The sequence below is a fragment of the Bradyrhizobium sp. 142 genome, assembly GCF_023074015.1.
Classification (GTDB): Bacteria; Pseudomonadota; Alphaproteobacteria; order Rhizobiales; family Xanthobacteraceae; genus Bradyrhizobium.
Window position 1 is genome coordinate 57672 of record NZ_JADPKQ010000004.1, and the last position, 55987, is coordinate 113658.

The following is a 55987-nucleotide window of genomic DNA, read 5'->3' on the forward strand; positions in this document are numbered from 1 at the left end:
TACCATTCTCGTGCAGCGAGGCGTAGCTCGGCGAGGTCGCGGACACCGGCGTCGGCTCGACGGCCTTGTTCTCCTCCGCCCACTTCTTGTCCATGATGTACCAGACGTCCCATGCCGAATGCAGGATGGGATTGGGCGAGGGCAGGACGAAATCGACGGTGTAGTCGTCGACCTTGACCACTTTGACGTTCGGCGCGAGGCGAGTCTGCATGTTGGAGTTCTTGTTGCGGACGCGGTCGGCGGAGAATACGACGTCATCAGCGGTGAAGGGGTCGCCGTTGTGGAACTTCACGCCCTTGCGCAAATGGAAGCGCCAGCGGGTCGGCTCCGGAGTTTCCCAGCTTTCTGCCAGCGCCGGAATGATCTTGAGATCCTTGTCGCGCGCGGTGAGGCCTTGATAGACGTGGCCAAGATGGGCATGGGTGGTGCTCTCGTTGAGCGAATAGGGATCAAGCGACTTCAGGTCGCCCTGGTTGGCGTAGCGCAGCGTCTGGCTCGAGGCTGGTGAAATTACCAACGCAAGCACCGAGGCGAGCGTCATCGCAAACAGACCCTGACGTACCGACATTCTTGACCCTCTCCACTCTAACCGTGCCGCGATTTTTGTTTGTTCGGCCGGCTGATGAACCATGTTGCCCAGAGTTTTTGCACCGTGCAAGCGCCATTCCAGCAAGGAACGCGCCAACTTGCACCGCTCTGCAGCAATACTGACCGATACTGCCCAGCACGAGGGTCGCGACATTCGACTTTTGATTGACCATACCGGCCGATTGCGGGGCCGGACGTGCCAGGCCGGCATCAGGTCGCTTGCGTCGCACCGCAACTCGCGGCGATACTCCGGCACGCCGCTCGAATCTCATCTGGAGGGGACATGAAAGTTAACATCGAAATCGACTGCACCCCCCTTGAAGCCCGGCAATTCTTTGGATTGCCGGACGTTTCGCCGATGCAGACGGCGGTGATGGACAAGCTGCAGCAGCAGGTCTTGAGCAACATCGACAAGGTCTCACCGGAATCGCTGATTCAGAGCTGGTTCACCTTCGATCCGAAGATTGCCGAGCGGTTTCAGGACATGTTCGTTACGATGGCCGGCCTCGGGGGCACGCGCAGCGGCGACAAGAAAAAATAATGTCGGGTGCAAAGGACGGGCCACAGGCATCGGATCGGCTTCGTCCGCCGGGCCTTGGTCTCCTGCTTGCTGAAGCCCGCGGCCTGTTCGAGTTCAACGCCAGCCTCCTGCTGTCGCCTGTCCTGATGCGGGCGCCGAGGGGCGACGGACATCCAGTGCTGGCGCTGCCTGGTTTTCTTGCCAGCGACCTCTCGATGGCGCCGATGCGGCGCTATCTGAGCGAACTCGGCTACGATGCGCACGCCTGGCGGATGGGACGCAATCTGGGGGGCCTGGGGCGGATGCGGGAGGCGCTATGCACCCGCCTTTCCGAGATCCATGCTGCAAGCGGACGGAAGGTCAGCCTGGTCGGATGGAGTCTCGGCGGCGTCTACGCCCGCGATCTGGCACTTCAGGCGCCCGGGATGGTTCGCTACGTCGTCACGCTCGGCAGCCCCTTTGCCAACGACGTGCGGGCGACCAATGCGACGCGGCTCTACGAGGCGCTGTCCGGCGAACGGGTCGAGGATTTTGCGGAGCTGCGCGAAGCGATCGCCGGCGACCTGCCAGTGCCGACGAGCTCGATTTACTCGCGCGCCGATGGCGTCGTGAACTGGCGGACCTGCCTGCTGCGTCCGTCCGAGCGTGCCGAGAACATCGAGGTGCACCTGGCGAGCCATATCGGGCTCGGGGTGAACCCCGCGGCGTTGTGGGTCGTCGCCGATCGTCTGGCGCAACCGGAAGGGGAGTTCTGGCCATTTGACCGGGCCGGGCCGTTTGCCATTGCATATGCCCCGCCGGAACGGGCAGTATCGGCCTGACGAGAAGCGCCGCCCAAGGCGCCCGTCAAGACTCTCGGGAGGGAACCATGGCTGACGGTAAGAAGCTATCGTCGCTGGATGCGTCGTTTCTCTATCTGGAAACGCCGGAAATGCCGATGCATGTCGGCAGCATGGCGATCTTCCGCCTGCCAGACGACTACAAGGGCGACTTCTTCGAAGACTTCAAGGCGATGATCGTCTCGCGCCTGCACGTCGCGCCGATCCTGAAAGCGCGGCTGGAGAAGGCACCGCTCGACATCGACCATCCCTCCTGGGTCGAGGACGATCAGTTCGACATCGACCGCCACATCTTTCGCGCCAGCCTGCCCGCGCCACGCGACCGCGCCACGCTCGAGCGCATCGTCGGCTGGATGCATGCCAAGCTCCTGAACCGCGCCCGTCCGCTCTGGGAGTTCTATGTGTTCGAGGGCATGAAGGACAACGAGGTTGGGCTCTATTCCAAGATGCACCATGCCGCTATCGACGGCGGCGCCGGCGCGGCACTGACCAACATGATCTACGACATCTCGCCGATCCCGCGGCAGGTCGATCCGCCGATCGGCTGCACCAAGCCTGGACAGGAGCCGCGCGACATCGCCGCGAACCTGCTCGATTCGTATCAGCAGCTGTTCAGTCTGCCGCTCGATGCCTCGGCCGCTGCGAAGAATTTGCAGCTGCCGCGCACCGGCAAGAGCGACATCGGCTCGATCCTGTTCGACAATGCGATGTACCAGATCGAGAGCACGGTGCGCTTTGCCGGCAACATCCCGACCATGGTCAAGAGCGTCTCCGACGTGCTCGGCAAGATCGCCGATCCGAGGTCGCGCGAGAGCCTCGCCAGCATGGTGTCGCCGCCGACCATGCTGAACAAGACGATCTCGTCCGAACGCAGTTTCGCCGGCGTCTCGATCCCTTTGTCGCGGGCCAAGGCGCTCGCCAAGCAAGCCGGCGGCAAGCTGAATGACGTGGTGCTGGCGCTCGCCTCCGGCGTGGTCCGGCGCTACCTCAGGGAGTACAGCACTCTTCCCGCAAAATCGCTGACCGCGGCCGTGCCGATCTCGCTGCGCGAGGAGGGCAACACCGAGGCCAACAACCAGGTGTTCGGCATGATCTGCTCGATCGCGACCAACATCGACGATCCCAAGGCGCGGCTGGAAGCGATCATCGCGCAGTCGACCAAGTCCAAGGAGATGTCGCATCCGCTACGCGCGCTGATGCCGCAGGTCTCCAACATCTCGATGCTGGGCGCGCCGATGATGGTGCAGATCCTGGCCTTGCTCTACAGCCGGTCGAACTTGTCAGACGTGTTGCCGCCGGCCGCCAACATCACCGTCTCCAACGTGCCGGGGCCGCGGCAGACGCTCTACGCCGCCGGCGCCGAGCTGCTGCACATCTTCCCGGTGTCGATCTCGACGCACGGGCAGGCGCTCAACATCACCGTGCAGAGCTATCGCGACCAGCTCGATTTCGGCTTTATCGTCGGCGCCAACATCATTCCGCACGTGCAGGTGATGTGCGACATGTTGCCGGACGAGTTTGCCGCGCTGGAGGCGGCCTATGCGCCCCCCGCGGCCGACATCAAGAGTGCTGCGGAGTAGGGATGTTGTGATGATTGAAATGCCACCGCTCAAGTTCGTACCGACGAACGGAATCCGCATGGGCTATTACGAGACAGGCCCGATCACCGACAAGCCGCCAATGATCCTGTGCCACGGCTGGCCGGAGCTCGCCTTCTCCTGGCGTTACCAGATCAAGGCGCTGAGCGAGGCCGGGATCCGGGTGATCGCGCCGGACCAGCGCGGCTACGGGGCGACCGACCGGCCCGAGCCGGTCGACGACTACGACATCGAACATCTGACCGGAGACCTCGTCGGGCTGCTCGATCATCTCCAGATCGACAAGGCGGTCTTCGTCGGTCACGACTGGGGCGGCTTCGTCGTCTGGCAGATGCCGCTGCGGCACATCGAACGGGTTGCCGGGGTTGTCGGCATCAACACGCCTCATACCAACCGTGCCTGGGCCGATCCGATCGAGCTGCTGCGCGCCCGCTTCGGCGACAAGATGTACATCGTGCAGTTCCAGGATCCGGCGCGCGAACCCGACAGGATCTTTGGCAGCCGCGTCGAGCAGACATTCGATGCGTTCATGCGCAAGCCGGCGCCGCGTCCGCCCGACGCACCGGCCGAGGAGGTGGTTGCCGGCGTCGGCGCTTCGCCGCGGGTCAATCTGGCGTTTCCGCAGATGATTGCCGGGTATGATGCCAAGCATGATCCGCGTACACCGATCCTGTCGCCGGAAGAGAAGCAGGTGTTTGTCGACAACTTTACCAGGACCGGCTTTACCGGTGGCATCAACTGGTACCGCAACATGTCGCGCAACTGGATGCGCTCCGAAGGGCTCGATCACACGGTGCGCGTGCCGTCGCTGATGATCATGGCCGAGAACGACGCGGTGCTGCCGCCGTCTTCCGCCGACGGCATGGACAAGCTGATACCCGATCTCGAAAAGTACCTGGTCCGTGACAGCGGTCATTGGACGCAGCAGGAGAAGCCGGAAGAGGTCAGCGCCAAGCTGATCGAATGGCGTAGAAGGCGGTTCGGTTAGCTCGTCATTGCGAACTCGTTATTGCGAGGAGCGAAGCGACGAAGCAATCCAGACTGCCTCCGCGGAATATTTCTGGATTGCTTCACTTCGCTCGCAATCACGACATTGGTGCAGGGGGACTACATTTCAATGTCAGCCAAGAACCGACTGGACCCGATTCCGCAGCCGCCGACCAAGCCGGTGGTCGGCAACATGCTGTCGCTGGATTCGGCCGCGCCGGTGCAGCATCTGACCCGGCTTGCCAAGGAGCTGGGCCCGATCTTCTGGCTCGACATGATGGGCTCGCCGATCGTCGTCGTCTCCGGTCACGATCTCGTCGACGAACTCTCCGACGAGAAGCGTTTCGACAAGGCGGTGCGCGGCGCGCTGCGGCGCGTACGCGCGGTCGGCGGCGACGGCCTGTTCACTGCCGATACCAACGAGCCGAACTGGACCAAGGCGCACAACATCCTGCTCCAACCGTTCGGCAACCGCGCCATGCAGTCCTATCACCCGAGCATGGTCGATATCGCCGAGCAGCTCGTCAAGAAATGGGAACGGCTCAATGCCGACGACGAGATCGACGTCGTCCACGACATGACCGCGCTGACGCTGGACACGATCGGCCTGTGCGGCTTCGACTACCGTTTCAACTCATTCTACCGGCGCGACTACCATCCCTTTGTCGAGTCGCTGGTGCGCTCGCTCGAAACTATCATGATGACCCGCGGTTTGCCGTTCGAACAGATCTGGATGCAGAAGCGCCGCAAGACCATGGCCGAAGACGTCGCCTTCATGAACGCAATGGTCGACGATATCATTGCCGAACGGCGCAAGGGCGCAGAGGCGATCGACGACAAGAAGGACATGCTCGCGGCAATGATGACCGGCGTCGACCGCGCCACCGGCGAGCAGCTCGACGACGTCAACATCCGCTACCAGATCAACACATTCCTGATCGCGGGCCATGAGACCACCAGCGGCCTGTTGTCCTGCACGCTCTATGCGCTGTTGAAGCATCCGGAGATTCTGAAGAAGGCCTATGACGAGGTTGACCGCGTCTTCGGCCCCGACGTCGACGCCAGGCCGACCTATCAGCAGGTGACGCAGCTCACCTACATCACGCAGATTCTCAAAGAAGCGCTGCGGCTGTGGCCGCCAGCGCCTGCCTATGGCGTCTCGCCGCTCAAGGATGAGACCATCGGCGGCGGCAAGTACAAGCTCAGGAAGGGCACCTTCACGACGATCCTGGTGACGGCACTGCATCGCGACCCCAGCGTCTGGGGCCCGAACCCGGATGCCTTCGACCCCGAGAATTTCAGCCGCGAGGCGGAGGCCAAGCGTCCGGTCAACGCGTGGAAGCCGTTCGGCAACGGCCAGCGTGCCTGCATCGGCCGTGGCTTTGCCATGCACGAGGCCGCGCTCGCGCTTGGCATGATCCTTCAGCGCTTCAGGGTGGTCGACCATCAGCGCTATCAGATGCATCTAAAGGAGACGCTGACGATGAAGCCGGAAGGCTTCAAGATCAAGGTTCGTCCGCGCACCGATCGCGAGCGCGGCGCCTATGGCGGGCCCGCGGTGCCGGCGACGAGTGCGGGCACAAGCGCGCCCCGCGCGACGGCGCGGCCCGGGCACAATACGCCGCTGCTGGTGCTGTACGGTTCCAATCTCGGCACGGCGGAAGAGCTGGCAACCCGCGTCGCCGATCTCGCTGAGGTCAACGGCTTTGCCAGCAAGCTTGCTCCGCTCGACGACTATGCCGGCAAGCTGCCGGAGGAGGGCGGCGTGCTGATCTTCTGCGCCTCATATAACGGCGCGCCGCCGGACAACGCCTCGCAATTCGTGAAATGGCTGCACGGCGATGCATCGAAGGATGCACTATCGAAGGCGCGTTACGCCGTGTTCGGCTGCGGTAACAGCGATTGGGCCGCGACCTATCAGTCGGTGCCTCGGTTTATCGACGAGCAGCTTGCAGCTCGAGGCGCGCGCAGTCTCTATGCGCGCGGCGAGGGCGATACCAGGAGCGATCTCGACGGCCAGTTCGAAAAATGGTTCGCCGCCGCCGCGCCTGCGGCCATGAAAGAATGGGGTCTCACCGCGGACTTCAGCCGGAGCGCCGACGACGAACCGCTCTACAGGATCGAGCCGGTCGCGCCAGGCGCGGTCAACGCGATTGCGGCCCTTGGCGGCGCCGTCGCGATGAAGGCGCTCGTCAACGACGAGCTCCAGAACAAGAGCGGCCCCAATCCGTCCGAGCGCTCGACGCGGCACATCGAGGTGCAGTTGCCGCCGGGCGTGAGCTACCGCGTCGGCGACCATCTCAGCGTGGTGCCGCGCAACGATCCGGCACTGGTCGACGTCGTTGCGCGTCGCTTCGGCTTCCTCCCGGCAGACCAGATCAGGCTGCGGGTCGCCCAGGGACGCCGCGCGCAGCTGCCGGTCGGGGACAGCGTCTCGGTCGGCCAGCTGCTGACCGATTTCGTCGAGCTTCAGCAGGTCGCGACGCGAAAGCAGATCCAGATCATGGCGGAGCATACGCGCTGCCCGGTAACCAGGCCGAAGCTGCTCGGCGTCGTCGGCGACGAGGCCGAGGCTAGCGAGCGCTATCGCGCCGAGATCCTGGCCAAGCGCAAATCGGTGTTCGATCTTCTCACTGAATATCCGGCCTGCGAGCTGCCGTTCCACGCCTATCTCGAAATGCTCTCGCTGCTTGCGCCGCGCTATTATTCGATCTCGTCCTCGCCATCGGTCGATCCTGCCCGTTGCAGCATCACTGTTGGCGTGGTCGGCGGCCCGGCGACGTCCGGGCGCGGCCTCTACAAGGGCATCTGTTCGAACTATCTGAGCGAGCGCCGCGCGGGCGACACGGTCTACGCGGCGGTGCGGGAAACCAAGGCCGGCTTCCGCCTGCCGGACGATTCATCGGTGCCGATCATCATGATCGGTCCGGGGACGGGATTGGCGCCGTTCCGCGGGTTCCTTCAGGACCGCGCCGCGCGCAAGGCGAAGGGCGCCACCCTCGGCCAGGCGATGCTGTTCTTCGGCTGCCGTCATCCTGACCAGGACTATCTCTATGCGGATGAACTGAAGGGGCTGGCGGCCAGCGGCATCACCGAACTCTTCACGGCGTTCTCGCGCGCGGGTGGGCCGAAGACCTACGTGCAGCACTTGCTTGCCGCGCAGAAGGACAAGGTCTGGCTCCTGATCGAGCAGGGCGCCATCATCTATGTCTGCGGCGATGGCGGCAAGATGGAGCCCGACGTCAAGGCGGCGCTGGCTGCGATCTACCGCGAGAAGAGCGGCGGGGATGCGGCAGCAGCCGCGCGCTGGATCGAGAAGCTGGGTGCGAAGAACCGGTATGTGCTGGATGTCTGGGCAGGAGGGTGACCGCCGGCCCGATCGTGCTAAACATCGCGCATGATTCCCTGGGAAAAAATCGATACCGCCCGGATTCCCGGTTCGGACGGCGAGCTGCGCCTGATGCGTCGTGGAAAGGAGTTTTCCATCATGCTCGGCACCAACGAACTGATGAACAGCCGTCTGTCAGGCTCGGAGGCCGCCCTCGCGACGCTCGCGGCGAAGAAGATCGAGACGGTCGCAAAGCCACATGTGCTCATCGGCGGTCTCGGCATGGGCTTTACCTTGCGTGCGGCACTTGCCGTGCTCGGGAGCCAGGCGAGGATCGTGGTGTCCGAGCTCGTTCCGGCGGTGGTCGCGTGGGCGCGAGGTCCAATGGAACAAGTCTTCGGCGATAGCCTCGAGGACCCGCGAGCAATCATCCGTGAAACCGATGTCGCCAAAATCATCCGGGAGCATCGGTCGGCGTTCGACGCCATTCTCCTTGATGTCGACAACGGACCGGAGGGGCTGACCCGGAAGGGCAATGATGCACTCTATAGTTCCACCGGGTTGAAAGCGGCGAGGACGGCGCTGCGGCCGGGGGGCGTGCTGGCGGTCTGGTCATCGGGGCCCAACCCGGCATTCGCCAAGCGCCTCGGCGGCGCAGGGTTCGACGTCAACGAAGTCAATATCCGCGCAACCGGCAGAGGCGGTGGATCGCGCCATGTGATCTGGATCGCGACGAAGAATTAGCCCGTTTTTCGAGCCTCACGTTCTATCCGTCAGAACATCGTATTGTTATTCGCGGGAGTTTCGGGAATGGGCTGGACGACGTCCCAGTGCTCGACGATCTTGCCGTTCTCCAGCTTGAAGATGTCGACGATGGCGTTGCCCCTTGTGCCGGGTTCGCGAACCGCGTGAACGTGGAGAATGACGTAGTCACCGTCGACGAAGGATCGCTTGATCTCGCTGTGCGAGTTCGGAAACTTTTCACGCAGGAAGCCGATGAATTTGCGAAATCCCTCGGGACCGTCGGCGGCATTTGGATTGTGCTGGACATAGCGGTCACCGACATAGGCGAGCGCGGAGTCAGCATCCTTCTGATTGAGGCCCTTCTCGTAGAATGCAAGCACGGCCTTGCGATTGGCCTCCTCCTGCGCGTCGCCGGCACTTGCGCTGACGTGAGCGGAGAGCGCAAAAAGAACCGAAGCGGCGATCATTGCGGCTGATCGGAAGACGAGATTCATGATGACTCCGAGAGGCGGTAGCCCCTTCTCCTGTTATGCAGAGCGCTGGTATAACGTTGGCGCAGGCTGGCCGTAAGATGGTATCCGGGAGCTCACATGGTCACCGCGAGGAGACCGGTTGTCGCGCTACTCCGCCTTCGCCGCCGCGCCATGCGCGTGGCTGTCGATGGCATCGATGATTTGTGGCCAGAATCGCATCGGCAACGCGTGGCCCATGCCCTCGATCATCAACAGTTTTGCGCCGGGGATCGATGCCGCCGTGTCCTTGCCGCCCTCGGGCCGCACCAGGGGATCGACGGTGCCGTGTATAACCAGCGTCGGTGCCCTGACGTCGTGCAGGCGTTCCTTGCGGCTGCCGGAGGCAAGCACGGCGCGGAGCTGCCGGCCGACGCCGGCCGGATTGAGCCCGCGCGCGAACACGCGCTCGGCGCGGCCGGGATCGAGCGCCTCTTCCTCGGGAAAGAAGCCGGCCCGCAAGATCTTCCAGGTCTGGCCGTAGCGGACGATGAATTCCTCTTTGCTGCGCGGCGGCGGCGCCATCAGCATTGCGGCGGCCTCGCGCGTTGGCGGCGGCACGCGTGGATTGCCGGTGGTCGACATGATCGAGGTCAGGGAGCGCACGCGCGCTGGAAGCGACAACGTCACCTCCTGCGCGATCATGCCGCCCATGGAGGCGCCGACCAGATGCGCGGACTTGATGCCGAGCGCGTCCATCAGGCCGACCGTATCCTTGGCCATGTCGATCAGCTTGTAGGTTGCGGCAACCGGTATCCTGAGAAAGCGCAATTTCAGGAGTTCGAGCGGCGTGAGGCGCTTGCCGCCGGCCAGATGGCTCGATTTGCCGATGTCGCGATTGTCGAAACGGATCACGCGAAAGCCGCGTGCGGCGAGCTGTTCGCAGAAGGGGTCGTCCCAGTGGATCATCTGGGCGCCTAACCCCATGATCAGCAGCAGCGGCTCGGCATTGTCGTTGCCGAAAATCTCATAACAGATGTCGATGCCGTTGGCGCGAACGATCTGGGGCGGCTGATGGGCGGAGGCGTTCACGGGCGTTCCTCTTGCAACGAGAAGAGTGCTGTATCGCACGGTTTGCCGCGGCAAAGAAGCCGGGCGACGAGGCCGTCGCTTACCCGTTGACCGGCCCGTCACAACCGTGTGGTATGGCAGCAAAAGAAGGGCAAAAGACCCTCGACATCCGGAGGACGCCGATGACCGACAAGATCACCGATCCGGTTGCCTTGTGGCAGAAGATGATTGGCGAGATGGAGAAAGGCTTCAACTCGTTTGCCACCAAGGCGATGGAGACACCCGAATTCTCCCAGGCCGTGAACCGTGCCGGCGGCGTTGCTGCGGGCGCTCAGAAACAGTTCAGCGACATCATGGAGAAGTATCTGCTCTCGCTGAACCTGCCCAGCCGAGAGCAGATGACCGGCATCGCTGAACGGTTGCAAGCCATAGAAGGCCAGATTGGCGAGATCAAGTCTATGCTGCGCCAGATATCGGCCACTCCGGGCGAAAAGCAGATTGGAGCCGCGCCGCGGCCGCCGCGCACAAGACGTCCGCCGTCCGAAGGCGGAGAGCAAAAATGAACGCGCCGACGGGACTTGATTTCGCATCTGTTCCGGAACGCATCCAGTCAGAGGTGCAGCGCGCAATCCAGCGCAGCATCAAGGGTGTCGAATATTTCTCGACCTCGGGCCCGACGCTCGGGTCGACGCCGAAAGACGTGCTGCACTCGCGCGGTACGATGAGCCTCTATCACTACCGGCCGATGTCCGACGAGATCTACCGCGTGCCGGTGCTGATCGTGATGGCGACGACAAACCGCGGCTACATCCTCGATCTCGTGCCTGGCCAGAGCTTCATCGAGTTCCTGCTCAATCGCGGCTACGATGTCTACATGCTCGACTGGAACGCGCCGCGTCCGGAGGAGAAGAGTCTGCGGATGGAGGACTATGTCCTCGACTTCATCCCGGATTGCGTACGCCGTGTGCAGCAGGATTCCGGCGAGCAGGACGTTTCGGTCATCGGCTATTGCTTCGGCGGCGTGCTATCGCTGCTCTACGGCTCGATCTTTCCGGATGGGCCGATGAAGAATTTGATCTGCTTTACTACGCCGATCGATTTTCGCGAGATGAAGCTGTTTTCGAACTTTTCCGACCGCCGCTATTTCGACGTCGACCGTCTCGTCGACAGCGTCGGCAACGTGCCGCCGGAGATGATCCTGTCGTCGTTCGAGATGCTGCGGCCGGCATCGCGCACGGTGAGCCAGATTCAGCTCTGGGAAAACATCTGGAACGACGAGTTCGTCAAATCCTACCGCATGTTCGATCGCTGGGCGACCGACACGCTGCCGTTGGCCGGCGAGTACTTCCGCACCATCACCAAGGATCTGATGTGGGACAACAAGCTGTTCAACGACACCATGTCGGTCGGCGGCCGTGCGGCGAAACTTGAGAACATCAAGGTGCCGTTCCTGCACGCGGTCGCCGAGCACGATCACATCGTGCCCTATGACTCCGCAAAGCATCTGATCGCCAAGATCGGATCCGAGGACAAGGAAGAGGTGATGCTGAAAGGCGGTCACGTCTCCCTCGTGGCAGGCGCCAACGCGGTCAAGCGACTGTGGCCGAAACTGGACTCGTGGTTGGGAAAGAGATCGACATGAACGAGCAGCGTTCCTATCCGCGTCGCATCAAGACCGAGGCGGGCGATATCGAGATTCGCCTGATGTCGCCGGCGGACGAGGCCGCGGTGCTCACCTTCGGCAAGGGCCTGCCGACCCACGACCTGCTGTTCCTGCCGCGCAATATCAGCGAGCCGAAAGTGCTCTCGGCCTGGGTCAAGGAGATCGAGCGCGGCGCTATCACGAGCCTGCTCGCGCTAACGGACGGCAAGGTCGTCGGCTGCGGCACGCTGGTGCGCGATCCCCACTCCTGGTCGCCTCATGTCGGCGAGATCCGCATGTTGGTTTCGCCCGACGTCCGCGGGAAGGGGGTCGGGAAGGCGCTGTCGCAGGAGACCTTTGCGCTCGCGCTCGGCGCCGGTCTCGAGAAGCTCTCGGTCCAGATGACGGTGGATCAGCAGGCGGCGATCACCCTGTTCGAAAGCCTCGGCTTCAAGGCCGAGGCGCTGCTGCGGGACCATGTCCGGGACGTCGACGGCAAGACTCACGACATCGTCGTTCTCGGTCACAACATCGCGCAGGTCCAGGCCCAGATGGAGGCCTACGGGCTGCCAGGCGCCGTCCAACACTGAGCCCATCGCCTTCAATTGGAACCGAGCGACCAGGAAGGCAGCACAGTGCCAGTTTCTAAGGCTGATCACGTTTTCGTGATATCGCACCGCAATACTGATATTGCACTGCACAATTAACTATGCCATATAAGCCGTGCCCCGGGCCAAATCGGACGGGGTGAGCCCATAGCTCAAATCAATGAGGATGGAGAGACCCAATGACCACCGAAACCAACACCGCTTTCGAGGGCTTCAAGGACGCGTTCAAGAACATCCAGAACCTGGACGTTCCTGAGGCTGCCCGCGAGTTCGTCAAGAAGTCGGCCAACACCGCCAAGGATCGTGCTGCCGAGGTTTTCGCCGGCTCCGAGCGCGTGACCGCGGTCATCGAGAATGCCGTGACCGAATCCGTCACCGAGGCCGGCAAGATCAGCCGCAACATCCAGCAGGCGATCTATGAGGACGCCGAGGCGTTCTTCGCAGGCATCGACAAGCTCGCGTCGGCCAAGTCGATCAACGAAGCCGTCCAGATCCAGTCGGACATGCTCCGTGCACGTGGCGAAGCGTTCGTCTCGCGCGCCAAGGCGACCACTGACTATCTCGGCAAGCTCGCCGCCAACGGTGCGAAGTCCGCTCAGGACAATTTCGCCAAGGCCTACACCAAGACGGCCTGATTGCGCGTCTGAGGTGAGAACTGAATTTTAAGGCCCGCTTCGGCGGGCCTTGTTTTTGGTGTGCCGAGCATGTTCGACAGCTTGGAGGTGGAAGTCCTTTACCCAGCCTGATGGCGGCGAAGGGTTAGCGAAGCGCAAGGGCGTCATCGCGAGATGGGGTTTGAAGGAAGCGTGGAGCAAACCTGCGGCCCGATGGACAAGAACCGGATAACGAGGCCTACCCAGCCGGACGAGCGAGCCAATGATCGCAAAGTCCACAGTCATCAAGGACTGGGGTGGTAAATCCGGCGGGCGTGCAGGGAAGGCGGTCGAACTTACCTCGGGAGATCTCCGGCGTGTCCGGGAGACCGGACTGAGCGGGCCGCAAGGTTCGTGATCGCGACGGAGAAGTCAGCAGACGGCATAGTAGGCGGAACGAGTTTCGCTGAAGGCCCGAACGCTGGAAAGACGTTTTGGATGTGGAAACCTCGAGCCGGCCATGCGGCGGAAATCCAGGTCGCAAAACAAGCCGTTCGCGCTCAATCCGGTGAACCGCCGTATACGGACCCGTATGTACGGTGGTGTGGGAGGGGAGAGTCGCGAGACTCCCCCTATCCCGATCGCCGCCGTCATTGCGAGCGAAGCGAAGCAATCCAGAGTCTTTCCACGGAGACGGTCTGGATTGCTTCGCTTCGCTCGCAATGACGGAGTAGTGTGATGCAGTGATGACTCCACCCGCCACCTTCTCTTTCGATACTCCCGGCGACACCGAGCGCGCAGCTGAACTGCGGCGCGTCAAGGCGTTGGCCACGTTGGTGCTGGCCTCGACGCTCGGGCTGTTCGTTGTCGCGAAATGGTTGTTGCCCGTGCATCCCGTATTCGGCTTCATCGCCGCCTTCGCGGAGGCGGCGACCATCGGAGGTATTGCGGACTGGTATGCGGTGGTCGCGCTGTTCAAGCGGCCCCTCGGCCTGCCGATCCCGCACACCGCGATCATCCAGAGCAACCAGGCCCGCATCGCCGACAAGCTGGGCGAATTCATCCAGGTGCATTTTCTCGAGGCCGGTCCGGTCGAGGCCAAGCTGAAGGAGATCGACTTTGGCTCCTTCGTTGCCGATTGGCTCCGCGACCGCAAGCGCAGCGACGATCTCGCGCGCTTCGCGCTCCGCCTGCTGCCTGAAGCGTTCTCGGCGACGGAAAGCTCCGGCCTGATGACCTTCATCGTCCGCCGCATGTCCTCGCAGCTCCAGGCGATCGACCTCGCGCCGCTCGCCGCCGGCACGCTGCACGGCTTCGTCGCGGAGGGACGGCACCAGATCCTGTTCGACGATCTCCTGCGCGTGATGCACGACACGCTGAATCAGAAGGAGACGATGGCGATGATCCGCGAGAAGGTACGCGCGGAATTGCCGACCTTGCTCAGGCTCTACCGCGCGGACAAGTTTCTGGTGAACAAGATCGTGGCGTCGGCGACGGCCTTCTTCGATGAAGTGCGGGCCGACCCGAAGCACCCATTCCGCGGCGAGTTCGACCGCATGGTGCTGACCTTCGTCGACCGGCTCGGCACCGATCGGACCTATGTCGATCGCATCGACGGCCTGAAGCGCGATCTGCTGGCGCGCCCCGAGCTTGCCGATCTCGCCCGCACCGTCTGGGCCAACACTCGTTCCTTCATCGAGCGCAGCGCATCGGGCGAGACGCAGGTGTTGCAGCATCATCTCGCCGGCGTGTTCGTCTCCGCCGGTGAAGCCCTGGCCGGCGATGCCGAGCTGCGTGGCGAGATCAACAAGGGACTGGTGACGGTGCTGCGCAGCGTCGTCGCCGACCAGAAGAGCGGCGTCTCGACCTTCATCTCCGACCAGGTCAAGTCGTGGAATATGACGCAGCTGATTTCGCTGATCGAAATCAACATAGGGCGCGACCTGCAATACATCCGATTCAATGGCTCGCTGATCGGTGGACTCGCTGGCCTTGCCCTCTACTCCGTAGAATTCCTGCTTCGATTGCTGTGACTTTTGCATCACGGCCGCCAGCATTAGCGCGCGGCCCTATTGTCGCCCCAAGCTCCACCGGCTTGAATGTGGGAACCCGGCCGCTTAGCTGATTCATGTTGCGTTGCGGAACGTTCGAGACGCCGGCGTATTGGAATTCATCTCCATTTGCCGGCACGCTGCCGGAGCCTTTTCAGAGGAAAATTGATGACCGCTGCTGCCCAGACGCTGCGTCCGCCGTCCCGCACCCTGATGTTTCTGGAGGGGCGCGCGATCCACGAACTCGGCGCATTCCTCGGCGCGTTGCCGCTGCTCAGCCTCGCCCCACACGGCGACGGGCACCCGGTTCTGGTGCTGCCCGGTCTCGTGGCCTCCGACACGTCTACGCGCCCGCTGCGATCGTTCCTGACGAGCAAGGGCTATGCGGTGGCCGGGTGGCGTCAGGGCCGCAACTATGGCCTGCGCCCTGGCGTGCTAAATGCGATGGTCGATCTGGTTCAGGAACTGAGCGACACCCATGGCCGCAAGATCAGCCTGGTCGGCTGGAGCCTCGGCGGCCTCTATGCGCGCCAACTCGCCAAGATGATGCCGGAGCGCGTGCGCCAGGTGATCACGCTCGGCAGCCCCTTTGCGGGCGATCCCAAATCGACCAATGCCTGGCGCGTCTACGAATGGGCCAGCGGACAACGCGCCGATCAGGTCGATCCGCGCTTTGGCGGCGAACTTGCTGTTCCGCCGCCAGTGCCGACCACGGCGATCTTCAGCCGCACCGACGGCGTCTGCGCCTGGCAGGGCTGCATGGAGAAGACGGGCGCCAAAACCGAGAGCATCGAGGTCGAGAGCAGCCATTGCGGCATGGGCCACCATCCGGCCGCGGTTTATGCGGTCGCCGACCGCCTCGCGCAGCGGGAAGGCGCGTGGCGGCCGTTTGACCGTACCGGCTGGCGCAGCCTGGTTTATCCGGATCCGAACAGGTGATGCACTTTCTTCTTCTTCGCCTCTCCCCGTAAGAACGACGTAAGAACGGGGAGAGGGAGACAACAGCGTCGCACCCATCCATTGTCGCGCCTGCACTAAACGCGCTATGGCTCGCGTATGGCGCATCCGCTCTCCCGCATCGTCGATCAGCTCAAGCGCGAGCCGTCTCGCACCGGCTCCATCGTCATCACCATGTTCGGCGATGCCATCGTGCCGCGTGGCGGCTCGGTGTGGCTCGGCACGCTGCTTGAATTCTTCGAAGGCCTCGCGATCGACGGCGGCGTGGTGCGCACCGCGATGTCGCGCCTTGCGGCCGACGGCTGGCTGACGCGCGAAAAGGTCGGCCGCAACAGTTTTTATCGTCTCGCCGAAAAAGGCCGCCAGACGTTTGAAGCTGCCACGCGTCACATCTACGACCCGCCGCCGTCGGACTGGACCGGCCGATTCGAGCTCTTGCTGATCGGCAACGGCGAAGACCGCGATGCCTCGCGCGAAGCGCTGCGCAATGCCGGCTTCGGCAGTCCGTTGCCGGGCGTATGGGTCGCGCCGTCAGGCGTCCCTGTGCCGGAAGAGGCTGCTGGCGCCATCCGTCTTGAGGTCTCGGCCGAGGACGACAGCGGGCGCCGGCTGCTCAGGGCGAGCTGGCCGCTGGACCGCACTGCGGACGCGTATCTGAAGTTCCTGAAAATGTTCGAGCCGCTGCGTGCCGCAATCGGGCGCGGCACGGAGTTGTCCGATATCGACGCCTTCACCGCGCGTATCCTGTTGATCCACTACTACCGCCGTGTCGTGCTGCGCGATCCACTTTTGCCGGATAGCCTGCTGCCGGCGGACTGGCCGGGCAGGGCCGCTCGCGAGCTCTGCGGCGAGATCTATCGCGCGCTGCTTGCCCCATCGGAGCAATGGCTTGACGGCTATGGAACCAACGAGAAAGGGCCATTGCCGCCGGCACGAAAGCTCCTGGAACGGAGGTTTGGTGCTTAATCTTTATATTACAGAAATATCTTGCATGACGAAATTTCTGTTATATATTATCTCCCAATAATTCGGGAGGATGCGCGTGTATACCCAGGCGCTGAATACGGCCGAGGCCGACGACCGCCATGTCGAGGATGTGGCGCGTGCTGCGCAGTTCCAGGCCCGCATCGATGCCGAGGAACGCATCGAGCCGAATGACTGGATGCCGGCGGCCTATCGCAAGACGCTGACGCGCCAGATCTCCCAGCACGCCCATTCCGAAATCGTCGGCATGCTGCCCGAGGGCAACTGGATCACGCGCGCGCCGAGCTTGCGCCGCAAGGCCGCGCTGCTGGCCAAAGTGCAGGATGAGTGCGGCCACGGGCTCTATCTCTATGCCGCTGCCGAGACGCTCGGTATCTCGCGCGAGGAGCTGGTCGATGCGATGCTCGCCGGCAAGGCGAAATACTCCTCAATCTTCAATTATCCGACGCTGACCTGGGCCGACATCGGCACTATCGGCTGGCTGGTCGACGGCGCCGCGATCATGAACCAGATCCCGCTGTGCCGCTGCTCGTACGGACCCTACGCACGCGCGATGATCCGCGTGTGCAAGGAAGAGTCCTTTCATCAGCGCCAGGGCTACGAGATCATGCTGACGCTGTGCCGCGGCTCCGACGAGCAGAAGGCTATGGCGCAGGATGCACTGAATCGGTGGTGGTGGCCGGTGCTGATGATGTTCGGTCCGCCCGATGCCACCAGCCAGCATAGCGATACCTCGACGAAGTGGAAGATCAAGCGCTTCTCCAACGACGAGCTGCGCCAGAAATTCGTCGATGCCACCGTGCCGCAGGCCCAATATCTCGGGCTGACCATTCCCGACGCCGGCATGACGCAGGATGCCGACGGGCATTGGCGCTACAGCGAGATCGACTGGACCGAGTTCAAGCAGGTGCTTGCCGGCAATGGCCCCTGCAACCGTGACCGCATGGCCGCACGCCGCAAGGCCCATGAGGACGGCGCCTGGGTGCGCGAGGCTGCTGCTGCGTATGCCGCGAAGCGTGCGCATCGTCAGACCGCGCAAGCGGCCGAGTAGGGAGATCGCGATGGCCACGCCGAACACACCGCTGTGGGAAGTCTTCATTCGCAGCCGCAACGGGCTCGCACACAAGCATGTCGGCTCGCTGCATGCGAGCGACGCCACGATGGCGCTGCAGGCGGCCCGCGACATCTACACCCGCCGCGGCGAGGGCCTCTCGATCTGGGTGGTGCCGTCCACCGCGATCACCGCGAGCGATCCCGCCGAGAAGGGCATGATGTTCGAGCCGGCGGAGTCGAAGATCTACCGGCACCCGACGTTCTACGAGGTGCCGGACGAAGTGGGGCACATGTGATGCCCGTCGCCAACATCCAAGTCTCCGAAACCCCGCAGGTGCTCTATGCGCTGCGCCGCGCCGACGACGCGCTCATCCTCGGTCATCGGCTGTCGGAATGGTGCGGATATGCGCCGATGTTGGAAGAGGACATGGCGCTTTCCAATATCGCGCTCGACCTCATCGGCCAGGCGCGCGAGCTCTATACTTACGCAGCCAAGATCGAAGGCAAGGACAACGACGAAGACAAGCTCGCTTATTTGCGCGACGTGCGCCAGTATCGCAACCTGCTGCTGGTCGAGCAGCCGAACGGCGATTTCGCCCAGACGCTGGTGCGGCAGTTCTTCTATTCCGCCTTCGCCGACCTTTACTGGCGCGCGATGATAGCTTCGCGCGATGCGACGCTTGCTGCCATTGCCGCGAAATCCGAGAAGGAGAGCGCCTATCACCTTCGCCATGCCTCGGAATGGATCATCCGGCTCGGCGACGGCACGGAAGAAAGCCACGCCCGCGCGCAAGCCGCGATCGATCATCTCTGGGCCTTCACCGGCGAGATGTTCGCGGTCGATGCCGGCGAGCGCGGCCTGATCCATGCCGGTATCGCAATCGACCCCGAGAGCCTGCGCGGCCGCTGGCTGAACACCGTGTCGGGGGTCATTGGTGAAGCCACGTTCATGCTGCCGCAAAACGATTGGATGCAGCAGGGCGGCCGTGTCGGCCGGCACAGCGAGCATCTCGGCCATCTCCTCAGCGAGTTGCAATCGATGCAGCGCACTTTCCCGGGGCTGACATGGTGACCGTGTCGGACAGGAATGCCGAGCTGCGCCGGCGCGCCTGGGACGCCGCTGCAAGCGTCGTCGATCCCGAAATTCCGGTGCTGACCATTGCCGATCTCGGCGTGCTGCGCGACGTCGTTATCGACGAAGATCATGTCGAGGTCGCGATCACTCCGACCTACTCGGGTTGCCCGGCTATGAACATGATCGCGCTCGAAATCGAGCTCGCGCTGGAGCGCGCCGGCTTCGGTCGCCCAAGCGTGCGCACCGTACTGTCGCCGGCCTGGACCACTGACTGGATGAGCGAGGAGGGACGCCGGAAGCTGCGCGCGTACGGCATTGCGCCGCCCCAAGCCTCGAACTCACGCCGCGCGCTGTTCGGTGAGCAGACAGTCGCATGCCCGCAATGCGGCTCCGGCAACACCGAGCTGCTGTCCGAATTCGGCTCGACCTCCTGCAAGGCGCTCTGGCGCTGCAAGGCCTGCCGCGAGCCCTTCGACTATTTCAAGTGTCATTGAGAGACGCACGATGCCAACCCCAATCGTCATTGCGAGCGAAGCGAAGCAATCCAGAAATACATCCGCGGAGACAGACTGGATTGCTTCGTCGCAAGGGCTCCTCGCAATGACGGTTGTGGCTTGAATTTAGAATGCCCGTGATGTCAGCAACCGCACCGCGCTTTCATCGTCTGGCCGTCAACGATCTCCGCCGCGAGGCGGCGGACGCCGTGTCGATGACCTTCGCCATTCCATCTGAGCTGAAGAGCGACTACGCCTTCAAGCCCGGCCAATACCTCACGCTCCGCACCACCTTCGACGGCGAGGAGGTGCGACGCTCCTATTCCATCTGCTCCGGTCCCGACGACGGCGAAATCCGTATCGCCGTGAAGAAGGTCGATGGCGGTGCGTTTTCGACCTGGGCGGCCGACGAGTTGAAATGCGGCGACGTACTCGACGTGATGACGCCGACCGGCCGTTTCGGTGCGATCCCACCGGCCGATACCGCGCGCATCCACGTCGGGTTTGCCGCAGGCTCCGGCATCACGCCGATCCTGTCGATCGTCAAGGGTGTGCTGGCGCGCGAGCCGGACAGCCGCTTCTTCCTGTTCTATGGCAATCGCACGACCGACAACATCATGTTCCTCGAAGCGCTCGAGGAGTTGAAGGATCGCTTCATCGATCGCCTCTCAATCTTCCATGTCATCTCGGGCGAGGAACAGGACGTCCCCATCCTCCATGGCCGGCTCGACCGGGAAAAGCTGAGGGTGCTGCTGCGCTCGCTGGTGCCGGCGAAAAGCGTCGATCATGTCTTCGTCTGCGGTCCACTAGGGATGAGCGAGGAGATCGAGGCAACCTGCCGCGAACTCGGTATTGCCGGTGACCGCATCCATGTCGAGCGGTTCGTCTCCGAATTCGGCGGCAAGCCGCGGCCGAAGAAGATCGTTGCTCCCGATGCGCCTCCCAAGGCGATCGCCTCCCTCATCATCGACGGCAAGCGCCGCGAGGTTCCCGTCGCCGAGGGCGAGGCCATCCTCGACGCTGCACTGCGTGCCGGCATCGATCTGCCGTTCGCCTGCAAGGGCGGCATGTGCTCGACCTGCCGCGCAAAGCTGGTCGAGGGCGAGGCGCCGATGGATATCAACTATTCGCTGGAGCCCTGGGAGCTGAAGGCCGGATTTGTGCTCACCTGCCAGGCCAAGCCTTCGTCTGAGCGGGTGGTGGTGGATTACGATCACGTTTGACAGCCCTCGGCAACCGGCAGAACATTATGGGAAAATATCCAGCCTGGAGGAGCGCGTGAACGTCAAAGCCGGTCTGTCGCCTGAAGATATTGCCCGCGCCTGCGCCGAGGCGATGTGGACGGAGGACGACGCCTCAAAGGGCCTCGGCATGGAGATCGTCGAGATCGGTCCTGGCATTGCGACGCTGGCAATGAATGTACGGCCGGATATGGTCAACGGCCAGCGCATCGCCCATGGTGGCTTCATCTTCACACTCGCCGATTCCGCCTTCGCCTTTGCCTGCAACTCGCACAATGAGCGCGTGGTCGCGGCGCAAGGGCAGATCACCTTCATCAAGCCGGGCAAGCTCGGCGATCGCCTCATTGCTAAGGCGCGGGAGATTATCCGCGGTGGTCGCTCTGGCATTTATGACGTGCAGGTCGCCGCCGGCGACGCTGTCATCGCCGAATTTCGCGGGCATTCGCGTGTCATTCCCGGCACGTGGCTGCCGGCGCAAGACTGAGAAGACCAACAAGAACGAACCAATGGCGTGGGGAAACGAGGATGGCTCTGATCAGGCTCAAGGAAGGTGGCAATACCTATCGTGCCGAGATGGACGCGCATGAGCGCGCGTCGCGCGACGAGGTCGTGGCGCTCCAAACGCAGCGCCTGGCATGGTCGCTAAAGCACGCCTACGACAACGTCGCGCATTATCGCAAAGCCTTCGACAAGGCGGGCGTGCACCCGTCCAACTTTCGCGAGCTGTCCGACCTCGCGAAATTCCCGTTCACGGTGAAGACTGATTTGCGCGACAACTATCCTTTCAATATGTTCGCCGTCCCCCGCGAAAAGCTGGTGCGCGTGCATGCCTCCTCAGGCACGACAGGCAAGCCGATCGTGGTCGGCTACACGCAAGCCGACATCGACACCTGGTCGGAGGTGATGGCACGCTCCATTCGCGCCGCCGGCGGTCGCACCGGCATGATCATCCACAATGCCTATGGCTATGGCCTGTTCACCGGTGGGCTCGGCGTGCACTACGGTGCCGAGAAGCTAGGCTGTACGGTGGTGCCGATCTCCGGTGGCATGACCGAGCGACAGGTGCAGCTCATCAACGATTTCCGCCCCGACATCATCACGGTGACGCCGAGCTACATGCTGGCGATCCTCGACGAGTTCAAGCGCCAGAAGCTCGATCCGCGCCAATGTTCGCTGCAGGTCGGCATCTTCGGCGCCGAGCCCTGGACCAATGCCATGCGCGGCGAGATCGAGGACGCGTTCGACATGGATGCGACCGACATCTATGGCCTCTCCGAAGTGATCGGCCCCGGCGTGGCGCAGGAGTGCATTGAAAGCAAGGACGGCCTGCACATCTGGGAGGATCATTTCTATCCCGAGGTGATCGATCCCGAGACCGGGGCGGTGCTGCCCGATGGCGAGAAGGGCGAACTGGTCTTCACTTCGCTGACCAAGGAAGCCTTCCCGGTGATCCGCTATCGCACCCGCGACCTCACGCGGCTGCTGCCGGGCACGGCGCGACCGGGGATGCGGCGGATGGAGAAGGTGACGGGCCGCTCCGACGACATGATCATCCTGCGCGGCGTCAATCTTTTCCCGACGCAGATCGAGGAAATTCTGCTCGCGACCGACTGGTGCGGCGGCCACTTCATCCTCGAACTGACCCGCGAGGGCCGCATGGACGAGCTGACGATCATTGCCGAGGCGCGGCCCGAAAGCTGGGACGGCCGTGGACTGGTCGACCATGCCGACCGGATCTCGACCCACATCAAGAACACCATCGGCATTAGCGCCAAGGTGCAGGCTGTCGCCCCGGCCACGCTGGAGCGTTCGCTCGGCAAGGCCAGGCGCCTCTACGACAAGCGCCCGAAGGATTGACTCGACCACCCGCAAAGGCGACAAGGCCCGCGACAAGTCGCGGGTCTTTCGATGTCAGGAACCGATACCAAAGCTGTTGAAGCACGTTGCGTGCGCCTTCTTGCCAAGGCCGAGAACGCGGCGGCGCTCGCGCATCGCGTCGAGCATCGCACGCTCGCCCGCGGTGCCAACGACCTCCTGATTGAGCTCAAGGCAGCGGCCGTCAATCCGTCCGACGTCAAGGCTGCGACCGGGCTGATGCCCTATGCCGTATTCCCGCGCACGCCCGGCCGCGATTACGCCGGTGTGGTGATCGACGGACCGCCTGGCATGGTCGGCCGCGAAGTGTTCGGCTCCTCCGGCGATCTCGGCATCCGCCGCGACGGCACTCATGCCACGCATCTCGTCGTCGAAGCCGATGCAGTGGTGGAGAAGCCGAAGAACGTGTCCTGGGAAGAGGCTGCCGGTATCGGCGTTCCCTTTGTCACCGCCATGGAAGGCTTTCGCCGCGCCGGCTTGCCCAAGCAAAGCGAGACCGTGCTGGTGATGGGCGTCAACGGCAAGGTCGGCCAGGCAGCGGTGCAGATCGCGACCTGGCAGGGCGCGCGGGTCATCGGGGTGGTGCGCAAGGCGGAAGCCTATGAGGGTCACGCCAACGCGCCGATCGAGGTGATCGATGCGTCCGCCACGGACGTCGCAACGCGCGTGCGCGAAGCGACCGGCGGCAAGGGCGCAGATATCGTTTTCAACACGGTGGGCGATCCCTATTTCCAGGCCGCGCACAAATCCCTCGCACTTCGCGGCCGTCAGATCCTGATCGCCGCGATCGACCGCATCGTGCAGTTCAACATCCTCGAATTCTATCGGGGACAGCACACCTATGTCGGCATTGACACGCTCGGCCTGTCCTCGACGGCGACGGGCGCGGTGCTGCGCGAACTCAGCCCCGGCTTTGCGAGTGGTCACCTGAAACCGTTTCCGATCAAGGCGAATGCTGTCTATCCGCTCGAGCGCGCCAGGGAGGCTTATGTTGCGGTCGCCGGCTCGTCGCGCGATCGGGTGATCCTAAAGCCGTGAAACTCGTCAAGCGAGCGCAGCGAAGCAATCCAGAGATGTATCCGTGGAGACAGATCGGATTGCTTCGCTGCGCTCGCAATGACGGAGAATGGCGAGACGTCTGAGAACAATCGATGGAATCCACACAACTCGTCATCCTTGCTGGCCTCGCCGTCGGTCTCGTCTACGGCGTCGTCGGCCTGTTCAGCGGCTTCTGCTTGACGAGCAGCATGCGAGGCTTTCTCGCCAAGGGTGACGCCCGGCTGGTGCGGACCTATGCGCTGGCGATGGCGGTTGCGATCACGGCGAGTCAGTTCCTCGCCGGCAGCGGCACGGTCGACCTCGGCAAGTCGATTTATCTGCAACAGACGTTTTCGGCGCCGGTGCTGTTTCTCGGAGGTCTGCTGTTCGGCTACGGGATGGTGCTGTCGAACGGTTGCGGCTCGCGCGCTCTGGTTCTGCTCGGCCGCGGCAATCTCCGCTCCTTCGTGGTGGTGATCGTGCTCGCCATCGCCGCACAGATGACGCTCAAGGGTCTGATTGCGCCAGCTCGCATCGCGCTGGTTCAGGCGTCGCAAACCACGATCAACGCGAATTCGTTGCCCTCGCTGCTGGCAATGCTTGGCTTTGGCGAAGCCGCATCACGCGCGCTGGCTTCTGCCGCAATCGTCGTCGCCTTGGTCCTGTTTGCGTTCGCCCATCCGGCATACCGACGCTCGCCGGGGCAGATCGCGGCCGGCATCACCGTCGGCCTGCTCGTCGCGAGCGGCTGGTTCGTCACCGGCCACCTCGGTGCCGATGATTTCAACCCGGTCCCGGTGACCTCGCTCACCTTCATCGCGCCGATCGCGGATGCGCTGCAATACGCCATGCTCTCGACCGGCCTGACGCTGAACTTCAGCATCGCGACGGTTGCGGGCGTCTTCGCCGGAAGTCTAGTCACGGCACTCGCAACGGGCCGCTTCCGCCTCGAAGGCTATTCCTCGCCTCGACACATGCTGCGTTCGGCCGGCGGCGCCGCGCTGATGGGCATCGGCGGCGTGATGGCGTTCGGCTGCTCGATCGGGCAGGGGCTTACCGGCCTCTCCACGCTTGCGCTTGCGTCGTTCGTCGCGGTCGCCGGCATCCTGCTTGGCACGGCGGCAGGCCTGCGCGGCGCGCTGCGCGTTCAGCCGCTCGCGGCAGCCTGACTGCGCAGCGGTCGGTTGCCCAGCGTCGCAAGGCCGATGCCGGCGACGATCAGTGCAGCGGCGACGGCCAAGCTCAGATCGATGGGTTCACCAAGCAGGATCGCGGCGCTAGCGATGCCCACGATCGGCGTCCCGGTGGTGCCGAGTGATGTCGTCAGGGCCGAGATGCTCTTGTTGACCATCGACATGGCCCAATAGGCGAGCACCGTTCCGATCAGGCCCGAATACAGGAATAGCAGGACGAGCCTCCACGACCATTATGCATGCGGCACGCCGTCGCTGATTGTCGCGGTGATCGACAGCACCACCGTCGCCACCAGCACCTGCCAGATCAGGAGCTGAAGCGGGGACGCGATCCAGCGATGTTCGTGGAAATAAATGATGTTCGCGGCCCAGCAGATCGCGGCCAGAATGACCATGCCGGCGCCGAGCACGACGTTGAGGTTGGTCCAGTCGATCGAGAACGGGTTTAGGATCACAGCAAGTCCGATCAGCCCGAGAAGTGCGCCGGCAAGCTTAGGCGCGGTCAGCGTGTCCTTCCCGAGCAGCGGCGCGGCAAGCGCGACCCAGAGCGGCGTCGTGTAGCCCAGCACGATGCCCTTGCTCGCGGGCAGGAAGCGCAGGCCGGCCGCGACCAATGTCGAGAACAGCGTCATGTGCAACAGCGCGACGCCCACCGGGATGTCGCGCCGCTCCGGTATCACCAGATTATTGCTCAGGCCGAGGACTGCGGCGAGGCCGATCAGCGCGATCCAGCTCCGGATTGCCGCGGTCCACAGCGGCGGAACGAACTGCACCAATTGTTTTGTCACCGACCAGTTCACGCCCCAGGCCAGCACGACGATCAGGAATAGGCCGACGGCCGCGCGCGAGGATAGAGGGGAGTTCATTGCGAGATCCTTGATGTAGTCCGATCCTGCAGATAGCATCACGGCTGGCACCTTAAAAAGTGCCAGATGGAGAAGGAATAAGGTGCCAGTTTCGGAAGCGATGATTTCCGGATTGATCGATCTGAACTGCGCCGGCGAGGAAGGGCTCGCGGCTCAGTTGACGAGCCAGCTCAGGGGCCTGATCGCGAGCGGCCGCATCGGCAATGGGCGGGCGCTCCCGTCGAGCCGCCGGCTTGCGAGCGATCTCGGCGTCTCGCGTAACACCGTAACGCATGCGTTCGAGCAACTTGCCGCCGAAGGATATCTGGAGACATCGCACGGCCGGCGTCCGGCGGTAACCGTCGACGGTGGCGAGCACATCGAAAGTGCAGGCGGTGCCGCGTCGCGCGTGCGCTCGGCGAAGCCTCGGCTCTCTCCCTGGGCGTCGAAGCTCAGCCAGACGGACTGGCCGATGTCCTATCTGGCGCCGCTGCGTCCCTTGCGTCCGGGACACGGCGATTTCAGGGAGTTTCCCAATGAGGTCTGGGCGCGCTGCCTGCGCCGCAGCGCCGTGCGTGCGGGAAGGCGCGAGCTCGGCCCGATCAACCGGCCGCGCCTGCGCGAGGCGCTGGCGCATTATCTCTAGCAGGGGCGTGCGCGCCACGGCAGACCAGATCATGATCCTGCCGAGCGCCCAGGCCGCGCTGACCCTAATCGCAGCCACGCTCATCACGCCCGGGGATGATGTCTGGGTCGAGGATCCCGGCTATCCCGGGGCTGCGGCCGCGTTCCGCGCTTCCGGTGCACGTGTGATCGGCGTCGGGCTTGACCAGCAGGGCATGCAGCGCATGCCCGGAACGGCGGATCCAACGCTGATCTTCATGACGCCATCGCACCAGCATCCGACCGGGCGGCTGATGTCGCTGGCTCGCCGCACGAAGTTTCTCAACGCGAGCCGGCCCGGCAAGACCTGGATCGTGGAGGACGACTACGACGGCGAATTCCACTATGACAGCCGGCCGGTGCCGGCGTTGCAGGGGCTCGATGCCCATGGCCGGGTGTTCTATGTCGGCACCTTCTCGAAGGCGATGACGTCGGATATCCGGTTCGGCTATCTCGTCGTGCCGCCGGCCATGGCCGCCACGCTCGAAATTGCGCAACGGCACATCGGGCTGATTGCCGCCAGCCACATCCAGGAAGCGTTGGCTGAGTTTATCACCGACGGACACTTTCTCGCGCATGTCCGGCGGATGCGCCGGATCTATCATGCCCGCCGCGATCACCTCGTCGATGGACTGCAGCGCCATCTGGGCCAGTTGCTCTCGGTCGAGGTGCCCTCGGGCGGCATCCAGCTTGTTGCACGTTTCAAGCGCAGCAGGGCAGATCGAACGGCGGTCAAGCGGCTGGTCGAGGTAGGGGTCGAGACTCGCGCCCTGTCCAGCCTGTCGCTTGGCCGGTCGCGCGATCAAGGCTTGCTGCTCGGCTTTGCCGCCTGGCGTGAGAGCGAGATCAGCGCAGCCGTGCGAACGATAGCGTCGTGCTTCTAGAGCAGTCGCGCTAATCCACGGCTTTCGTGACGATGCGGATCTCAGAGGTCAGCGTCCGGTGAACCGGACATTTGTCGGCGATCTCCATCAGCTTCTTGCGCTGCTCTGCATCGAGCGTACCCTCGATCGCGATATCGCGCTCGATCTGGTCGAGCATGCCCTCGCGCGTTTCGCACTCCTCGCAGTCCTTGGCGTAGATCTTGGAATGCTTCAGCGTGACGGTGACGCGGTCGAGCGGCAGCGCCTTGCGGTCGGCATAAAGGCGCATGGTCATGGACGTGCAGGCACCGAGACCGGCAAGCAGAAAATCATAGGGTCCGGGGCCGGCATCCTCGCCGCCGGCGGCAACCGGCTCGTCCGCCACCAGGCGATGCGGACCGACGCTAACGATCTGATTGAACTTGCTCTTGCGGGTTTCCTGGACCGCGACCTGACGCGGCACCTCAGCGAGGTCCATCGCTTTCGTAGGTCTTGCTGTGTCGACGTATCGGCTCGCCCAGGCAGCGATCACGTCCGCCGCATAGAGCGCATCGGCCGGCCTGGTCAGGAGATGATCGGCGTGGTCGAGCGAGACGAAGCTCTTGGGGTGCTTGGCCGAAACGAAGATCCTGGTCGCATTGTCGATCCCGACGGTGTCGTCGACCGGCGAATGCATCACCAGCAACGCCTTGTGCAGACCGGTGACGTCCTTCATCAGCTCATGCTCGACGATGTCGTCGAGGAATTCGCGTTTGATCCTGAACGGGCGCCCCGCCAGCGAGACCTCGACTTCGCCCTGCGTGCGGATATTGTCGATGTGCTCGCTGAACAGGCCGGTGACATGGACGGGATCGGACGGCGCCGCGATGGTCACAACCGCCTTCGCCTCGGGAATATCTCCGGCCGCGGCCAGGATCGCCGCACCGCCGAGGCTGTGGCCGATCAGGATCGACGGCGCCTTGCGCGTAGCTCGCAGATGATCGGCGGCGTGAACGAGATCGGCGACATTGGAGGAGAAAGTCGAATTGGCAAATTCGCCTTCACTGGAGCCGAGCCCGGTGAAGTCGAAGCGCAGCACGGCGATGCCCTTGGCGGCAAGCGCGACCGAGATGCGCTTGGCCGCCAATGTGTCCTTGCCGCAGGTGAAGCAGTGCGCGAACAGCGCGTAGGCCACAGGCTCGCCATCCGGCAGTTCCAGCGCGGCTGCGAGCTGGTGGCCGCCTTCGCCCGTAAATTGAAAGCGTTCCGTCGGCATGGGCTCCCCCATTTCAAAGTTCTAATCGTCGGAGTAGCGCTGTTCGGTCCACGGATCGCCGCGATTATGGTAGCCGCGGACCTCCCAGAAGCCCGGCGCGTCCTCGGTGAGGAATTCGATGGCCTGGAGCCATTTGGTGCTCTTCCAGAAATACAGATGCGGCACGACGAGCCGCACCGGGCCGCCGTGCTCATCCGACAGCGGCTGTCCCGACCAGCTATGGGCGAGCAGTGCGTCCTCGGCGGCAAAGTCTTCCAGAGCAAGGTTGGCGGTATAGCCGTCGTGGGAATGCAGCACGACGAAGCGGGCGTCGTCACGCGGCTGGCAGGCCGCGAGCAGCTCGCGTGTCGCAAGCCCCTCCCACTGGTTGTCGTAGCGCGACCAGGTGGTGACGCAGTGGATGTCCGAAGTGAGTTGCACCTGCTTCTGCGCGGTGAACTCGGCAAAGGTCCAGAACACGGGGTTCTCGATCGCGCCATAGACGTCGAGCCGCCAGCGCTCACGCGCGATCGGTGGCACGACGCCGAGATCGAGCACCGGCCAGTCCTTGGTGACGTGCTGGCCGGGCGGCAACCGCTGGTCTTCCGGCCGCGTGATCCGTCCCGTGAGGAACTGGCCGTCGCGCGCCCATTTTTGCTTGGTGCGCGTCAGTTTGCTGTCGGGTGGGAGCTCGTTGTCGTCGGCCATGGCCTACTCGTGGCGGTGCATCGCGGAGGCATGCTTGGTGTCGCGCATCGTAGCATAGATGATCAGGGATAGGCAGATCACGCCGGCGAGATAGAAATAGAACCATTCCTCATGCCCGATGCTCTTGAAGTAGAGCGCGATCGCCGGTGCGGTGCCGCCGAAGATCGAGACCGTGATCGCATAAGGCAGGCCGACGCCGAGCGCGCGGACATTGGTCGGGAACAGCTCGGCCTTCACTACCGCGTTGATCGAGGTGTAGCCAGCCACGAACAGCCAGGCGCAACAGATCAAGATGAACGCCATGAAGGGTGACTTGGTCTCCTTCAGCGTCATCAGCAGCGGCACGGTTGCGAGCGTGCCGGCGACGCCGAAGAAAATCAGCAGCGGCTTGCGTCCGATCTTGTCGGAGATCGCGCCATAGATCGGTTGCAGGACGGTCGCGAAGATCAGCGTGCCGAAGATCACGAAGGTGGTCTGGTCCTCGGTCAGCCCGACCGAGAGTTTGACGAAGGTCTGCATGTAGGTGGTGAAGGTATAGAACGCCGCGGTGCCGCCGGCGGTCAGGCCGGCAACCAGCAACAGCTCCCGCGGATGCTTTAGCAGATTGGTAATCGAGCCGGTCGGCTTCACCACCTTCTTGGCTTCCTCGAACGCCTCGGTCTCGTGCAAGCCGCGCCGCATCACCGCGGCAAAAATCGCGAGCATCGCGCCGATCGCGAACGGGATGCGCCAGCCCCACGCTCTCAATTCTTCGGGCGTGAGGAAGACTTTCTGCAGGAGCAGCAGCACGAGGATCGCGGTGAGCTGACCGCCGATCAGCGTGACGTATTGGAAGCTCGAATAGAAGCCGCGGTGCTTGGGATCGGCGACCTCGCTGAGGTAGGTCGCGCTGGCGCCATATTCACCGCCGAGGCTCAAGCCCTCGATGACGCGTGCCAGCGCCAGGATCACCGGCGCGGCTAAGCCGATCGTGGCATAGGTCGGCGTCAGCGCGATGATCAGCGAGCCGAAGCACATGAAGACGACCGATAACGTCAGGGAAATGCGCCGCCCGAAATGATCGGCGATATAGCCGAACAACCAGCCGCCCAAGGGGCGCATCAGGAACGTCGCCGCGAACACGACGGCGACGTTCAGTTGCTGCACGACGGGATCGTTGCCGGGAAAGAAGGCCGGAGCGAAATAGAGCGCGAACGCCGTATAGGCGTAGAAATCGTACCATTCGACGAGATTTCCGATCGAGCCGATGAAGATCGCCTTGATCCGCCGCTCGGCGTCGGCGACGTCAAAATGCTCGGAGGCCGGTTGGGTTGCTTGCTCAGTCACGTCCGGCCGCTCACTCCGCTGATTGTGGGAGGCCTACATCGCCTTTCCAAACAGAAATGGCAACTGGCGCGGGCCCCTGATGGTTCCCTGGGACCAGGTCACAGTGCCGGCCGGATCGAGGCGGAAATCCGGAATCCGCTTCAGCCATTCCTCCAGCGCAACCTGCATCTCCATCCGCGCCAGATTGGAGCCGATGCAGCGGTGGATGCCGAGGCCGAACGCGGCATGGCGATTCTCCCGGCGGTCGATCACGACCTTGTCAGCGTCCGGAAACATCCTGGGGTCGCGGTTGGCGGCCGGGAAGGACAGCAGCACCATGTTGCCCGGCTTCACCGGACAGCCCGAGATCGTGGTCTCCCCGACCACCTCGCGGGCCATCGTCACCGGTGAGTAGGCGCGCAGCAGCTCCTCCACCGCAGTCGGGATCAAGCCGGGCTCGGCGATCAGGCGCTCGCGGTCGGCGGGTGTCCGGGCGAGGTGCCACAGCGAGGAGCCGATCGCGCTCCAGGTGGTATCGATGCCGGCGATCAGGAGCAGCCGCAGCGAGCCCAGCACGTGGGAATCCTCCAGCGGCTGGCCTTCCTTGTCGCGGGCGTTCATCAGATAGGAGATGAGGTCGTCGGTCGGCTTTTCCTTGCGCGCTTCGATGTGAGCGCTGAAGTAAGCGCTCATCTCGTGCACGGCCTGGAGCAGTATGTTCTCGTCCTTGATGCCGAGCTCCAGGATCATGTGGATCCAGTTGATGAAGAGGTCGCTGTCGCTTTCGGGAATGCCGAGCATGTGGGCGATCGCGCGCACCGGAATGTGCTTGGTGTAGCGCGTGGCCGCATCCACTTTCGTCTTGGCAGCGAAGCCATCGATCAGCTCGTTGCAGATGGCGCGGACCCGTGGTTCGAGCTTCTTCATTGCGTCGGGCGTGAAGGGCGGCAATAGCAATTGCTTGGCAGGCTTATGCTCGGGCGGATCGGACGTGATCGGCGGAGCCGCGTTCTTGGCGGGCTCGGGTCGCACGTCACGCACGATGATGCGGCGCGACGAGAAATGCTGGGTGTCATTGGCGATTTCGCGCACGGCTTCGTAGGTGGTCGGCATATAGCAGCCGAGGAAGCGCTCGGTGTGCACGACCGGGCTTGCGGCCCGCAGTTGGTCCCAGATCGGAAAGGGATCTTCCGTCCATTGCGGATCGGTGTGGTCGAAATCATTGATCCAGTCGGTCACGGGCGGATGGGCGGCGGGCTGGCTGACGTCGGACATCTCGTAATCCTCGGGGCTCGTGGTCTCTGCAGGCACGCAAGCGGGCGAAAGCCGCGCTACTCCTCGATCACATCGATTGCGATTTCCGGGCAATTGGACTTGGCAAGCCAAGCCTTGTCTTCGAGGCCCGGCGGAACCATGCCGCCGCCGGCCTCGTGGGCATTGCCGTATTCGTCGAGCTCGAACAGCTCCGGCGCGAGCGCCTTGCAGCGCGCGTGGCCCTGGCATTTGTCCGGATCGACGTGAACCCTCAGTCGCTCTGTCATCGCGCCTTCCTTGGTCGTGTGCACGCCGCGCCCGAAGGCGCGCCCGTTCCTCATGTCAGTTCTTATCCACGGACTTCGCCGCTGCTTTAAGTTATAGTATATTACATTGGCGACGGGCTTCCCCTGTCAAGCGCAAACTTATAGGCTCGGCGCAACATGCGTTCACAACTTGCCCGCAAGCCGGAGAATACCTACCACCACGGCGATCTCCGCGACGCCTTGATCAAGGCTGCGCTGCGTGAGGCGGAGCAGGGCGGGGCGGAGGCAATCAGCATCAAGGCGCTTGCAAAGCAGCTCGGCGTCTCGCAGCCGGCGCCTTACCGTCATTTTGCCGATCGCGAGGCGCTGCTTGCTGCGGTGACGGCGGAGGCGTTCCGGCAGCTCAGCGCGATTTTGCGGGTGGCGATGGCAAAGCCCTCGAAGCAGTCGAAGCTCTCGCGGCTGGCCCAGGCCACGCTGGATTTCGGCCTGCGCCGCAATGGCATCTACCGACTGATGTTCGCCTCGCGCACGGTGTCGTGCGCAGCAAAGGGCAGCGAGCTGCACGAGGCGACGCGCGAGACTTTTGCGCTGGTGATCGAAGCCCTGGAAGCGCCGGCGGTTGAGTATTTGCGCGAGCGGCAAGCCCTCAAGATCTGGGCGGCGCTACACGGCGTGGTGATGCTGGCCGAGCAGGGCCTTTTTACCGGCGAGGCGGCTCACGCCACGCGCGAAGACCTGGTCGAGGATTTCGTGAACGAAACCAAGACGGCGCTCGCGGCTGCGATCAAGGACGCGCGCCGCAGGGCGAAGGCGGGCGTTTAAGCTTTCGCCGCAAGGAGCTTCTTCAGCTTGTGGACGGCGCTGTCCGGCGTGGTCACCACGGGTCGGCCGGTGGCCTCCGCGACCAGCGGTGCAGTTGCCGCGATGCTGAACTGCGCCAGCGCGACGATGTCGCAATCGCGCAAATCCTTTGATGCTTCTACGATCAGCCTATCGTGCTCGGCACGGTCGCCGCGGTCGAGCGCGGCCAGCGCGCCTTCGGCAAGCTTCGGCACGACTTCGATGGAGGCAGGAAATTCCGGTGGCATCGAGACCAGCGTCGGCGGAAAGGTCGAGAGCAGGCCGATGCGCTTGCCCATCGTCACCGCCTGCTCGATCATGGCCTCGTTCGGCTTCAACACCGGCTTCGGCGCATGCGCCCGGGCAACCGCTTCGATGCAGGGGCCGAAAGCCGAGCAGGTGAACAGGATCGCGTCAGCCCCCGTCGCCATCGCATAATCGCCGAGTGCAAGGAAGCGCTCGGTCATGGCGTCGTTGAGTGTGCCGCCACGGGCCAGGTCCGCGGACAGGCTGTCATCGAGCAGGTTCATTAGCCGGGCCTGCGGCCAAGCCGTCGCGAACGCCGCCTCGATCGGCGCGATGGAATGCTTGAGGGCGTGGATCAGGGCGATGCGCATGGGGCTCGGTGCTTCTCCTCCCTCTCCCCGTTCTTACGGGGAGAGGGTCGGGATGAGGGGCTCTGTCCGCAGGTGAACTCCTTACTTGAACGGCACCGCGTACATCAAGCCGCCTTTGCTCCAGAGCCCGTTGAGGCCGCGCTCGAGCTTGAGCGGGCTGGCCTTGCCGACATTGCGCTCGTAGATCTCGCCGTAATTGCCGCCTGCCTTGATCGCCGTGACCAGCCATTTGTTATCGAGCCCGAGCCGCGAGCCGAGATCGCCGGAGGCACCGAGCAGGCGCTGCACCGCGGGCGTCTGCGACTTCGCCATCTCGTCGACATTGCCTTGCGTGACGCCGAGCTCTTCGGCCTCGATCAGCCCGTAATGCAGCCAGGTGATGATGTCGCTCCAGACCTCGTCGCCGTTGCGGGTGAAGGGTCCGAGCGGTTCCTTGCTGATGGTCTGCGGCAGCACGACGTAGTCGGCCGGGTTCGGCGCTGCGGTCGTCACGGCACCTGCGAGCGCAGAAGCGTCCTGGGTCATGGCATCGCAGCGGCCGCCAAAGAAGGTCTGGTACATCGTGTCGACGCGGTCGAACACCAGCGGCTTCCAGTCGATGCCGTTGGCGCGGCCGTAATCGCCGAGCGTGACCTCATGCGTGGTGCCTTGTGCGACGCAGACGGTGGCGCCCTTGAGATCCTTGATCTCCTTCACGCCGAGATCCTTCTTCACGACAAAGCCCTGGCCGTCGTAGAAGTTGATCGGGCCCTGCCGCAGGCCCAGCGTGACGCCGCGCAGATAAGTCTCCGTCGAGTTGCGGTAGAGCACGTCGATCTCGCCCGATTGCAGCGCGGTGAAGCGGTTCTGTGCCGTCAGCGAGACGTAACGCACCTTGCTGGGATCGCCGAGCACACCGGCCGCGAGCGCGCGGCAATAGTCGACGTCGAGACCCTTGTAATTGCCCTGCGAGTCTGGCGCGGAGAAACCGGCAAAGCCGGCACTGACGCCGCACACCAGCGTGCCGCGGCTTTTCACCGTGTCGAGCGTCGCGGCCGCCGCGACAACCGTCGATGTCGCGAGCAGGCCTGCCGCGATAGCTACTTTCTTCATCATGCTAGTCTCCCCTCAGTGATTGACACTACGCAATACGTTGTCGACGGCCGTGCCGAGCTTGTCGACGATCTCGTCGATCTCCTCAGCCGAAGCGATATAGGGCGGCGCCAGCAGCACGTGGTCGCCGCGGACCCCGTCCACGGTGCCGCCGCCGGGATAGCAGCCGAGCCCGTTGGCAAAGGCTTCTGCCTTGATCTTCTGGTTGAGCTTGAGCGCCGGATCGAACGACGTCCGGCTGGCGCGATCGGCGACGAGCTCGATCGCCCAGAACAGGCCGCGCCCCCTGATGTCGCCGACATGGCGGTGATTGCCGAAGCGTTCGACGAGGCGCTGCTCGAGCTGCTTGCCGCGCTCCTTGACGCGATCGAGCAGCCGATCCTCGCGGATCACATCCTGCACCGCGAGCGCGGCCGCGCAGGCGAGCGGATGTGCCATATAAGTGTGGCCATGCTGAAACGCGCCGGAACCGGCGCGAATGGTGTCGATGATCCTGCCGCTCGCGAGCATCGCGCCGATCGGCTGATAACCACCACCGAGGCCTTTTGCGATGGCCTGGATGTCGGGCGCGACGGCTTCCTGTTCCCACGCGTGTGTTGTGCCGGTGCGGCCCATGCCGCACATGACCTCGTCGAGGATGAGCAGCGCGCCGTGCCGGTCGCAAATCTCGCGCACCGCCTTGAAGTAGCCGTCCGGTGCCGTTACGGCACCGGCGGTCGCGCCGACGACGGGCTCGGCGAGGAATGCTGCGACGGAGTTGGGACCGAGCCGTTGAAACTCGGCTTCGAGCTCGGCCGCGAGCCGCGCCACGAACTGCGCATCCGACTCGCCGTTGTGTTTCTCATGATAGGCAAAGGCGGGAGTCACGTGGCTAAAGGCGGCCGACAGCAACGGCGCATAGGGCGCACGCCGCCAGGCGTTGCCGCCGGCGGCGAGTGCGCCCAGCGTATTGCCGTGGTAGCTCTGCCGCCGCGCGATGAAGTGCTGCCGCTGCGGCTCGCCGCGCTCGATGAAATATTGCCGCGCTAGCTTGATGCTGGCTTCGATCGCCTCCGATCCGCCGCTGACGAAATAGACGTAGGCGAGACCGCCCGGCTCCTGCCCGACCAGTGTTTCGGCGAGCGCCTCCGCCGGCTCGGACGAGAAGAATGCGGTGTGGGCATAGGCCAGCGTCGAGGCTTGCTTGGCCATCGCCGCGATCACGCGCGGGTGCTGGTGGCCGAGGCAGGAGACCGCTGCGCCGCCGGAAGCGTCGATCACGCGGCGGCCGTCCTCGGCGAAGAGGTAGACGCCTTCACCGCCGATCGCCTTGGGCGGCGGCGTCTCGCGCAACGAACGATGCAGCACGCGGCTGATGCGAGCGGCCATGGATCAACCTTTCTCTGAAACATAGGTGGAGGCTGCGGCCAGCCGCACCTCGGTATCCTGAAGGCGCTTCTTCGCCGCCGTGCCGCCGAGCGAGAACGTCACGGCGGCCAGCGACTGCGCAATCGCGATTGCGCCGGTGAGGCTCGGGAAGAAGCCGGGGGAGGAGGCCGCTTCGAACAGCAGCACATGGTCGGCGCCTTCGGCCATCGGAGCCGCCACGCGGTCCGCAATCGCGATCAAGGTTGCACCGGCGCGATAGGCAGCCTGTGCGACCCGGACGCTCGCATGCGTATAGGGCAGAAAGCCGATGACGATGACGGCTTCGCCGGGGCGAAAGGCGCCGAGGTCGAGATCGTCAGGACCGGACCCGCCGACGATCTGCACCTGATCGGGACGGAACAGCCGCAACTCGTAGTTCAGCAACTCCGCGACGCTGCGGCAGCTTCGATAGCCGGTGATCCAGATCCGCTTTGCGATATGCAGTGCGTGCGCCGCCTCCGCAATCGGCTGCGCTGGAATGCGCAGAAGCCCCGCAGCCTCGGCGTCGAGCTTGTCGGTGACGAGGGCGACATCGGCGTTGGGGCCGTGGCGGCGGCTTTTCGCGCGGACGGAGAAAGGCGCCAGCTGCAACGGCCGCCTCGCTTCCGTCAGCGCGGCGCGCAATTCGTCCCAGCCGGAATAGCCGATTGCTTTCGCAAGCCGCGTAAACGCGGCGGGATCGGCGCCGGCAACCGCTGCAAGGTCGCGCATTGAACGGGTGGTGGCGTCGTAATCGTTGGCCGCGACGAAGCGCCCGACCTCCTGCAGCCGCATCGGGAGCGATGGCAGTGCAATGCGCAGTTCGCTCAGGGGCGAGGATTTCGCGGGCTCGGCCATGAAACATTTGTTGCACGAACTGAAGATTGGTGCAACAGTTGACGTGCGCCGCCGGAAATCGCTGCTCTCGATGAGGATTTTTGTGCTGTGACCACCGATGATCCCAGACCGCCGCCACGCCGCCGTTTGTCTGTCGCACTCGGAAGCCGCGAGCTGAAGGGCCTGTTCTGGCAAGTCCTGGTGGTCGGGATTGCGGTCGCGGTCGTCGTCTTTCTCTGGTCCAACACCGTCACCAACCTGTCGGCCCGCCGCATTACCACCGGCTTTGCCTTCCTCGGCCGCGAGGCCGGCATGCCCATCGCCGATAGTCTCGTCGCCTACAATCCGAGGGATACCTACCTCTGGGCCTTTGTCGTCGGCGTCGCCAACACCTTGCGCGTCGCCGTGATTGGTATCGTGCTCGCGACGATTTTGGGCACGCTGATCGGGATCTCGCGGCTGTCGGCCAACTGGCTGCTCTCCCGCCTCGCCGCCGTCTATGTCGAGGTGCTGCGCGACATCCCGCTGCTGCTCCAGCTGCTGTTCTGGTATGTCCTGATGCAGGCGCTGCCGGCCGCGCGCGCGGCGTTTCGGCCGATCGATGGCGTGTTCCTCTCCAACCGCGGCCTGATCCTGCCGGCGGTCCCGATCGGGAGACCGCAACTTTGGGTGCTCTGCACGGCCGTGCTGGGCGTAGCCGTGTTCTACGGCGTCCGGCGATGGCTGATCGCGCGGCAGATGCGCGACGGCAAGCCACGGCCGGCTTGGCCTTTTGCGCTTGGTCTCATCGTGGTGCTTCCGGCGCTCGTGTCCGTGTTGCTCGGCGTGCCCTGGACGATCGAATGGCCCGAGTTGCGCGGCTTCAACTTCGTCGGCGGGCTGACGCTCGCGCCTGAGTATTTTGCGCTGCTGATTGCGCTCGTTACTTATACCTCCGCCTTCATCGCCGAGATCGTGCGCAGCGGCATCCAATCGGTGCCGCGCGGCCAGTGGGATGCCGCCAATGCGCTAGGCTTGCGTCGCAGCTTCATGCTGCGGCAGATCGTCTTGCCGCAAGCTATGCGGGTGATTGTGCCGCCGATGACTAGCCAATATCTCAACTTGACCAAAAACTCCTCGCTCGCGGTGGCGATCGGCTACCAGGACGTCGTCTCGATCGCCAACACTACGCTGAACCAGACCGGACAGGCGATCGAGGCGATCGCGTTGATCATGGCGGTGTTCCTGACCATCAGCCTCGGCATCAGCTTCTTCATGAACTGGTACAATGCGCGCATCGCGCTGGTGGAGCGCTGAGCATGACGGCCGTTACCGACATGCCGGACGTACCGCGCGCAGCTCGCCGCCCGCAAATGGGAAACCCGGTGCTGCGCTGGCTGCGCACCAACCTGTTCTCGTCGATCCCGAACGGCATCCTCTCGGTCGTGCTGCTGGCGGTGCTCGCGAGGGGCGTCATCGGTTTCGTGCAATGGGGCATCGCCAATGCGGTCTGGCTCACGCCGGCCAACGACTCCAGCGCCTGCCGTGCCGCGCGCGGTCTTGGCGCTTGTTGGGCGATCATCCCCGAAAAGTACCGCTTCATCCTGTTCGGCACCTATCCGTTCGACGAACAGTGGCGGCCGGCGCTGTCGGTCCTGCTGTTCATCGCGCTGTTTTATCTGTCCTCCCGCCGCGCCTTGTGGCGCCGCGAGCTGGTCTATCTCTGGATCGCCGTGCTTGGCCTGATCAGCGTGCTGATGTGGGGCGGCGTGCTCGGCTTGTCATTCGTTTCGCAGGATCGTTGGGGCGGCTTGCCGGTGACGCTGATCCTCGCCACCTTCGGCCTCGCCTTCGGCTTTCCGCTTGGCATCCTCGTCGCGCTCGGCCGGCGCTCGAATCTGCCGGCGATTCGTTCGCTCTCGGTGGTCTATGTCGAGCTGATCCGCGGCGTGCCGCTCGTGAGCCTGCTGTTCATGGCGAGCGTGATGTTTCCGCTGTTCATGCCCAGCGGCTTCAACATCGACAAGCTCCTGCGGGCGCAGATCGCGATCATCCTGTTCGCGGGCGCCTACCTTGCCGAAGTCATCCGCGGCGGCCTTCAGGCGGTGCCACGCGGGCAGTATGAGGCCGCCGATGCGCTCGGCCTGTCCTATTGGCGCAAGAATCGGCTGATCGTCCTGCCGCAGGCGATCCGCCACGTCATCCCGCCGCTGGTCAACACCTTCATCGCCTTCTTCAAGGATACCAGCCTCGTCCTGATCATCGGCATTTTCGACCTGCTGACCACAGCCAAGACCGCGATCATCGATCCCGCCTGGCAGCAGTTTTCGGTCGAGGTCTATATCTTCGTGGCGGCGATCTATTTTGTCTTCTGCTTCGCGATGTCGCGCTACAGCCGGAGTCTGGAGGCAACGCGCGAGAGGTGAGGATCTCTTCCTTCTCCCCTTGTGGGAGAAGGTGGCGCGAAGCGCCGGATGAGGGGCTCTATCGTCGAATTCGGACGGTGAGATTGCCCCTCGCGGAGAGATACCCCTCACCCGTCTCGCCGCTATGCGGCGAGCCACCCTCTCCCACAAGGGGGCCCACAAGGGGAGAGGGTGCTACCGAGCTCGCGCTTTGAAACGATTACGTCTTCACCTTCGGATCAATCGGCGTCGTGCCGCGCAGGCCCAGAATATCCTCCAACACCTTTGCGCCCGCGATGACCTGCGCATCTGCGCGCGGCGCACCGACGACCTGCACGCCGACCGGCAGGCCCGAGGCGGTGAAGCCGCAGGGCAGCGACAGCGCGGGGCAGCAGGCGAGCGTGATGGCGTAGACGATGCCGAGCCATTCGACGTAATTGTCGAACCTCTTGCCGGCGCATTCGGCGACATAGCGGTTCTCGATCGGGAAGGGCGGCACGATCGTCGTCGGCACCAGCAGGAGATCATAGGTCTGGAAGAACTCGACCGCGCGCGCGGTCATCCCGACGCGCTGCGCCTCGGCGCGTTCGAGCTGCTCGACGGTGAGCTTGAGTCCTTCCTCGATATTCCAGATCACCTCGGGCTTGAGCAGGTCGCGTTTGGTCCGCAGCAGCTGCGCCTTGCTGATTGCGAAGTCGAACGCGCGCAGCACGTGGAAGCATTCGTGCGCTTCGCGCCAGTCGGGATGGGCTTCCTCGACGGTGGCGCCGGCCTCTGTGAAGCGCTCCGCCGCCTTGCGCGTGATCGCCTTGACCTCGGAATCGACCGGCGTGATGCCCAGATCGGGCGAATAGGCGATGCGCAGCGGTTTCGTGCCCGATCGCGCCGCCGAGAGAAACGAGGTCGAAGGCGCCGGCAGCGACAGCGGGTCCGCGGCATAGTCGCCGCTCATGGCGTCGAGCAGCAGCGCGAGATCCTCGACGTTGCGGGCCATCGGGCCCTGGACGCCAAGATTGCGGTCGATGCCTGCCTTTGGTGTATGCGCGACGCGGCCGATGCTCGGCCGCATGCCGACGACGCCGCAGAAGCTTGCGGGGCTGCGCAGGCTGCCGCCCATGTCGGAGCCTTGCGCGAGCCAGGCCATGCCGGTTGCAAGCGCCGCGGCGGCGCCGCCTGAAGAGCCGGCCGCAGATTTGGTCGTGTCCCACGGATTGAGGGTTGCACCGAACACTTCGTTGAATGTGTTGGCGCCGGCGCCGAACTCCGGCGTGTTGGATTTGGCGTAGACGACCGCGCCATTGTCTTCGAGGTGCTCGACCATGAGATCGGACTGTTTGGGCACATTGTCCTTGAAGATTGGCGAGCCCTGCGTGTTCAGCACGCCGGCGACATCGGTCAGGTCCTTGATCGGCACCGGCAAGCCCGCAAGCAGCCCACGCGCGCCGGCCGGCTTCTGCATCAGCGCCTTGGCGTTGGTCCGCGCACGGTCGAAGCACAGCGTGGGCAGCGCATTGACCTTGCCGTCAACCTCGGCGATGCGCTTCTCCAGCACATCCAGAAGTTCGAGCGGGGAGACATCGCCGGAACGCAGCTTGTCGACGATCGTGCAGGCGGTTTCGCAGATCAAGTCTTGAGACAATTAGTTTACTCCTATGCATATTCTAGGCTCCGTCATTGCGAGCGAAGCGAAGCAATAGAAATATACCTGTGGCGGCCGTCTGGATTGTTTCGCTTCGCTCGCAATGACGAGGAAAGCGTTAGCCCCATCCCGCGCTGATGCCGCCATCCACCGTATAGATGACGCCCGACGTATAGCCGGAGCGATCCGACGCCAGAAACGTCATGAGGTCGCCGATCTCGCGCGCATGCGCAGGCCTGCCGAGCGGCAGGCTCTTCTGGAATTCCTTGTAGCGGGTCTCGTCGCCGAGCTGTTGCTTGGCCCGCGTCTTCAGCAGCGTCACGTGACGGTCGGTGCCGACCGGACCAGGATTGATGCCGACCACGCGGATGTTGTCGGCAAGGCTCTTGCCTCCGAGTGCGCGCGTGAAAGCCATCAGCGCGGCGTTGCCGGCGCTGCCGCAGATGTAGTTGGCGTCGAACTTTTCGCCGGCAGCACCAATGTCGTTGACGATCACGCCGCCGCCCTTGGCCTTCATCTGCGCGTAGATCAGTCGCGTCAGGTTGATGTAGCCGAACACTTTCAGCTCCCAGGCGTGCCGCCAGGTCGCCTCGTCGATCTTGTCGATGGAGCCGCCGGGGATGTCGCCGGCGTTGTTGACGAGCACGTCGATGTCGGCGGCTTCTTTCGCCAGTCGCGCCAAATCCTCGCTCTGGCGCAAATCCACGATGCTCGTGACGGCGTCGATCTGATGCGCAGAGCGCAGGCGCTCGGCCAGCGCCTTGAGCTGATCGCCGCTGCGGGCGGCGAGCAGCAGATGGCAGCCTTCCTCGGCGAACGCCTCGGCGGCGGCTGCGCCGATGCCCTTGGACGCGCCGGTGATCAGGACGCGCTTGCCACGTAGATGCAGATCCATAGGAGTTAACTCGCAGGAAAGGAACAGGATGAAATCAGTAGGCGGTCGGCCGCGCCACGGTCAACATTGCAGTGCAGCGTTGCACTGCCGCTGACTTTGGTCCATTGCAGTGCGATCAAAAAAGGCGGCGGCTGCCGGACTAACCAGGGACGTTTTTGATGAGCAAGAAGCAATACCGGATCGCGGTCATTCCCGGCGATGGCATCGGCAAGGAAGTCATGCCTGAAGGCCTGCGCGTCTTGGAAACGGCGGCGAAGAAGCACGGGGTCTCCCTGCATTTCGATCATTTCGACTTCTCGTCCTGGGACTATTATGAGAAGCACGGCCAGATGATGCCGGACGATTGGAAGGAGAAGATCGGCAAGCACGATGCGATCTATTTTGGCGCGGTCGGCTGGCCGGCCAAGATCCCCGATCACGTTTCGCTGTGGGGTTCGCTGATCAAATTCCGCCGCGAGTTCGACCAGTATGTGAACCTGCGGCCGGTGCGGCTGATGCCAGGCGTGCCGTCGCCGCTGGCGGGCCGCAAGCCCGGCGACATCGATTTCTGGGTGGTGCGCGAGAACACGGAAGGCGAATATTCCTCCGTCGGCGGCCGCATGTTCCCGGAGACCGACCGCGAATTCGTGACGCAGCAGACCGTGATGACCCGCGTCGGTGTCGACCGCATCCTGAAATTCGCCTTCGAGCTTGCGCAGTCGCGGCCGAAGAAGCACCTGACGTCGGCGACCAAGTCCAACGGCATCTCCATCACCATGCCCTATTGGGACGAGCGAGTGGAGGCGATGGCGAAGAACTTTCCGAGGGTGAAGTGGGACAAATACCACATCGACATTTTGACCGCGAACTTCGTGCTGCATCCGGACTGGTTCGACGTCGTGGTCGGCTCAAACCTGTTCGGTGACATCCTCTCCGACCTTGGCCCCGCCTGCACCGGCACCATCGGCATTGCGCCGTCCGGGAACATCAATCCCGAGGGTAATTTCCCATCGGTGTTCGAGCCGGTGCATGGCTCGGCGCCCGATATCGCGGGTCAGGGCATCGCCAACCCGATCGGCGCAGTCTGGTCGGGCGCGATGATGCTCGAGCATCTCGGCGAGAAGGAAGCCGGCAAGTCGATCGTCGATGCAATCGAGCGAACGCTCGCAGAACGCACACTGCGCACCAGGGATCTCGGCGGCAACGCCGACACGACAGCCTGCGGCAAGGCGGTCGCTGAGATGGTGGATTAGGATGCTGCTTTCCCTCTCCCCTAGTGGGAGGGGGTGCTTTCGATGCGAAGCATCGAAGACGGGTGAGGGGTCTCTCTCAGTGAGTGAGGCTCTCACCATTGAATTCGCGGATGCACCCCCTCATCCGGCGCTTCGGGGCACCTTCTCCCACAAGGGAGAAGGAAATCAGCATTGCTGGCCGTGCAATCAACCCACGATCTTTTCGATCGCCGCCTGATCCAGCCCGAACCGCTTCCCGGCCTCCAGAATCTCCTGCCAGGTAGTCGGGTCGACCGGAATGCCTTCGGCGAGCCGCTTCTTCTTTGTCTCGCGCTCGGGCTCGCCGGCGATCTTCACCTTGTCGACGCCGGGGGCGGGCGGTGAGCCGGTGTGCCAGGCGACGAAGCTCTCGACTTCGCGCGCCAGGTTCTCGCCCGTGCCGAGCTTGCTCGGGTCGATCAGGATCGAGAGCATGCCATTAAGGACGCGCCGCTTGCCGTCGGCCGGGCTTTTGACAACCTCGCCGCCGGAGAGTGCGCCGCCAAGCAGTTCGCACACCAGCGCCAGTCCCGAGCCTTTGTGCTCGCCGAACGGCAGGATGGCGCCGTGCGGCGCAATCACGGTGTAGCGGGGATTGTTGGTGGGCCTGCCTTCGTTGTCGATGATGGTGCCGGGCTCGAGTTCGACGCCCTTGTTGTGGGCGACGCGGGTTTTGCCCTGCGCGATCTTGCTGGTGGCGAAGTCGAGCACGATCGGTTCCTTGCCGGCGCGCGGGATGCCGACGCAGAACGGGTTGGTGCCGTGGCGCGCATCGCTGCCACCCCAGGGCGCCACGATCGGCCGCGAGATCACGTTGACGAAGTGGATCGATACCAGCCCGTGATCGATGCACTGCTCGGCCCAGTGGCCGATGCGTCCGATATGGTGCGAGTTCGACAGGCCGACCACGCAGACACCGTTGCGCTTGGCACGCTCGGCACCGAGTTCCATCGCCTCATGGCCCATCACCTGGCCGTAGCCGGTGAGGCCGTCGAGCGTGAGCAAGGGGCCCGTGTCCATCACGATCTTGACGTGCTGGTTGACGGCGAGGCCGCCCTCGGCGACCGCTTCGGCATAACGCGGGATCATGCCCACGCCGTGGGAGTCGTGGCCCTTCAGGTTCGCTTCGACGAGGTTGGTGGAGACCAGCTCGGCTTCGCGGTCCGTCGAGCCGCCTGCCTTGGCGATGGCGCGGATGGCGTTGGTGAGCGGCTGTGCCTTGATGTTGCGATACTCGGCCATTGTTGTTGTTCTTATCCCTTCGCGATCCGGCGGCAGTGTTGCCACGCTGCCTCGATTAGATTCTCGCTCGCCTCCGGCGTGCGGAACGCCGAATGCGCCGACAACGTCACGTTCGGCAGTTTTGTCAGCGGATGATCGCCGGGCAGCGGCTCTATGTTGAAGACGTCGAGGCCGGCATGGCGGATGTGGCCGGACCTCAGCGCGTCGATCATCGCGGCCTCGTCGACGACCGCGGCGCGGGCGGTGTTGATGAGGATGACGCCCGGCTTCATCGCAAACATCATCTCGCGCGTGATCATGCCACGGGTCTCGTCATTGAGCAGGAGATGCAGCGAAACAACGTCGCTTCTTGCCAGCACCGTGTCGAGATCGGTGAACTCCACACCGGGATGGCTCTTCGGCGAGCGGTTCCAGGCAATCACCTTCATGCCGCTGCCTGATGCGATACGCGCGACTTCCGCGGCGATGCCGCCGAAGCCGATGAGGCCGAGCGTCTTGCCGGTGAGCTGCATGCCGTCCTCGCGCAGCCAGTTGCCGACACGCATCTCGCGATCCATCATCGCGATCCCACGGGCCGACGCCCACATCAGCGCGATCGCGGATTCCGCGACCGCCGTGTCGCCATAACCCTTGATCAGATGCACGGAGATGCCGAGCTGGCTAAGTTCTTCCGGGTTCATGTAGCTGCGCGCGCCGGTGCCGAGAAACACGACGTGCTTAAGGCCAGTGCACTTCTTCGCAATTTCGGTCGGCAACGCGGTGTGGTCGACGATCGCGATCTCGGCGCCGTCGAGGATGTCTGGATACTGTTCGGGCTTGATGTCGGGATCCCTGTGGATCCGCACCTTGGGATCGCCAGGCTGCTCCAGCCGCCCCATGATCACGGCCAGGGCTTCGTTGGCGTCGACGAAAACTCCGCGCATGGCGCTACTCCACTTAATCAGGACGCGACGCCGGCGATTGCCAGCACGGTATGCATGAGGACGTTGGTGCCTGCGGCGCAGTCGGGCTGCGTCGCATCCTCGAGTTCGTTGTGGCTGATGCCGTCCTTGCAGGGCACGAACACCATTGCGGCCGGCATGATGGTGTTGAGGTTGCAGGCGTCGTGGCCGGCGCCGGAGGTGATGCGGCGCGAGGAATAGCCGAGCGTCTTCGCCGCATTCTCGACCGCCGCAATCAGCTTGGGATCAAAATGTGTCGGCGGCTTGCGCCAGACCAGGTCGATGGTCACCTCGACCTTGCGACGCGCGGCGATCTCGGCGATTGCAGCGCGCAGATCACGATCGAGCTCATCCATGATTGCGCCATCCGCGCTGCGGCAATCCATCGTGAAGGCGATCTCGCCGGGAATGACGTTGCGCGAGGGATTTGCGATCACGGCTTCGCCGACGGTGCCGACCGCGTTCGGCCCGTGCTTCTTCGCGATGCTCTCCATCGCCAGCACGATCTCCGATAGCGTCGCCAGAGCATCGCGCCGCAGCGGCATCGGCGTCGACCCCGCATGGCTCTCAAAGCCGGAAATCTTGCCATCGTACCAGAGTACGCCCTGGCCGGAATCGACCACGCCGATGGTCTTGCCTTCGGCTTCCAGAATCGGGCCCTGCTCGATGTGCAGCTCGACGAAGCAGCCGAGCTTCTGGAAGCCGACCAGCTTATCGCCACGATAGCCGATGCCGTCGAGCGCCTGGCCGACGGTGGTGCCCTCGGCGTCCTTGCGCGACAAAATGTCGTCGGTGGTGAAGTCGCCGACATAGGCGGCGGAGGCCATCATCGCAGGCGCGAAGCGCGAGCCTTCTTCATTGGTCCAGTTGACGACGCAGATCGGCGCCTCTGTCTCGATTCCGGCGTCGTTGAGCGTGCGGATCACCTCAAGCGCGCCGAGCGTTCCCAGAATGCCGTCATACTTGCCGCCGGTCGGCTGCGTGTCGAGATGCGAGCCGATGCCCACCGGCAGCCTCGACATGTCCCGTCCCTTGCGCAACCCGAACTGAGAGCCGAGCGCATCGACATGCACCTCCAAGCCGGCGTCCTCGCAAGCCTGGCGGAACCAGTCGCGCACCTGCTTGTCCTCTGCGCTCAAGGTCAGCCGGCGCACGCCGCCTTTGGCTGTTGCGCCGAATTGCGCGGTCTCGTGGATGGAGCCCCAGAGGCGGACGGAATCGATTTGCAGGTTGGTGGCGGCTCGGCTCATGCGGTCAGTCTCTCAATTGTCCGGCGTCTTTTTCAATGACGCGCTGGCGCGGGCTCGTCAACCGCGAGGCTGCTCTGCGCAATCTGCCGTGCAAGCTCGGCAACGCGCTCCACCGCCACGACGTCGGGCGAAGCGAGCCAGCTCGCCGTGAACGTCAGCGGCGCGATGTTCAGATCCGTATCAAGCAGTTGCAGCCGTCCGTCCGCGAGCTCGTTCTCGACGATGGCGTTGGGGATCACGGCAATGCCAAGTCCCTCGACCGCCATGTGAATGACGGTCGCAAGCGATGCGGAGGCGTGCAGGCGGATCGGCGGCAGCTCGGGCCGGTCGAACACCTCGCGCACGACTTCGTAGGGCCTGGTCTTGCGCGGGAAGGTGATGATCGGAAACCGCGCCAACTCCACCCGCGTGACCGGTCCATCGCCAAGTCCGAGCGAAGGGCTTGCGAGCAGGCCAATGGGATAATCCGCCAGCACGCGGTTATGTACGCCGGAGGCCGACAGCGGCCCTACCACAAATGCAAGCTCGATCTCCTGCGCGAGCAGGCGTGCTGTGAGGTTCGGGGTGATGTCGACCTCGATCTCGAGCGACAGGTTCGGATAGACTTCGTTCATGCTCTTGACGAGCCTCGGCAGCCAGGTGTGCACGATGGTCTCGGCGACGCCGAGCCGCATCACGCCGCGCATCGCCGAGCGGTCGCCGACCTCGGCCACCATTGCGGCGCGCAGGCCGATCAGCTTCTCCGCATAGACCATCATTTGCCGGCCACTCGGCGTCGGCGAGGCCACGCGATGGTCGCGGTTGAGGAGCTTCACGCCCATCTCGCGTTCCAGTTGAGCGATGCGCTGGGAGATCGCGGGCTGGGTCGTATTGAGCCTTTGTGCAGCGCCACGAAAGCTGCCGAGCTTTACAACCCAGAGGAATGTCTCGATCGATCTGAAGTCCAGCATTGGAAGGATTTTCCCGATCGATAAGGTAGTTTTATCGATATTGATTAGAAACGAAGATTAGACTTTATAGCACGCCTGGTATTGGCTGTCTTTGTCGAGTTTATAGGCAGGTCGATAACATGACTGTTTTGGTGGCAGCGCAGCAAACTGAAACGCCCGACGCCCTCCCGAGCCGTCTGGCGCGGCTTGCCTATCGACGTGGTCAGGTCGGTTCGACCGCGGGTGTTGCCCCCGGCTTCGTCCAGGGCAATTTGGCGATCCTGCCAGCGGAATATGCCAGCGCCTTCCACCGCTTCTGCCAGCTCAATCCGAAGCCGTGCCCGATCATCGGCATGTCAGACGTCGGCAGCCCCCACATTCCCTCGCTCGGCGCCGATCTCGACATTCGCACCGACGTGCCTCGCTACCGCGTCTGGCGCGACGGCGAGGTGGTCGACGAGCCGACCGACGTGACGAAGCATTGGCGGGATGATCTCGTCACCTTCGTGCTCGGCTGCTCGTTCTCATTCGAAGAGGCTCTGCTCGACGAGGGCATGCCGATCCGCCACATCGAACAGAACGTGCGCGTGCCGATGTACCGCACCAACATCGCGTGCGGCGAGTCCGGTCCGTTCGCCGGCCCGATGGTGGTGTCGATGCGCCCGTTCAAGGCGGCGGATGCGATCCGCGCGGTGCAGATCACCTCGCGCTATCCCGCCGTGCACGGCGCGCCGGTGCATCTCGGCCATCCTCACCTGATCGGCATCAAGGACATTGCCAAGCCCGACTATGGCGATCCGGTGCCGGTCGCCGACGACGAGATTCCAGTGTTCTGGGCGTGCGGCGTCACGCCGCAATCGGTGATCAACGCCGCCAAGCTGCCGTTCGCGATCACGCATTCGCCGGGCTTGATGCTGGTGACGGATCTCAAGAACAGGAACATGGCCGTGATTTAGTGGGCAGCATTGCTCCTTCTTCGGGCTTTACCGCATCCATCAATCACTTCATTCGATCAATCGAAATTCAGTAACAGGGGACTTTGCCATGACGATCTCTCGCCGCGACGTATTGCTAGGTGCCACCGCCACTGCCGCGCTGATGCCGCTGTCGGCCCGCGCGCAGATCTCGGAAGTCGTGATCGGCGTCATCTATCCTTTCTCCGGCGGCAGCGCCCAGCAGGGCGTCGACGCGCAGAAGGCCTATGAGACCGCGCTCGAGGTCATCAACAAGGACACCGATTTCGACCTGCCGCTGGCGAAGGGCGAAGGCCTGCCCGGCCTTGGCGGCGCCAAGATTCGCCTCGTGTTCGCCGACCACCAGGCCGATCCGCAAAAGGGCCGCGCCGAGGCCGAGCGCCTGATCACGCAGGAGAAGGTCTCCGCCATCATCGGCACCTACCAGAGCGCGGTCGCGGTCACCGTCAGCCAGATCTGCGAACGCTACCAGATCCCGTTCGTGTCCGCCGACAACTCGTCGCCGAGCCTGCATCGCCGCGGTCTCAAATATTACTTCCGCGCCTCCCCGCACGACGAGATGTACTCGGCCGCGATGTTCGACTTCTTCGACGCCATGAAGAAGAAGAAGGGCACCAAGATCGACACGCTCTCGCTGTTCCACGAGGACACCATCTTCGGTACCGATTCCGCCAACGCCCAGGCCAAGATCGCCGGCGAGCGCGGCTACAAGATCGTCACCGACATCAAGTACCGCGCCAACTCGCCGTCGCTCTCCGCCGAGGTGCAGCAGATCAAGACTTCCAATGCCGACGTGCTGATGCCGTCGAGCTACACCACCGACGGGATCCTGCTGGTCAAGACCATGGCCGAGCTCGGCTACAAGCCGAACGCGATCGTGGCGCAGGATGCCGGCTTCTCCGAGAAGGCGCTCTACGACGCCGTCGGCGACAAGCTCGAAGGCGTGATCTCGCGCGGCACCTTCTCGCTCGACCTCGCGCAGAAGCGCCCGATGGTCGGCAAGATCAACGAGATGTTCAAGGCGAAGTCGGGCAAGGACTTCAACGATCTCACCTCGCGCCAGTTCATGGGCCTGATCATCCTCGCCGACGCGATCAACCGCGCCAAGTCGGCCGATGGCGAGAAGATCCGCGATGCGCTGGCTGCGACCGACATCCCGGGCGAGCAGACCATCATGCCCTGGAAGCGCGTCAAGTTCGACGAGATGGGTCAGAACAACGACGCCGACCCGGTGCTGCTGCAATATGTCGGCGGCAAGTTCGTCACCATCTTCCCGCCGCAGGCCGCGATCGCCGAGGCGATCTGGCCGATGAAGTAAGTGGCGCGCAGGGCAGGTGGGGACCAAATACTGTGACAGCCGAGAGCACCGAACTTCTTCACCGCATCGTCATTGCGAGCGCAGCGAAGCAATCCAGGAATGTATCCGTGGAGACAGCCTGGATTGCTTCGTCGCATCAGCGCAAAATTGCTTCGCAATTTTGTCGCGAGCTCCTCGCAATGACGGATGCTGTAGCTCCCGCCCTCATCCTGAGGAGCGGGCGCAGCCCGCGTCTCGAAGGACGAGGGCGGGCCCATCCTTCGAGACGCGCGCTTAGGCGCGCTCCTCAGGATGAGGGCGTATTGCGGGGGACAACCTTTTGACAGCCCAAGCCATTATCCAAAGTCTCGCGAGTGGCTTGCTGATGGGCCTGCTCTACGGACTGATCGCCGTCGGCCTTGCGCTGATCTTCGGCCTGATGGACGTCGTGAACTTCGCCCATGGCGAGTTTCTGATGATCGCCATGTACGTCAGCTTCTTCCTGTTTGCGTTCTTCGCCATCGACCCCCTGCTGTCGGCGCCGCTGGTTGCCGCGGCACTCTTCGTGTTCGGGGCGGTGGTCTATCTATTGATCGTACGCTTTGCCATGCGGGCCAAGGCCAATGCCGGCATGGTGCAGATCTTCTCGACCTTTGGCCTGGCCATCGTGATGCGCGGGCTGGCGCAGTTCTTCTTTACGCCGGACTACCGCAGCATTCCGCAGTCCTGGCTTGGCGGCAAAACCATCTCGGTCGCCGGCGTCTTCCTGCCGGAGCCGCAACTGATCGGCGCGCTGGTCTCGATTCTCGCCTTTGCTGGCCTCTACTTCTTCATCCATCGCACCGATTTCGGGCGCGCGCTGGAAGCGACGCGTGAAGACCCTGGTGCGGTCGCGCTGGTCGGCATCGATAAGAACCGCGTATTTGCGCTGGGCTGGGGCCTCGGCGCCGCGCTGGTCGGTCTCGCGGGCGCGATCATGGCGAGCTTCTTCTACATTTATCCCGACGTCGGCGCGTCCTTTGCGCTGATCGCCTATGTCACGGTTGCGCTCGGCGGCTTCGGCAGCGTGTTCGGCGCCTTCGCCGGCGGCATCATTGTCGGTCTCGTCGAAGCCACCACCGCTCTGGTGCTGCCGCCCTCGCTGAAATCGGTCGGCATCTACGCCGTGTACCTGCTGGTCGTCTTCATCCGGCCGCGCGGCCTGTTCGGGCAGATGTGATGGACAAGAATTTTGCCGCGCGGCGCCGCCGCGACCTGATCATCGCCGCGGTGCTGGCCGCATTGGCCGCGCTCGCCCCGCTGTTCGTGAAGGACGTCTACGTCCAGAACATCCTGATCCTGACCTTGATGTATGCGGCGCTGTCACAGAGCTGGAACATCCTGTCCGGCTATTGCGGACAGATCTCGCTGGGCCACGCGCTCTATTTCGGCATCGGCGCCTACACCACCGAGCTCCTGTTCACCAAATTCGGCGTGCTGCCCTGGTTCGGCATGCTTGGCGGAGGCGTGATTGCGGCCTTGATCGCAATGGGGCTCGGTTATCCGTTCTTCCGCCTGCGCGGCCATTACTTCGTGATCGCGACCATCGTCATCGCCGAGATCGGGCTGCTCCTGTTCCAGAACTGGGAGTGGGCGGGGGCTGCGATGGGAATCACCATTCCGGTGCGCGGCGACAGCTGGCTGAAATTCCAGTTCATGCGCAGCAAGCTGCCGTACTTCTATTTCGCGCTGGTGCTGTGTTGTCTCGCCTGGTTCGTCACCTGGTGGCTCGAAGACTCCAAATGGGGTTTTTGGTGGCGCGCGGTGAAGGACAATCCGGAAGCTGCCGAGAGCCTCGGCGTCGTCGTGTTCAACTCCAAGATGGGCGCGGCTGCCGTCTCCGCTTTCCTCGTTGCCATCGGCGGCGCCTTCTATGCGCAGTTTCTCGCCTATATCGATCCTGAGAGCGTGATGGGCTTCCAATTTTCGCTGCTGATGGCGCTGCCGGCCGTGCTCGGCGGCATCGGCACCCTCTGGGGCCCGGTGCTGGGTGCGGCGATTCTGATTCCGATGACGGAGCTGACGCGCTCTTACATCGGCGGGTCCGGCCGCGGCGTCGATCTCATTGTCTACGGCACGCTGATCGTGCTGATCTCGCTGGCCTTGCCGCAAGGCCTGGTGAGCCTGTTCTCGCGGGGGAAGTCGAAGGGAGCCACACGATGACCGCGCTCCTCGAAACCCGCGGCGTCTGGCAGCGCTTCGGCGGCCTCGTCGCCAACAGCGACGTCTCGATCTCGGTCGGGCGCGGCGAAATCGTCGGGCTGATTGGGCCGAACGGCGCCGGCAAGTCGACGCTGTTCAATCTCATCGCCGGCGTGCTGCCGCCGACCCAGGGCACGATCTGGTTCGACGGCGAGGATGTCACCAAAATGCCGGCTGCCGAGCGTTGCCAGCGCGGCGTCGGTCGCACCTTCCAGGTCGTCAAGAGCTTTGAGACCATGACGGTCATCGACAACGTCATCGTCGGCGCGCTGGTGCGCAACACCGTGATGCGCGAAGCGCGCCGCAAGGCGCATGAGGTGCTGGAGTTCACCGGCCTTGCCGCCCGGGCCGACGTGCGCGCGAGCGATCTCGTGCCGGCCGAGAAGCGCCGCCTCGAAGTCGCGCGCGCGCTCGCGACCGAGCCAAAACTGCTGCTGCTCGACGAAGTCCTCACCGGCCTGACGCCGACCGAGGCGCAGACCGGCGTTGCGCTGGTGCGGAAGGTTCGCGATGCCGGCATCACCGTGCTGATGGTCGAGCACGTCATGGAGATCGTGATGCCGCTGGTCGATCGCGCCATCGTGCTCGATCTCGGCAAGGTCCTGGTCGAGGGCAAGCCTGCCGATGTCGTCTGCGATGCCAAGGTGATCAGCGCATATCTGGGAGATCGTCATGCTGTCGGTGCATGAAGTCACGACCGCCTATCAGGGCCTGGTCGCGATCTCCGCGGTCAGCATTGAAGTCGCCAAGGGCGAGATCGTGTGCGTGGCCGGCGCCAACGGCGCGGGCAAGTCGACGCTGCTCAAATCCATCGCCGGCGCCGAGCGCCCGCGTTCGGGCACGGTGACGTTCGACGGCAAGCGCCTCGACGGCATGGCGCAGCATCACGTCACGGCCACCGGCATCGCCTACGTGCCGGAGAACCGCCGCCTGTTTCCGCGTCTTTCCGTGCGCGACAATCTCCGCCTCGGCAGCTATCTCTACCGCGGCGACGCGAATCGCGAAGAGCCGCTCGATCTCGTTTTCACGCTGTTTCCGCGCCTGTCCGAACGCCTGGACCAGCGTGCCGAAACGCTAAGCGGCGGCGAGCAGCAGATGCTCGCCATCGGCCGCGCCCTGATGACGCGCCCGCGGCTGCTGATGCTGGACGAGCCCTCGCAGGGCATCATGCCAAAGCTTGTCGACGAGATCTTTCAGGCGGTCAGACGCATCCGCGACGCCGGCATGACCGTCCTGATCGTCGAGCAGCGCATGGCCGAATGCCTTGAGATCGCCGACCGTGCCTACATCCTGCAGACCGGCCGCGTGCTGATGCAGGGTCCGGCGGCCGAGATCAGGGGCAACCCGGACGTGCGAAAGGCGTATCTGGGGCTGTAGCTTTCTGAACCGCCGCCATAGACTCCGCCGTCATCCTGAGGTGCGCGCCCTTGCGCGCCTCGAAGGATGGGCCGCAAGCGCCCGTGGCCCATCCTTCGAGGCTTCACCTTGCGATGCAATTGCATCGCAAGGCTTGCACCTCAGGATGACGTCAGAGAGTGTGGCTAATGCCCATGATCCGGCAGCGTCACCCCGAATACCTTGACCAAATCCGTCACCTGCTCCGCCGACAAATACCGCGGGTTCATCCCGCGTAGCAGCAGGTACAGCTTTGCCGTCTCCTCCAGCTCCTCCGTCGCGAACACGGCCGCCTCCAGCGTGTCGCCGGCGACCACCGGGCCGTGATTGGCGAGCAGCACCGACGAATATTTCCCCGCCAGCCCCTTGATCGCATCGGCGACCGCGGGATCACCGGGGCGGTAGTAGGGCACGAGCGCGGTGGCGCCGCATTTCATCAGATAATAGGCCGTCATCGGCGGCAGTGCGGCGCGCGGGTCGATCTCGGGCAGCATCGAGAGCGCGACCGAGTGGGTGGAGTGCAGATGTACGATCGCGCGTGCACTTTCGCGCGTGTCGTAGAGTGCTGTGTGCAGCGGAACTTCCTTGGTGGGCGCATCACCTGAGAGGAGGCGCTCCCGGCCATCCAGCCGCGACAGCCGCGCCGGGTCGAGGAAGCCGAGGGAGGCATTGGTGGGCGTCACCAGCCATCCACCATCATGCATCTTGACGCTGATATTGCCGGAGGAGCCAGGCGTCAGCCCGCGTTCGAACAGGGAACGCCCGAAGCGGCAGATGTCCTCGCGAAGCCGTGTCTCGCTCATGGCCGTCATGCCTGCTTGTCTCACGCTTTGGCAGCGCGGCCAAGCCGTGTTATTCGGTTGCCGAGCTGCCGCAAAGGGCGGCCGTCCGGGAAACGTTCGTAAGGATCAGCCGCATGTCCGCCTCCGCGTCACAAAATCAGCGCATCGCCGTCATCGGGCTCGGCTCGATGGGCTTTGGCATGGCGAACTCGCTGAAAAAGACCGGCTTTGCCGTCACCGGCTGCGACGTCTCCACCGATGCGGTGGCGCGCTTCGTCAAGGACGGCGGTGCCGGCGCCAAAACGCCGGCCGAGGCGGCCAAGGACGCCGACATCGTGGTCAGCGTCGTCGTCAATGCCGCGCAGACCGAAGCGGTCCTGTTCGGCAAGGATGGTGCCGCCGAGACCATGCCGAAGGACAGCGTCTTCATCTCCTCTGCCACCATGGATCCCGACGTGGCGCGCCGCCTCGCCAAACAGCTGGAGGCCACCGGCCGGCATTACCTCGATGCACCGATCTCCGGCGGCGCGCAGCGCGCCGCGCAGGGCGAGCTGACGATCCTTGCCTCCGGCAGCCCCGCCGCTTTCACGAAGGCGCGACCGGCGCTCGATGCCATGGCCGCCAAGCTCTACGAACTTGGCGATGCCGCGGGGCAGGGCGCGGCCTTCAAGATGATCAATCAGTTGCTTGCCGGCGTGCACATCGCGGCTGCCTCGGAGGCGATCGCGTTCGCCGCCAAGCAGGGCCTCGACATCCGCAAGGTCTACGAGGTGATCACGGCGTCCGCCGGCAATTCCTGGATGTTCGAGAACCGCATGCCGCACGTGCTCGACGGCGACTATACGCCGCGCAGCGCGGTCGAGATCTTCGTCAAGGACCTCGGCATCATCCAGGACATGGCGCGCACCGCCAGATTCCCGGTGCCGGTCTCGGCCGCGGCCCTCCAGATGTTCCTGATGACGTCAGCCGCCGGCATGGGCCGCGACGATGACGCGTCGGTGGCGCGGATGTATGCGCAAGTCACCGGCGTCAAGTTGCCCGGCGACAAATAAGACAAATAAGGAAGAGGATCCAATGCCCCGTTTCGCCGCCAATCTCTCGATGATGTTCACCGAGGTGCCGTTCCTCGACCGCTTTGATGCAGCCGCCCAAGCCGGCTTCACCGCCGTCGAGTTCCTCTTTCCCTACGAGCATCCGGCCGAGGCGGTCGGCGAGCGGCTCAAGCGCAACGGCCTGACGCAAGCCTTGTTCAACCTGCCGCCGGGCGACTGGAACGCCGGCGAGAAGGGGTTTGCCGCGCTGCCGGCGCGCTTTGCCGATCTCAAGGCGAGCCTCGAGACCGCGCTGCCTTACGCCAAGGCCACCGGCGTCAAGCGCCTGCACCTGATGGCCGGCATCGCCAATCGCGGCGAGCGCGTCGCGATCGAGGCGTTCTACAAGTCGGTGGCGTGGGCCGCGGAATTCTTCGGACCGCACGGCATCGACATCGTGCTCGAGCCGATCAATTCACGCAACGTGCCCGGCTACTTCCTCAACGATTTCGGCTTCGCGCGCGATCTGATCCACGAGCTGCGGCTTCCGAACCTGAAACTCCAGTTCGACATCTATCACTGCCAGATCATCCATGGCGACGTCACCATGCGGCTGCGCGAGATGATGCCGATCATCGGCCACATCCAGATCGCCAGCATTCCCTCGCGCAATGAGCCCGACGGCGAGGAGCTGAACTATCCGTTCCTGTTTGCCGAACTCGACCGGCTCGGCTATGCCGGCTTCGTCGGTTGCGAATACAATCCGCGCGGCAAGACCACCGACGGTCTTGCTTGGTTCAAGCCCTATGCGGGAGTAAAGCCGTGACACTTGCAGCGAGACTATCTCTTGGCTGCATCGCCGACGATTACACCGGCGCTTCCGATCTCGCCAACAC

54 protein-coding genes and 2 pseudogenes (2 of these 56 only partly in view) are annotated in these 55987 nt (G+C 63.8%); 36 read left to right on the top strand and 20 right to left on the bottom strand.

The features are described 5' to 3' along the window. Positions 1 to 568: the beginning of an ABC transporter substrate-binding protein gene (locus tag IVA82_RS00390; protein WP_247389409.1), read on the bottom strand. The gene continues 1028 nt to the left of window position 1, outside the view; the window shows 568 of its 1596 coding nt (coding positions 1–568); the start codon lies at positions 566 to 568; its stop codon lies beyond the left edge, outside the window. Between the two features lie 303 nt (positions 569 to 871). Between IVA82_RS00390 and IVA82_RS00395 the strand changes: the two genes are divergently transcribed. The 6 genes from IVA82_RS00395 (at position 872) to IVA82_RS00420 (ending at position 8604) form a co-directional block, all read left to right on the top strand. Continuing rightward, positions 872 to 1129, top strand: a complete 258-nt coding sequence (locus tag IVA82_RS00395) for a DUF6489 family protein (RefSeq protein ID WP_148737336.1) — start codon at positions 872 to 874, stop codon at positions 1127 to 1129. After that, positions 1129 to 1929, top strand: a complete 801-nt coding sequence (locus IVA82_RS00400; RefSeq protein ID WP_247389408.1) for an alpha/beta hydrolase — start codon at positions 1129 to 1131, stop codon at positions 1927 to 1929. Before IVA82_RS00395 ends, IVA82_RS00400 begins: the two co-directional genes overlap by 1 nt. A gap of 47 nt (positions 1930 to 1976) precedes the next feature. Then, positions 1977 to 3527 (top strand): wax ester/triacylglycerol synthase family O-acyltransferase, encoded by a 1551-nt coding sequence (locus tag IVA82_RS00405; RefSeq protein WP_247389407.1) that lies wholly within the window; start codon positions 1977 to 1979, stop codon positions 3525 to 3527. A gap of 10 nt (positions 3528 to 3537) precedes the next feature. Next, on the top strand, positions 3538 to 4533 hold the full coding sequence (locus tag IVA82_RS00410) for an alpha/beta hydrolase (RefSeq protein WP_247389406.1): 996 nt from the start codon (positions 3538 to 3540) through the stop codon (positions 4531 to 4533). 129 nt (positions 4534 to 4662) lie between these two features. Next, positions 4663 to 7899, top strand: a complete 3237-nt coding sequence (locus IVA82_RS00415) for a cytochrome P450 (RefSeq protein ID WP_247389405.1) — start codon at positions 4663 to 4665, stop codon at positions 7897 to 7899. A gap of 30 nt (positions 7900 to 7929) precedes the next feature. Then, positions 7930 to 8604, top strand: coding sequence for a spermidine synthase (locus IVA82_RS00420; RefSeq protein WP_247389404.1), 675 nt, complete (start codon positions 7930 to 7932; stop codon positions 8602 to 8604). Between the two features lie 29 nt (positions 8605 to 8633). Here IVA82_RS00420 and IVA82_RS00425 read toward each other — a convergent pair whose 3' ends face one another. Both IVA82_RS00425 and IVA82_RS00430 read right to left on the bottom strand, forming a co-directional pair. Continuing rightward, positions 8634 to 9098, bottom strand: coding sequence for a nuclear transport factor 2 family protein (locus IVA82_RS00425; protein ID WP_247389403.1), 465 nt, complete (start codon positions 9096 to 9098; stop codon positions 8634 to 8636). Between the two features lie 126 nt (positions 9099 to 9224). Further along, positions 9225 to 10145, bottom strand: coding sequence for an alpha/beta hydrolase (locus IVA82_RS00430; RefSeq protein WP_247389402.1), 921 nt, complete (start codon positions 10143 to 10145; stop codon positions 9225 to 9227). Positions 10146 to 10306: 161 nt separating this feature from the next. Between IVA82_RS00430 and IVA82_RS00435 the strand changes: the two genes are divergently transcribed. From IVA82_RS00435 to IVA82_RS00510, 16 genes are all read left to right on the top strand, one after another. Then, on the top strand, positions 10307 to 10687 hold the full coding sequence (locus IVA82_RS00435) for a hypothetical protein (protein WP_247389401.1): 381 nt from the start codon (positions 10307 to 10309) through the stop codon (positions 10685 to 10687). Further along, on the top strand, positions 10684 to 11766 hold the full coding sequence (locus IVA82_RS00440; RefSeq protein WP_247389400.1) for an alpha/beta fold hydrolase: 1083 nt from the start codon (positions 10684 to 10686) through the stop codon (positions 11764 to 11766). The genes IVA82_RS00435 and IVA82_RS00440 overlap by 4 nt, the downstream gene beginning before the upstream one ends. Then, positions 11763 to 12356 (top strand): GNAT family N-acetyltransferase, encoded by a 594-nt coding sequence (locus IVA82_RS00445; protein ID WP_247389399.1) that lies wholly within the window; start codon positions 11763 to 11765, stop codon positions 12354 to 12356. The genes IVA82_RS00440 and IVA82_RS00445 overlap by 4 nt, the downstream gene beginning before the upstream one ends. Positions 12357 to 12553: 197 nt before the next feature. Further along, complete coding sequence (locus tag IVA82_RS00450) at positions 12554 to 13009, top strand: phasin (protein WP_148737314.1); 456 nt, start codon at positions 12554 to 12556, stop codon at positions 13007 to 13009. A gap of 704 nt (positions 13010 to 13713) precedes the next feature. Beyond that, positions 13714 to 15000 carry a DUF445 domain-containing protein gene (locus IVA82_RS00455; RefSeq protein WP_247389398.1) on the top strand — a complete coding sequence of 429 codons (1287 nt, stop codon included), beginning with the start codon at positions 13714 to 13716 and terminating at the stop codon, positions 14998 to 15000. 186 nt (positions 15001 to 15186) lie between these two features. Next, positions 15187 to 15957, top strand: coding sequence for an alpha/beta hydrolase (locus IVA82_RS00460; RefSeq protein ID WP_247389397.1), 771 nt, complete (start codon positions 15187 to 15189; stop codon positions 15955 to 15957). Positions 15958 to 16074: 117 nt separating this feature from the next. After that, entirely contained in the window at positions 16075 to 16941 is an 867-nt protein-coding gene (gene paaX / locus IVA82_RS00465; RefSeq protein ID WP_247389396.1) for a phenylacetic acid degradation operon negative regulatory protein PaaX, read from the top strand. Positions 16942 to 17017: 76 nt separating this feature from the next. Next, entirely contained in the window at positions 17018 to 18010 is a 993-nt protein-coding gene (paaA, locus tag IVA82_RS00470; RefSeq protein WP_247389395.1) for a 1,2-phenylacetyl-CoA epoxidase subunit PaaA, read from the top strand. A 10-nt stretch (positions 18011 to 18020) separates the two neighbouring features. Beyond that, a complete protein-coding gene (gene paaB / locus IVA82_RS00475; RefSeq protein WP_080136639.1) occupies positions 18021 to 18308 on the top strand; it encodes a 1,2-phenylacetyl-CoA epoxidase subunit PaaB in 288 nt (95 codons plus the stop codon). Beyond that, positions 18308 to 19084: a 1,2-phenylacetyl-CoA epoxidase subunit PaaC gene (gene paaC, locus IVA82_RS00480; RefSeq protein WP_247389394.1), complete on the top strand. Its 777-nt coding sequence runs from the start codon at positions 18308 to 18310 to the stop codon at positions 19082 to 19084. Before paaB ends, paaC begins: the two co-directional genes overlap by 1 nt. After that, complete coding sequence (gene paaD, locus IVA82_RS00485) at positions 19078 to 19581, top strand: 1,2-phenylacetyl-CoA epoxidase subunit PaaD (protein WP_247389393.1); 504 nt, start codon at positions 19078 to 19080, stop codon at positions 19579 to 19581. Before paaC ends, paaD begins: the two co-directional genes overlap by 7 nt. A 140-nt stretch (positions 19582 to 19721) precedes the next feature. Continuing rightward, on the top strand, positions 19722 to 20804 hold the full coding sequence (gene paaE, locus IVA82_RS00490) for a 1,2-phenylacetyl-CoA epoxidase subunit PaaE (protein WP_247389392.1): 1083 nt from the start codon (positions 19722 to 19724) through the stop codon (positions 20802 to 20804). A 55-nt stretch (positions 20805 to 20859) separates the two neighbouring features. Beyond that, complete coding sequence (gene paaI, locus IVA82_RS00495; protein WP_247389391.1) at positions 20860 to 21306, top strand: hydroxyphenylacetyl-CoA thioesterase PaaI; 447 nt, start codon at positions 20860 to 20862, stop codon at positions 21304 to 21306. A 41-nt stretch (positions 21307 to 21347) separates the two neighbouring features. Then, positions 21348 to 22679: a phenylacetate--CoA ligase PaaK gene (paaK, locus tag IVA82_RS00500; protein ID WP_247389390.1), complete on the top strand. Its 1332-nt coding sequence runs from the start codon at positions 21348 to 21350 to the stop codon at positions 22677 to 22679. A gap of 51 nt (positions 22680 to 22730) precedes the next feature. Then, positions 22731 to 23735 carry a zinc-binding alcohol dehydrogenase family protein gene (locus IVA82_RS00505; protein WP_247389389.1) on the top strand — a complete coding sequence of 335 codons (1005 nt, stop codon included), beginning with the start codon at positions 22731 to 22733 and terminating at the stop codon, positions 23733 to 23735. A gap of 113 nt (positions 23736 to 23848) precedes the next feature. Further along, entirely contained in the window at positions 23849 to 24904 is a 1056-nt protein-coding gene (locus tag IVA82_RS00510; RefSeq protein WP_247389388.1) for a YeeE/YedE family protein, read from the top strand. Here IVA82_RS00510 and IVA82_RS00520 read toward each other — a convergent pair. Continuing rightward, positions 24883 to 25794: pseudogene (locus IVA82_RS00520) on the bottom strand (DMT family transporter). The gene IVA82_RS00510 and the pseudogene IVA82_RS00520 sit on opposite strands and share 22 nt — an antisense overlap. 100 nt (positions 25795 to 25894) lie before the next feature. On the opposite strand from IVA82_RS00520, the pseudogene IVA82_RS00525 reads away from it, so the two are divergent. Beyond that, positions 25895 to 27320: pseudogene (locus IVA82_RS00525) on the top strand (PLP-dependent aminotransferase family protein). A 10-nt stretch (positions 27321 to 27330) separates the two neighbouring features. Here the strand turns inward: IVA82_RS00525 and IVA82_RS00530 are convergent. Genes IVA82_RS00530 through IVA82_RS00550 form a run of 5 tightly spaced genes read right to left on the bottom strand, consistent with a single transcriptional unit; the run spans position 27331 to position 32087 of the window. Then, positions 27331 to 28554, bottom strand: a complete 1224-nt coding sequence (locus IVA82_RS00530; protein WP_247389386.1) for a bifunctional alpha/beta hydrolase/OsmC family protein — start codon at positions 28552 to 28554, stop codon at positions 27331 to 27333. A 21-nt stretch (positions 28555 to 28575) separates the two neighbouring features. Then, a complete protein-coding gene (locus tag IVA82_RS00535; protein WP_247389385.1) occupies positions 28576 to 29241 on the bottom strand; it encodes a sulfite oxidase-like oxidoreductase in 666 nt (221 codons plus the stop codon). Positions 29242 to 29244: 3 nt separating this feature from the next. After that, positions 29245 to 30567, bottom strand: a complete 1323-nt coding sequence (locus tag IVA82_RS00540) for an MFS transporter (RefSeq protein ID WP_247389384.1) — start codon at positions 30565 to 30567, stop codon at positions 29245 to 29247. A 33-nt stretch (positions 30568 to 30600) separates the two neighbouring features. Next, on the bottom strand, positions 30601 to 31821 hold the full coding sequence (locus IVA82_RS00545) for a cytochrome P450 (protein WP_247389383.1): 1221 nt from the start codon (positions 31819 to 31821) through the stop codon (positions 30601 to 30603). Between the two features lie 56 nt (positions 31822 to 31877). Further along, entirely contained in the window at positions 31878 to 32087 is a 210-nt protein-coding gene (locus tag IVA82_RS00550) for a ferredoxin (protein ID WP_247389445.1), read from the bottom strand. A 156-nt stretch (positions 32088 to 32243) separates the two neighbouring features. On the opposite strand from IVA82_RS00550, the gene IVA82_RS00555 reads away from it, so the two are divergent. Beyond that, on the top strand, positions 32244 to 32891 hold the full coding sequence (locus tag IVA82_RS00555; RefSeq protein ID WP_247389382.1) for a TetR/AcrR family transcriptional regulator: 648 nt from the start codon (positions 32244 to 32246) through the stop codon (positions 32889 to 32891). On the opposite strand, the gene IVA82_RS00560 is transcribed toward IVA82_RS00555, so the two are convergent. The 4 genes from IVA82_RS00560 to IVA82_RS00575 all read right to left on the bottom strand — a co-directional run bounded on the left by IVA82_RS00560 (position 32888) and on the right by IVA82_RS00575 (position 36862). Beyond that, positions 32888 to 33526: an aspartate/glutamate racemase family protein gene (locus IVA82_RS00560; protein ID WP_247389381.1), complete on the bottom strand. Its 639-nt coding sequence runs from the start codon at positions 33524 to 33526 to the stop codon at positions 32888 to 32890. The two genes, IVA82_RS00555 and IVA82_RS00560, sit on opposite strands and share 4 nt — an antisense overlap. A gap of 81 nt (positions 33527 to 33607) precedes the next feature. After that, positions 33608 to 34621, bottom strand: coding sequence for an amino acid ABC transporter substrate-binding protein (locus IVA82_RS00565; RefSeq protein WP_247389380.1), 1014 nt, complete (start codon positions 34619 to 34621; stop codon positions 33608 to 33610). Positions 34622 to 34633: 12 nt separating this feature from the next. Next, entirely contained in the window at positions 34634 to 35986 is a 1353-nt protein-coding gene (locus IVA82_RS00570) for an aspartate aminotransferase family protein (protein ID WP_247389379.1), read from the bottom strand. Between the two features lie 3 nt (positions 35987 to 35989). Beyond that, complete coding sequence (locus tag IVA82_RS00575; protein ID WP_247389378.1) at positions 35990 to 36862, bottom strand: MurR/RpiR family transcriptional regulator; 873 nt, start codon at positions 36860 to 36862, stop codon at positions 35990 to 35992. 87 nt (positions 36863 to 36949) lie between these two features. Between IVA82_RS00575 and IVA82_RS00580 the strand changes: the two genes are divergently transcribed. Then, positions 36950 to 38137, top strand: a complete 1188-nt coding sequence (locus IVA82_RS00580; RefSeq protein ID WP_247389377.1) for an ABC transporter permease subunit — start codon at positions 36950 to 36952, stop codon at positions 38135 to 38137. Positions 38138 to 38139: 2 nt separating this feature from the next. Further along, positions 38140 to 39246 carry an amino acid ABC transporter permease gene (locus IVA82_RS00585; protein WP_247389376.1) on the top strand — a complete coding sequence of 369 codons (1107 nt, stop codon included), beginning with the start codon at positions 38140 to 38142 and terminating at the stop codon, positions 39244 to 39246. 199 nt (positions 39247 to 39445) lie between these two features. On the opposite strand, the gene IVA82_RS00590 is transcribed toward IVA82_RS00585, so the two are convergent. Beyond that, a complete protein-coding gene (locus IVA82_RS00590) occupies positions 39446 to 40864 on the bottom strand; it encodes an amidase family protein (RefSeq protein ID WP_247389375.1) in 1419 nt (472 codons plus the stop codon). A 118-nt stretch (positions 40865 to 40982) separates the two neighbouring features. Further along, entirely contained in the window at positions 40983 to 41759 is a 777-nt protein-coding gene (locus IVA82_RS00595; RefSeq protein WP_247389374.1) for an SDR family oxidoreductase, read from the bottom strand. Positions 41760 to 41917: 158 nt separating this feature from the next. Between IVA82_RS00595 and IVA82_RS00600 the strand changes: the two genes are divergently transcribed. Further along, positions 41918 to 42991 (top strand): tartrate dehydrogenase, encoded by a 1074-nt coding sequence (locus tag IVA82_RS00600; protein ID WP_247389373.1) that lies wholly within the window; start codon positions 41918 to 41920, stop codon positions 42989 to 42991. A 186-nt stretch (positions 42992 to 43177) separates the two neighbouring features. Here the strand turns inward: IVA82_RS00600 and IVA82_RS00605 are convergent, their stop codons facing one another. Genes IVA82_RS00605 through IVA82_RS00620 form a run of 4 tightly spaced genes read right to left on the bottom strand, consistent with a single transcriptional unit; the run spans position 43178 to position 47392 of the window. Continuing rightward, entirely contained in the window at positions 43178 to 44251 is a 1074-nt protein-coding gene (locus IVA82_RS00605) for a malate/lactate/ureidoglycolate dehydrogenase (protein WP_247389372.1), read from the bottom strand. 11 nt (positions 44252 to 44262) lie between these two features. Next, the gene (locus IVA82_RS00610) at positions 44263 to 45174 is read right to left on the bottom strand and encodes an NAD(P)-dependent oxidoreductase (RefSeq protein ID WP_247389371.1); all 912 of its coding nucleotides are present in this window, start codon (positions 45172 to 45174) and stop codon (positions 44263 to 44265) included. Between the two features lie 17 nt (positions 45175 to 45191). Further along, on the bottom strand, positions 45192 to 46442 hold the full coding sequence (locus IVA82_RS00615; RefSeq protein ID WP_247389370.1) for a Zn-dependent hydrolase: 1251 nt from the start codon (positions 46440 to 46442) through the stop codon (positions 45192 to 45194). Between the two features lie 32 nt (positions 46443 to 46474). Beyond that, on the bottom strand, positions 46475 to 47392 hold the full coding sequence (locus IVA82_RS00620) for a LysR family transcriptional regulator (protein WP_247389369.1): 918 nt from the start codon (positions 47390 to 47392) through the stop codon (positions 46475 to 46477). A gap of 119 nt (positions 47393 to 47511) precedes the next feature. Between IVA82_RS00620 and IVA82_RS00625 the strand changes: the two genes are divergently transcribed. The 6 genes from IVA82_RS00625 (at position 47512) to IVA82_RS00650 (ending at position 53260) form a co-directional block, all read left to right on the top strand. Beyond that, positions 47512 to 48327 (top strand): putative hydro-lyase, encoded by an 816-nt coding sequence (locus IVA82_RS00625; protein WP_247389368.1) that lies wholly within the window; start codon positions 47512 to 47514, stop codon positions 48325 to 48327. A gap of 88 nt (positions 48328 to 48415) precedes the next feature. Further along, positions 48416 to 49663, top strand: a complete 1248-nt coding sequence (locus IVA82_RS00630; RefSeq protein WP_247389367.1) for an ABC transporter substrate-binding protein — start codon at positions 48416 to 48418, stop codon at positions 49661 to 49663. Positions 49664 to 50027: 364 nt separating this feature from the next. Continuing rightward, complete coding sequence (locus IVA82_RS00635) at positions 50028 to 50861, top strand: branched-chain amino acid ABC transporter permease (protein WP_247389444.1); 834 nt, start codon at positions 50028 to 50030, stop codon at positions 50859 to 50861. After that, the gene (locus tag IVA82_RS00640; protein WP_247389366.1) at positions 50861 to 51844 is read left to right on the top strand and encodes a branched-chain amino acid ABC transporter permease; all 984 of its coding nucleotides are present in this window, start codon (positions 50861 to 50863) and stop codon (positions 51842 to 51844) included. The genes IVA82_RS00635 and IVA82_RS00640 overlap by 1 nt, the downstream gene beginning before the upstream one ends. Next, entirely contained in the window at positions 51841 to 52572 is a 732-nt protein-coding gene (locus IVA82_RS00645; RefSeq protein WP_247389365.1) for an ABC transporter ATP-binding protein, read from the top strand. Before IVA82_RS00640 ends, IVA82_RS00645 begins: the two co-directional genes overlap by 4 nt. Further along, positions 52556 to 53260 carry an ABC transporter ATP-binding protein gene (locus tag IVA82_RS00650; RefSeq protein WP_247389364.1) on the top strand — a complete coding sequence of 235 codons (705 nt, stop codon included), beginning with the start codon at positions 52556 to 52558 and terminating at the stop codon, positions 53258 to 53260. The genes IVA82_RS00645 and IVA82_RS00650 overlap by 17 nt, the downstream gene beginning before the upstream one ends. A 164-nt stretch (positions 53261 to 53424) precedes the next feature. Here the strand turns inward: IVA82_RS00650 and IVA82_RS00655 are convergent, their stop codons facing one another. Continuing rightward, on the bottom strand, positions 53425 to 54090 hold the full coding sequence (locus IVA82_RS00655) for an aldolase (RefSeq protein WP_247389363.1): 666 nt from the start codon (positions 54088 to 54090) through the stop codon (positions 53425 to 53427). Between the two features lie 104 nt (positions 54091 to 54194). On the opposite strand from IVA82_RS00655, the gene ltnD reads away from it, so the two are divergent. The 3 genes in view from ltnD to otnK are tightly spaced (at most 22 nt apart) and all read left to right on the top strand, a layout consistent with a single transcriptional unit that may run on beyond the window. Beyond that, positions 54195 to 55112, top strand: a complete 918-nt coding sequence (gene ltnD / locus IVA82_RS00660; protein WP_247389362.1) for an L-threonate dehydrogenase — start codon at positions 54195 to 54197, stop codon at positions 55110 to 55112. Between the two features lie 22 nt (positions 55113 to 55134). After that, the gene (gene otnI / locus IVA82_RS00665) at positions 55135 to 55917 is read left to right on the top strand and encodes a 2-oxo-tetronate isomerase (protein ID WP_247389361.1); all 783 of its coding nucleotides are present in this window, start codon (positions 55135 to 55137) and stop codon (positions 55915 to 55917) included. Beyond that, positions 55914 to 55987 carry the 5' portion of a 3-oxo-tetronate kinase gene (gene otnK / locus IVA82_RS00670; RefSeq protein WP_247389360.1) on the top strand. The gene runs 1216 nt beyond the window's last position, so the window shows 74 of its 1290 coding nt (coding positions 1–74); its start codon is at positions 55914 to 55916; the stop codon falls past the right edge of the window. Before otnI ends, otnK begins: the two co-directional genes overlap by 4 nt.

What these genes read in the sequence shown, in the direction of transcription:
- IVA82_RS00395 (WP_148737336.1), top strand. Translation starts at nt 872, where the DNA reads ATGAAAGTTAACATCGAAATCGACTGCACCCCCCTTGAAGCCCGGCAA.
- IVA82_RS00400 (WP_247389408.1), top strand. Translation starts at nt 1,129, where the DNA reads ATGTCGGGTGCAAAGGACGGGCCACAGGCATCGGATCGGCTTCGTCCG.
- IVA82_RS00405 (WP_247389407.1), top strand. Translation starts at nt 1,977, where the DNA reads ATGGCTGACGGTAAGAAGCTATCGTCGCTGGATGCGTCGTTTCTCTAT.
- IVA82_RS00410 (WP_247389406.1), top strand. Translation starts at nt 3,538, where the DNA reads ATGATTGAAATGCCACCGCTCAAGTTCGTACCGACGAACGGAATCCGC.
- IVA82_RS00415 (WP_247389405.1), top strand. Translation starts at nt 4,663, where the DNA reads ATGTCAGCCAAGAACCGACTGGACCCGATTCCGCAGCCGCCGACCAAG.
- IVA82_RS00420 (WP_247389404.1), top strand. Translation starts at nt 7,930, where the DNA reads ATGATTCCCTGGGAAAAAATCGATACCGCCCGGATTCCCGGTTCGGAC.
- IVA82_RS00425 (WP_247389403.1), bottom strand. Translation starts at nt 9,098, where the DNA reads ATGAATCTCGTCTTCCGATCAGCCGCAATGATCGCCGCTTCGGTTCTT.
- IVA82_RS00435 (WP_247389401.1), top strand. Translation starts at nt 10,307, where the DNA reads ATGACCGACAAGATCACCGATCCGGTTGCCTTGTGGCAGAAGATGATT.
- IVA82_RS00440 (WP_247389400.1), top strand. Translation starts at nt 10,684, where the DNA reads ATGAACGCGCCGACGGGACTTGATTTCGCATCTGTTCCGGAACGCATC.
- IVA82_RS00445 (WP_247389399.1), top strand. Translation starts at nt 11,763, where the DNA reads ATGAACGAGCAGCGTTCCTATCCGCGTCGCATCAAGACCGAGGCGGGC.
- IVA82_RS00450 (WP_148737314.1), top strand. Translation starts at nt 12,554, where the DNA reads ATGACCACCGAAACCAACACCGCTTTCGAGGGCTTCAAGGACGCGTTC.
- IVA82_RS00455 (WP_247389398.1), top strand. Translation starts at nt 13,714, where the DNA reads ATGACTCCACCCGCCACCTTCTCTTTCGATACTCCCGGCGACACCGAG.
- IVA82_RS00460 (WP_247389397.1), top strand. Translation starts at nt 15,187, where the DNA reads ATGACCGCTGCTGCCCAGACGCTGCGTCCGCCGTCCCGCACCCTGATG.
- paaX (WP_247389396.1), top strand. Translation starts at nt 16,075, where the DNA reads ATGGCGCATCCGCTCTCCCGCATCGTCGATCAGCTCAAGCGCGAGCCG.
- paaB (WP_080136639.1), top strand. Translation starts at nt 18,021, where the DNA reads ATGGCCACGCCGAACACACCGCTGTGGGAAGTCTTCATTCGCAGCCGC.
- paaC (WP_247389394.1), top strand. Translation starts at nt 18,308, where the DNA reads ATGCCCGTCGCCAACATCCAAGTCTCCGAAACCCCGCAGGTGCTCTAT.
- paaD (WP_247389393.1), top strand. Translation starts at nt 19,078, where the DNA reads ATGGTGACCGTGTCGGACAGGAATGCCGAGCTGCGCCGGCGCGCCTGG.
- paaE (WP_247389392.1), top strand. Translation starts at nt 19,722, where the DNA reads ATGTCAGCAACCGCACCGCGCTTTCATCGTCTGGCCGTCAACGATCTC.
- paaK (WP_247389390.1), top strand. Translation starts at nt 21,348, where the DNA reads ATGGCTCTGATCAGGCTCAAGGAAGGTGGCAATACCTATCGTGCCGAG.
- IVA82_RS00505 (WP_247389389.1), top strand. Translation starts at nt 22,731, where the DNA reads ATGTCAGGAACCGATACCAAAGCTGTTGAAGCACGTTGCGTGCGCCTT.
- IVA82_RS00510 (WP_247389388.1), top strand. Translation starts at nt 23,849, where the DNA reads ATGGAATCCACACAACTCGTCATCCTTGCTGGCCTCGCCGTCGGTCTC.
- IVA82_RS00530 (WP_247389386.1), bottom strand. Translation starts at nt 28,554, where the DNA reads ATGCCGACGGAACGCTTTCAATTTACGGGCGAAGGCGGCCACCAGCTC.
- IVA82_RS00535 (WP_247389385.1), bottom strand. Translation starts at nt 29,241, where the DNA reads ATGGCCGACGACAACGAGCTCCCACCCGACAGCAAACTGACGCGCACC.
- IVA82_RS00545 (WP_247389383.1), bottom strand. Translation starts at nt 31,821, where the DNA reads ATGTCCGACGTCAGCCAGCCCGCCGCCCATCCGCCCGTGACCGACTGG.
- IVA82_RS00550 (WP_247389445.1), bottom strand. Translation starts at nt 32,087, where the DNA reads ATGACAGAGCGACTGAGGGTTCACGTCGATCCGGACAAATGCCAGGGC.
- IVA82_RS00555 (WP_247389382.1), top strand. Translation starts at nt 32,244, where the DNA reads ATGCGTTCACAACTTGCCCGCAAGCCGGAGAATACCTACCACCACGGC.
- IVA82_RS00560 (WP_247389381.1), bottom strand. Translation starts at nt 33,526, where the DNA reads ATGCGCATCGCCCTGATCCACGCCCTCAAGCATTCCATCGCGCCGATC.
- IVA82_RS00565 (WP_247389380.1), bottom strand. Translation starts at nt 34,621, where the DNA reads ATGATGAAGAAAGTAGCTATCGCGGCAGGCCTGCTCGCGACATCGACG.
- IVA82_RS00570 (WP_247389379.1), bottom strand. Translation starts at nt 35,986, where the DNA reads ATGGCCGCTCGCATCAGCCGCGTGCTGCATCGTTCGTTGCGCGAGACG.
- IVA82_RS00575 (WP_247389378.1), bottom strand. Translation starts at nt 36,862, where the DNA reads ATGGCCGAGCCCGCGAAATCCTCGCCCCTGAGCGAACTGCGCATTGCA.
- IVA82_RS00585 (WP_247389376.1), top strand. Translation starts at nt 38,140, where the DNA reads ATGACGGCCGTTACCGACATGCCGGACGTACCGCGCGCAGCTCGCCGC.
- IVA82_RS00595 (WP_247389374.1), bottom strand. Translation starts at nt 41,759, where the DNA reads ATGGATCTGCATCTACGTGGCAAGCGCGTCCTGATCACCGGCGCGTCC.
- IVA82_RS00600 (WP_247389373.1), top strand. Translation starts at nt 41,918, where the DNA reads ATGAGCAAGAAGCAATACCGGATCGCGGTCATTCCCGGCGATGGCATC.
- IVA82_RS00605 (WP_247389372.1), bottom strand. Translation starts at nt 44,251, where the DNA reads ATGGCCGAGTATCGCAACATCAAGGCACAGCCGCTCACCAACGCCATC.
- IVA82_RS00610 (WP_247389371.1), bottom strand. Translation starts at nt 45,174, where the DNA reads ATGCGCGGAGTTTTCGTCGACGCCAACGAAGCCCTGGCCGTGATCATG.
- IVA82_RS00615 (WP_247389370.1), bottom strand. Translation starts at nt 46,442, where the DNA reads ATGAGCCGAGCCGCCACCAACCTGCAAATCGATTCCGTCCGCCTCTGG.
- IVA82_RS00620 (WP_247389369.1), bottom strand. Translation starts at nt 47,392, where the DNA reads ATGCTGGACTTCAGATCGATCGAGACATTCCTCTGGGTTGTAAAGCTC.
- IVA82_RS00625 (WP_247389368.1), top strand. Translation starts at nt 47,512, where the DNA reads ATGACTGTTTTGGTGGCAGCGCAGCAAACTGAAACGCCCGACGCCCTC.
- IVA82_RS00630 (WP_247389367.1), top strand. Translation starts at nt 48,416, where the DNA reads ATGACGATCTCTCGCCGCGACGTATTGCTAGGTGCCACCGCCACTGCC.
- IVA82_RS00635 (WP_247389444.1), top strand. Translation starts at nt 50,028, where the DNA reads ATGGGCCTGCTCTACGGACTGATCGCCGTCGGCCTTGCGCTGATCTTC.
- IVA82_RS00640 (WP_247389366.1), top strand. Translation starts at nt 50,861, where the DNA reads ATGGACAAGAATTTTGCCGCGCGGCGCCGCCGCGACCTGATCATCGCC.
- IVA82_RS00645 (WP_247389365.1), top strand. Translation starts at nt 51,841, where the DNA reads ATGACCGCGCTCCTCGAAACCCGCGGCGTCTGGCAGCGCTTCGGCGGC.
- IVA82_RS00650 (WP_247389364.1), top strand. Translation starts at nt 52,556, where the DNA reads ATGCTGTCGGTGCATGAAGTCACGACCGCCTATCAGGGCCTGGTCGCG.
- IVA82_RS00655 (WP_247389363.1), bottom strand. Translation starts at nt 54,090, where the DNA reads ATGACGGCCATGAGCGAGACACGGCTTCGCGAGGACATCTGCCGCTTC.
- ltnD (WP_247389362.1), top strand. Translation starts at nt 54,195, where the DNA reads ATGTCCGCCTCCGCGTCACAAAATCAGCGCATCGCCGTCATCGGGCTC.
- otnI (WP_247389361.1), top strand. Translation starts at nt 55,135, where the DNA reads ATGCCCCGTTTCGCCGCCAATCTCTCGATGATGTTCACCGAGGTGCCG.